The organism is Halobacillus campisalis (assembly GCF_030345335.1).
GTDB classification, from domain to species: Bacteria; Bacillota; Bacilli; order Bacillales; family Halobacillaceae; genus Halobacillus_A; species Halobacillus_A campisalis.
In genome coordinates this window covers 288,358-345,601 of sequence record NZ_JAPVRC010000001.1, presented here as the reverse complement: position 1 = coordinate 345,601, position 57,244 = coordinate 288,358, and the positions used below count along the sequence as shown (strand labels likewise).

Here is a 57,244-nt window from a genome sequence, read left to right as displayed (position 1 = left end):
AACCGAAGCACAAGCTCTGAAGGTAGAAGGAGCAGGTGAAGTTTTACATACGATCGAGAAACTGACGTATGCCGGCATTCCTGTAGTTGGACACCTGGGATTGACTCCACAATCTGTTCATGTACTGGGAGGGTATAAAGTTCAGGGGAAAGATGAAAGAGCTGCACGGCAGATGCTTGAAGATGCCAAAAGCATAGAAGAAGCTGGAGCTGTCGCTTTAGTACTTGAATGCATCCCTAAAGAGCTGGCTCAGCTAATTTCTGAACAACTCGAAATCCCGACCATTGGGATCGGTGCTGGAGCAGAAGTCGATGGACAAGTTCTCGTCTACCATGATATTTTAAAATATGGTGTAGATAGACTTCCTAAATTTGTGAAGTCTTACATGGATAGTCATACCAATATGTTAGAAGCGGTGGAGTCTTACGTAAGTGAAGTGAAGTCTGGAGCATTCCCTGAAACGAAGCACACTTTTACGATGAACCCTGATTTCCTTCCTAAATAACGGGGGTGCATGATTTATGGACGTTTTTAATTCTATCAATGATGTGAAAGCAAAAATATCAAGTAAAAAACTATCTGGACAAACGGTTGGCTTTGTACCGACCATGGGGTTTTTGCATGAAGGACATTTGAAACTTATCGACCAGGCGAAGGAAGAGAACGACGTTGTAGTTCTAAGTATTTTTGTTAATCCCCTTCAGTTCGGTGAAAACGAGGACTTAGATGCCTATCCGAGAGATGAAGAACGAGATTTGACTTTAGCAGAACAGCATGGAGTCGACTTGGTTTTCTTTCCGACAACTGAAACGATGTATCCTCAGCCTTTATCATTAAATATTTCCGTGGTAAGAAGAGGCGATGTATTATGTGGAAAAAGCAGGCCGGGACATTTTGAAGGTGTCGTTACCATCCTTACGAAACTGTTCAACATCTGTCAGCCCGACCGCGCATACTTCGGCAGGAAAGATGCTCAGCAAGTAGCAGTAGTGGACGCTTTGATCGAGGATTTCAATTTTCCGATCGAGTTAGTCGCCGTCGATACGGTGCGTGAGGCTGACGGGCTTGCTAAAAGCAGCCGTAATGTAAACTTATCGGATAAGGAAAGAGAAGAGGCGCCGTCTATTCAGGAAGCGCTGCAATATGGAAAAGAGCTAATTGAACGAGGGAAAGATCTCCCTGCTGCCGTGCTGCAAAAAACTAGACAGTTTCTTGAAAATAAGACTCGTGGTAAAATAGACTATATTGAGTTATTATCTTACCCTGAACTTGAACCATTAGAGAAAATCGATCGTCAAGTTATACTTGCTATCGCTGTTTTTTATGAGAGAGCAAGGTTGATAGACAATGTTATCTTAAATGAAGCAAGTCTCGATAAGGGTAATTGATCAAGGAGGATACATCATGTTTCGAACAATGATGAAAGCTAAGATCCATCGAGCTCGCGTAACAGAGGCCAATTTAAACTACGTGGGCAGTATAACGATTGATCAAGACTTATTAGAGATGGTAGACATTTTACCTCATGAAAAAGTACAGATTGTTAATAATAATAACGGAGCACGTCTCGAGACTTATGTGATTGCAGGAGAAAGAGGCAGTGGAGTAGTATGCCTCAATGGAGCCGCAGCCCGGCTTGTCCAGCCTGATGATGTCATTATCATCGTCTCCTATGCTATGGTGAGCAAAGAAGAGTTGGGAGAATTTAAGCCGAAGATCGCAATTATGGATGAGAATAATAAAGTAAGAGAGATTATAGAAGAAGAGCCTCCGCTGACTGCGATGACTCTATAAAGAAGTGGCTCGTCTTTGGATTCACGCTGAGCATAATAATCCATTGCCGAGAAGCGTTTTGAATATGGTAGTGAGCAAGAGTGAGGATCTTTGCCAATTGTTAGGGCAAGGTCCTTGCTTTATGTTGGGGAAGTGTTAAAGGAGGGGAAGGCATGGCTACTTTTGCCGTAGTAGATTTAGAAACAACCGGAAATGCATCATCTAAGAAAGATCGTATTATAGAAATAGGAATAGTAGTGCTTAAAGATAGTCGGGTGGTGAAGGAATTCTCCAGTCTGGTCTACCCTGAAAGGGATATCCCTCCGTTTATCACATCTCTGACAGGAATAGACGATGAGGACGTTTCCCATGCTCCTCTGTTTTCGGAAATAGCTGAGGAAGTCTATGGGTTATTTAAGAATGCATACATAGTTGCACATAATATAGAATTCGATTTAGGGTTCTTAAACGCAGAATTGAATGCTTGTGGTTTTTCCTCCTTAAATAATCAAATAATCGATACAGTAGAATTGGCCAGAGTTCTGATACCGACGTCACCCAGCTTCAAATTGGGCAGGATTTCTGAGGCTCTTAACTTTGGTCATGATCGTCCGCACCGTGCGTTATCAGACGCACAAGTGACTGGCGAATTGCTCATCTATCTACTTGATTCGCTTTACAAGTTACCGGAGCGGACACTTACCCATCTCTTAAAAGTCACGTCAAAGCTGAAGAGCGGCTTTCGGGAATTTATCGAGGAAGCTTTAAACCGAGTGAGATACCGTGCAGATCAAGAAGAAGAGTATACTCTTTGGCATGGAATTGCTGTTAGAAAATTACCTTCCGCCCATACCGACGGTTTTGAAATATCAGAGAATTATGAGGAGTGGCTGGAAAATCTATACGAGGGGGAGGAGGGATTCAAGCGCTCCATGCTCGATTTTGAACAAAGAGAAGGCCAGAGGAAAATGTCCGACCTCGTGCATCAATCATTGACAGAACGTCGCCATGCTCTGCTTGAAGCGGGAGCAGGAACCGGCAAGTCGCTGGCTTACTTGGTTTCTGCCTTGTACTATTCGATCAAAAACCAGCAGAGAATAGTGGTATCGACACATACGACTTCCCTTCAGAATCAATTGCTCAAAGATGAGGTACCTAAAATTGCCGAGGCTTTAGATCAACCGGTGAAGGCTGAGTTGTTCAAGGGACGCAGTCACTACATTTCACTCGTTCATTTCAGTTATGAATTGGAAAATTCTGTCCATGATAATTACGATGAAGCTTTGGCTAAATCAATGATTCTTGTTTGGCTTACACAGACGACGACAGGTGATATAGACGAAATCCAGCTCCCTTCTAATGGTCAGCAATTTTGGCACAAGGTTTCAGCAGAACAGTCCAAAAAAGCCGTACAGTTGAAATCTGAAGCATCTTATTTTGAATGGGCTGAGAAGAAAGCATCTCAAGCAAACATTATCATTACGAATCATTCCATACTTTGTTTAGATCTGATTAGTTCAGAAAAACACCTTCCGCCTTACGATAAAATCATCATCGATGAAGGGCACCAGTTAGAGTCTGTAGCCAGTCGATATTTCGGAATTCGTTTGAATTATAAGGAACTGCAAAGACAGCTTTCTCAAATGGGCGAACAGTTTTCTGAAAGATATTTCAAAGAAGGCGGCACGGCTTTCATGCAGCTGCTCGATCGTCATCGTCAAGCAATTGATAAAGCTAAAGATGAGTTGAATCAATTAATGAGATACCTTTACCAGGGAATAAGAAAAAGCCGTCAGGCCGGCAAATCAAAAAGTGACATAGGAAGAATCCAGTATTCTTTGGAAGATGAAAAAGATAAGCGCCTGCTAGAAACAGCAGAAGAAATGACGAATCGATTTCTTTCTAACATTTCATCTATCAAAAGGCTGATGCTATCGATGAAGGATCAGCTCCTGCCAGCTGCCAGAAGTTCCAGCAGTAAAGAGCCTGCGATCCTTTTGAATCGTTTAGATCACTCCATCATGATTTGCGAAAAAATTGAAAATCAGCTGTATTCTTATTTTAGTCCACTAGAAGCAAATGAGAACGAAGCGAAGTGGATTGAAATCGAAGGGGAAGGACCTAACCATTCCTTATACATGTTCAGCGAACCTGTCCAATTGAATCAGATACTGAGAGAGCGTTTGTTTTCAAGCAAACAAAGTGTGATCGTTACAAGCGCGACCTTGACTACGAATCGTTCTTTTAATTTTATAAAGGGCTCTCTCGGTATTACAAACGATAACAGATTGATCGAAGAGAACATTCCATCTCCCTATTCTTTTGATCAAAATGTAAAATTAATGGTGCCGAATGATTTTCCTAATGTGAGAGATAACCAGGAGGAATTTATTTATTCAGTCAGTGAGGCTATTTACTCAATGGCCCATATCACAAAAGGCAGGATGCTCGTTTTATTCACTTCTTACGATATGCTGAAGAAAACTTACTATCTACTGAAGGAATTGATTAACCCTGAAGAGTATATGATATTTGGTCAAGGAGTCTCAAGCGGCAGCAGGGATCGGTTGAAAAAGAACTTCCAGGCATTTGACCAGTCGATTCTCCTTGGAACAAGCTCTTTCTGGGAAGGGGTAGATATTCCCGGAGATGATTTATCTTGTCTGGTCATCGTAAGACTGCCGTTTCAGCCGCCTGGACAGCCTGTGCAGTCTAAGAGGGAGCAATTAGTAAGACAGCTAGGGAAAAATCCGTTCATGGAATACTCTCTACCTGAAGCAATTATCCGTTTCAGACAGGGGTTCGGCCGTCTCATACGTTCTAGTACAGATCGTGGTATAGTGTTTATATGTGATCAACGGATCATTGAATCCAGCTACGGTAAATACTTCCTCTCGTCGATACCGGATATACCTGTCACACATGAATCGACGAATAAATTGATAAAACAGATGGAAGATTGGCTGTAAAAGCACAGTGAAGGATTAAATTTCTTTTCATTCCTGTTATAATAATACAAGTATTTACCGAGTAGGAGCCAAATCAATAGTTGGGAGAAATGTGCAATGGCAAATAAAATTGAAACTCTTTCTACCGTACGAGTTCAGAAAACAGACGATCTTTATAAAATTGTAGATACTCTGAACCGTACGCTGAAGGAAGAAAACTTAATGTTTGGAATGGCTTTAGATGAAGATGATCGAGACACAGCCGTCTTCACGATTTACCGTACCTAAGTGGGTGCGGTGGGTTCTAGTTACCCTCGGTGTATTACTAATCATATTTATAGGTGTATTGACCTGGATGTATCTCCATATAGAAGACAGCAGGACAAGTCAATTTGCCGAAGCAAGTAATTTTGCAGAATCAGAAGGGCTGTTGACCGATGTGAAAGAAGTGGCGCGTTATAATGGGGAATTCCCTGTTTATATAGCTTTTGGAGAAAATTCCGACGGTGTAGAGACCTATGTATTCATCAATCTTGCTGAAAAAGAAGAGATGACGAGCATCCCGAAGGAAGATATGATTAGTGAAAGCACGGCCGTAGCCAATGGTGCTCAGTGTACTGGCTGTGAATTCATCGATGTTCAATTGGCTTATGAAGAAAACCGCCCGGTATGGGAAGTAACGTATACAGATGAAAGCAGCCGCTATGTTTTTGAATACTTAGATGTTGAGAATGGTGAAGAAGTTCAACGATTCGCTTTTCGACAAACACAATCATGATAAGGAGTGACGAAATTGGATTTAGCACAGCGAGTAAAATCCCTAACCCCATCAAGTACGTTAGCAATCACAGCAAAAGCGAAAGAATTAAAAGCGGAAGGTCATGATGTTATTGGCTTGGGAGCTGGTGAACCCGATTTTAATACTCCCGCTCACATAATTGAAGCTGCAAAACGATCAATGGATGAAGGTCAGACGAAGTACACACCTGCTGGAGGTATTCCAGATTTGAAACAAGCGATAATTCGTAAAATGGACAGAGATCAAGGCTTGTCTTACGGTCAAGACCAGGTAATTGTGACGACGGGAGCAAAGCATGCACTATTTACCCTGTTTCAGGTTTTACTGAACAAAGACGATGAAGTCATCGTACCTGCTCCATACTGGGTCAGTTACCCTGAGCAAATCAAACTGGCTGAAGGCCGTCCGATCATTGTTGAAACTGAGGAAGAGCAGCAATTCAAATTAACACCGGAGAAGTTGAAGCAGTCCATTACGGAAAAGACAAAAGCGGTTATTATTAATTCGCCAAGCAATCCGACAGGGATGATGTACTCTAAAGAGGAACTGCAGGCATTAGGTGAAGTCTGTATCGAACACGACCTGTTAATCGTTTCTGATGAAATTTATGAGAAGCTGATTTACACGAGTGAACCCCATGTTTCAATCGCACAGCTCTCTGATGATCTTTACGAGCAAACCGTCGTTATCAATGGTGTTTCCAAATCCCATTCGATGACAGGTTGGAGAATCGGTTATGCACTAGGGAGAAGGGATATTATTAAAGCTATGACGAACATGGCGTCCCATTCTACTTCGAATCCTACGTCCATCGCCCAATACGGAGCCTTGGCTGCCTATGAGGGTTCTAATGAACAGGTGGAAGAAATGAGAAACGCTTTTAAAGACCGCTTAAATCAGCTGCATGGCTGGTTAGTGGATATCCCTGGTGTTTATTGTGAAAAACCTAAGGGTGCTTTTTATCTTTTCCCGAATGTGAAAGAAGCCTCATCGTCTTGTGGATTCGACGAAGTAGATGGCTTTGTCACAGCTTTATTGGATGAAGAAAAAGTGGCTCTAGTTCCGGGTTCAGGATTTGGTTCTCCTGATAATGTGCGTCTTTCGTATGCCACGTCTTTAGATCAATTAGAAGAAGCATCGAAGCGGATCAAACGTTTTATCGAAAAACATCAATCTTAACGTTAAGTTGGAGGTAGAAACATTGAAAACAACGATTGCTGAAGTATCTAAACATGTAGGAGAAGAAGTAACGATAGGAGCCTGGCTCCAGAACAAGCGTTCCAGCGGAAAGATCGCTTTTCTACAATTACGAGATGGTACAGGATTCATGCAGGGAGTAGCTGTAAAAGCAGAATTAGGCGATGAAAAGTTTCAGGAAGCAAAAGCTCTTACACAGGAATCATCTTTGTATGTAACAGGTGTGATCGTCGAAGACACTCGGTCTTCCTTTGGATACGAGATGCAGGTAAGCGGATTTGAAATCATACAGGAAGCAAAGGACTATCCGATTACACCGAAAGAACACGGAACAGAATTCCTGATGGACCATCGTCACTTATGGCTGCGTTCAAGAAAACAACATGCAGTAATGAAAATTAGAAATGAAATCATACGTGCAACCTACGAGTTTTTCAACGTGAATGGTTATGTGAAAATTGATCCTCCAATATTAACTGGCTCTTCTGCGGAAGGTTCTACCGAGCTTTTCCATACGAAGTATTTCGATGAAGATGCATACTTGTCTCAAAGCGGCCAGCTTTATATGGAAGCGGCTGCTATGGCTTTTGGGAAAGTATTCAGCTTCGGCCCAACATTTCGAGCAGAAAAATCCAAAACTCGACGTCATTTGATTGAGTTCTGGATGATTGAGCCGGAAATGGCATTCATGAATCATGAAGACAGTTTGGAAGTTCAAGAGCAATATGTATCTCATGTCGTACAAGCTGTTTTAGATAACTGCCGATTAGATTTAGAGGCACTTGAACGGGATACTTCGGTATTAGAAAAAATCAAAGCCCCTTTCCCTCGCATCAGCTACGATGATGCAGTGTCGTTTTTGAAAGAGAAAGGCTTTGATGATATAGAGTGGGGAGAAGACTTTGGTGCTCCTCATGAAACGGCGATTGCAGAAAGCTATGATAAGCCTGTTTTCATTACAAATTACCCGGCTGAAATCAAGGCTTTTTATATGAAACCGGATCCTGACCGCCCAGAGGTCGTGCTCTGTGCTGACTTAATAGCACCAGAAGGGTATGGAGAAATTATTGGAGGTTCACAGCGTATCGATGACCTTGAGCTGATGCGCCAAAGATACGAGGAGCATGGTTTGACTGGAGATGCCTATCAGTGGTACCTGCAGCTGCGTGAATATGGCAGCGTCCCTCACTCTGGTTTTGGGCTAGGTTTAGAACGAACGGTTGCCTGGCTCTCTGGAGTAGAGCATGTACGCGAAACTATTCCTTTCCCAAGGCTGTTAAACCGCTTATATCCATAATCATTCGATAGCTAGAGGGAAAACACCGATTCCAATTTTTATCGGTGTTTTCCTTATTTAACAACCAAGAATGAGGTGATCATTATCGCTGACTACCAAAAGTTTCAAACAATCATGGAAGGGCAAATATCAATTCCAAAAACATTGATTACTGGGTATCGAAGCTTAGGGATAGCAGAAAAAGAATTAGTGACTATTCTGCAGCTGTTCCAATTTAATTCAGAAGGGAACACGTTTCCTACACCTGATGAAATTTCAGAGCGAACTTCATTTTCTGAGGAAGAATGCTCTAAGATTCTAAGAAGTTTATTACAAAAACAGCTTTTGAAAATTGAGCAAAAGGACCATGAACAAAGAGTGGGCAATGAGTGCTACTCTTTAGAGCCTTTATGGGCTAAATTGTTCCGCGCGCCTGTCACAAAAAAACAGCCGCCAGAACAAGTGGATAACTTGTTTCCTCTTTTTGAACAAGAATTCGGCCGGCCGCTGTCACCATTTGAAATAGAGAATATTAATATATGGCTTGATCAAGAAGAACAGGAACCAGCTCTGATCAAAGCTGCTCTGCGAGAAGCTGTACTCATGGGGAAGCTCAATTTCAAATATATTGACCGAATTTTAAGGGAATGGAAGAAAAAAGGAATTCAGACGGTTGATCAGGCAAGACAGCACGGAAAGAAATTCAGGCAAGGTCAATCGAAAAATAATTCTGATAAGCCGAGAACGAAACGGGATGTATCTTTATATTATAATTGGCTTGAAGAAGATTAAATGAGGTTGTATGAATGCTGAATAAAACGCAAATTAGATATTGTTTAGATACGTTTTGGGAAATGTACCCTGATGCAGAATGCGAATTGACTCATAAGAATCCCTTTGAATTACTGATAGCGGTTGTTCTCTCCGCTCAAGCAACGGATGCTCTCGTAAACAAAGTGACACCGGGTTTGTTTGAAAAATATAAAACACCTGAAGATTACATGGACGTGCCGCTTGAAGAGTTGGAACAGGATATCAGAAGAATCGGATTATATCGAAGTAAAGCAAAGAATATTCAAAAGTTATGCAGAACGATGATCGACAGGTTTGATGGAAAAGTACCTGAGACGAAAGAAGAACTCGAAAGTTTAGCTGGGGTAGGGCGGAAAACAGCTAATGTCGTTGCATCTGTTGCTTTTAATCAACCGGCGATTGCTGTAGATACCCACGTTGAGCGAGTTTCTAAAAGGTTAGGATTGTGCCGGTATAAAGATTCTGTAAAAGAAGTAGAACGTACGCTTATGAAAAAAATACCTGAAGACGAGTGGAGTGACACTCATCATCGAATGATTTTTTTCGGAAGGTACCACTGTAAAGCGAAAAACCCCAATTGCCCTGATTGCCCATTACTTTTTTTATGCAGAGAAGGTCAAAAAAGAAAACGTAAAGAAGAAAAAATGGCATAAAAAAATTCAGAACTCCACAGGAGTTCTGAATTTTTTTATTGTTCTTCTGAAGAAGGTTCTTCACTTTCACCTTCTTGTTCAGCACTGTCGTAAGACTGATCATCTCCGGAGGCATCTTCACTGTTTTCTTCTTCTGTCGTTCCGCTTTCTTCTTCAGGTGGAGCTTCTTCAGTTTCTGTTTCCGTATCTCCGCCTTCATCACCAGTATCGTTTCCTGTATCTCCGTCGTTACTATCTTCATTTTCTCCGCCATTATTATCTTCATCACTTTCAGGCGGTGTCTCTTCTTCTTCATTTCCTGTCTCTTCTTCATTTCCTGTCTCTTCTTCAGGTTCTTGTTCTGGTTCTTGTTCTTCTTCAGTTTCTTCTTCAGTTTCTTCCTCAGTTTCATCTTCTTGTTCTTCTTCAGGAGCTTCTTCTTCACCGCCTGGTACTTGTACACTAGTTGTGGATGGATTACTACTTTCAGCCTCGCCGCTGTTATCTACAGCAACTACTGTAAATTCATAAGTGGAGCCCGGCTGTATTTGAGATATTTCCATGCTTCTGCTTTCAGTTGTAGTAAGATCGCGTGGGGACTCACCGTTTGTAGAAACGGTTATATCGAATGTAACATCGTCCTCATTATGATCCCACGATAGGTCGATGGCTTCCGTATTTTCATTGTAATCTGCAGATAATCCTTCAACCGAATCAAGTTTCTCGAACTGTTCCGAAGTTTCGGTAGGCTGGTTATCTACATGAAATAACTCTGAGACGATTTGACTTTCCGGTGTATTGCTGCTTGGGAGTTCAGGAGGACGGGAACCATCTTCGATATCTACCCATTCCACTGAATCCGGTTTACTGAAATCAGCTGTTTCTTTTCCTTCTGAGATATGCCCCATCACCGATTTAAACATTTGACGAGGGATTTGCTGCGCACTATTGGATAAATTTTTGTTATTATCTCCATACCCTGTCCATATCGAAACAGAATAATTGGTAGTATAGCCACTGAACCAAACATCAGGAACGATGGATTCTACATTCCCATTTTCGTCCTCAATTTCTCTGTTAGTCGTTCCAGTTTTACCTGCTTCAGTCAATCCCGGCACATTAGCTCCAGTTCCGGTTCCGTCGGTCATAACTGTTTCTAACATAGACGTGATCATATAAGCTGTGGAATCACTCATAGCAGAGCTTGAATCAGGAGTGAAATCAGTGGATCCGCCTTCAGCTGATTCTACTTTTCGAACAGTATAAGGCTCCGTATACATTCCTCCATTACCGAAGGCTGCATAAGCTCCGCTCATTTCAAGAGGGTTGGTAAGTACACCGCCGCCTATCGCGTCAGATAAATACAGGTTACCATTGCCCGCAATTTCGAAGCCGAGCCCTTCAACAAATTCTTTAGCATTATCAGTACCTGTCTCTTCCAGCATTTTTACGGCAGGAATGTTTAGAGATTTACTTAACGCCTCTCGCATACTCACCCAGCCTCTGAACTCGTTATCGTAGTTATTAGGAGAATAGACTCCATCGGATTGTTCTATTTCTATTTTCTCATCATTGATCTGGTGATATGTTGATAATTTCTCATTCTCAATAGCTGGACCGTAGGCTGTGATTGGTTTAAATGTCGATCCTGGCTGTCTTTTAATATCTCCGGCGAAATTTAAGTTACCTTTAATGTAGTTGCGGCCTCCGCCAATGGCTCTGATCGCACCGCTTTGTGTGTCGGTAACTGCAACCCCCGTCTGTAAGTCTTCATCCGGCCAGTTGATGGAACTTTCTTCACTGAGCATTTGTTCCACGTACTCTTGAGCGTCAGGTTCAATGGTTGTATAAATATCCAGCCCGTCATTATAAATATCTGCTCCCATTTTTTCTTCAACCTCATCTTCTACCTGGTCAATGAAAGCGCGGTAAGGTGTTGATTCACCTTCGGACTGTTCCACTAGCATATCTTCCACATTAACTTGTCTTGCTTCCTCAGCTTCTTCTTCAGTTATTTTTTCATGCTGTACCATTAAGCTGAGCACCGTATTCATCCGCTGCTTTGCCAAGTCAGGATTTACAAAAGGGTCGTAAGCTGATGGTCTTTGCGGAAGTCCGGCAAGCAGGGCAGATTCTGCAAGCGTAAGCTCATTGAGATCCTCTTTTCCGAAATAAGTATCAGAAGCTTCTACTACTCCATATGCACCTTGTCCGTAATATATTTTGTTCAAGTACATTTCGAGAATGTCTTCCTTTGAATATTCCTGATCGAGTTTAATGGCTAAAAACTGCTCTTGTACTTTTCTTTCTAATGTTTTGTCACTCGTTAAGTATGACCGTTTAACGACCTGCTGGGTAATCGTACTCGCCCCTTCAGAACCGAATCCGTTCGTTACATTAGAAATAAGGGCAGCTCCCATTCGTCTGGGGTCGATACCGATATGGGAAAAAAAGCGTACATCCTCTGTTGCTAAAACCGAATCTACAAGCTGTGGAGGAAGGTCGTTGTATTCAACTCTGGACCGGCGTTCTTCACCGGCTACGTCGGTAATTAAATTATCATCTTTATCGTAAATTTTTGAAGAATAGGGATCGGATAATTTCTCTGCGTCTAAAGCTGGAGCCTGTGCAATGTAGTAGGCGAATAATGCACCTACACCTAACATAAGAACGATTCCAATAGTTAACATTGTCATGAATATTGTTTTGAAATGGGGGATACCTTTTTTCTTATTATTTTTCCCCTGGTTTTTAAGTTGATTTCTTCTTGCTGTTCTCGACTGACTATCGTTTGCCATGTCGTCATTCCTCCATTCAAAAATAGAGCTTATCTAACACCTTTATATAATCGACTCTCGCTTGATAGTGGAAGGGGAGAAGCTCACCTTTTGATTTAATGTCAAGATAAGAGATCGACTTTCGTCCGCCTGAGAATTGAGCTTCCCAATAATGAAAGAGGTCTTCAGCCGGCAGGAGGTAGGTTTCATCTCTCAGAGAGAATTTGATGATCAGAAAACAAATTCCACCGTGATGATGACAATCCTTCATATGGTCGATTTGGTGTTGGTGGATGTTACTTAGAGGAAAAGACGTCTTGTTTTTCGTTTCTTTTGCCTCGAAATCAATGTAACTTCCTCGATAAATTCCATTAAAATCTGTTGTGGAAGCTTGCTTAAAATATGCTTCCTTAATTACCGCTGCACTTCGTTTAGGATAATGCACGTCCACTATTTGAACGGGTGTTGGTTTTTTGTGTATGTTTGCTATATTGTCTATACGATAATATTCGTTCGTAAAAGCTATATCTTCTTCGAGCGTCATCCCCCTGTTACTGAAATCAGGTTTTTCTTTTTTTCTAAGAGATTGACTGGAAGATTTCTTACCATTTGGGTAATTCACAATCTTTCCCTCCTATCTTCATGAGGGTATCATACCAAAAAACAGCTTCCAGGTATAACAAAAATTTCATTCTACAATCTCCCACTATATATAAACGAATAAGTTCAGAAAAGGTTTCACTTTATTATACGCCGTAAGACATGTAACGACAAATAAAATTAAAATAGTATGATCAACAACTAAAAGGTTCGAGGGATAGGATCGATTTATGGGTATATGTTAAGAAAACGCTGCTCATATATACAAGCAGCGTTTTCTGATGTTTCTATTCTATTTAAGTTGAAGGTCTATTTTCTCCAGTCAGTTTAGGATTGTCCGTTTTTGCCGGCTCGGGCTTTTGTTGTTTTGGAGATTTTTTATTTTTAGCCATTTCACACGCCTCCTTTTTCATAAATCAATCGTTGGTGTCTTTCTTTGTTGCATTACTTCTAGTTTTGTCATCCTTAAAGGAGTTATTCAGTGTATAGAGAATTTGTGTTAGTAAGCAGCAATATATTAGGAGGCGATGACTATGAATAGAGACGAATCTGTCGCAAAAGCCACTTATGAGAAGCAGCTCGTCCAGTTGAAGGAAAAGTTCACTTTGCTGGATAAGCGGTTATCCTTAAAAGCGGATGAGATCGTTTTTACTATGGCAGTTTCCCACCGGAAAGAAATCGACCAATTAAAAGATGAAGTAATTAAGCTTAGAGAGCAATTAAAAGAAGTGAAGAGAGAGAAGAAAAGAGAGGGTGGAGGACACTTCGCTTTATCTTCTCGTAAAAAGTCAGCTGGTTGACTATTTGTTTGCCTGCTTCCATAGTATAATGGTAAGGTTGGTAAAAAAGGTGTGTGTCCGTAATGTCCATAAAATCATTAACAATGAACTTGAAAGAATTAATAGATGAGCGACTGGAAAAATATTTAATAACAGAAGGACCCATTGATAAAAAAGATCATAATTTTTTTGAAAAAGTGAAGACGGAGACGGCGCCTATGTTCTCTTTGGCTAACGAATGGCTTGGTGAGGCAGAGCAATTCGTCAAAAATAGAGGAGTAAGCGTCCACCCAAACCAAGTGAAGTCCACCCATGAAAATATCGAAATGCTTGTATTGCATAGTTATTATTTGGACGTTGAAAAGAAGCGCTTTAAAGAATTACATCAATCTTCCCACTATGTCCTCGATATGATCTTAGATGATATAAAAAAGAAAGAGGCCGGGTTATAAGTATAAAATTTTATCTGGCGCTCGAAATAAAAAATGCGTGGCATCAATTTTCAAATTTGATGCCACGCATTTTTTTCGTATAGGTACAGTTTTGTCCAGCTTCTTTCTACGGATTGTTGAGTAATCATCTGGGGATCTCACATGGACTTCACCTTCTAAGAGGAGTGTCACCTTTTATCACTAGAAGACCGTATCTCTATAACCCTCCTCAAGTAAAACCACTGGGGTGATGCCCTGGAGTGTAGGTTTAGTTTCGCACCTTGCGCCACTTTAAATAATCAGAAGAAAGCCCACCCTAACGTAAGGGTGGGCTTTCCAGATCAGTTATCAGCCCATTTGGACCTGATTCGATCAAGAATAATATAAAATACTGGTACGAGAATCAATGTCAGCAGGGAAGAGAACATGAGACCGAATACAATAGATACAGCAAGAGGTCTAAATAACACATCCCCTGTAAATATGATTGGCGTCAACGCTGCGATTGAAGTTAGAGATGTTAAGACGATAGGACGTATTCTTGCACGGCCTGCTTCAATCACACTCTCAACTGTAGACGAGTAATTCTGCTTGTTTTGTTCAATAAATTCGATAAGAATGACAGAGTTTCTTACGACGACACCGGAAAGAGATACAATACCCAGTACAGCAAGGAAGCTGAGTGGTTCTCTTGAAATAAACAAGCCGATGATCGCCCCTGTAATGGCAATAAATACAGAGCTTGTGATGAGTAACGGCATCGTAAGTGAATTAAATTGCAGTGCAATCGTAATGTAAATCAAAAATAGTACGATAACAAAGAGTTTAGACACTTCAACAAAAAATTCGGACTGTGCGTCGGATTGACCCGTTTCGATCACAGTGTAACCCTCAGGCAGCTCTTCAGAGATGGACTCTCGCAATTCTTCCCCTTTAGGAGTGAAGTTCTCTTCCTCTCCTTCCTTAGGGTATGCCTCAAGAGTAATGGTCCGTTCTCCATCTAAATGCGGAATAGTTCCAATTTGTTCAGATTCTTCTCTATCAATTACCTCGTCCAGCTGGAGTATTTCAGGAGGGCCGTTATTACTTCCATTGGAACTTGTAACGCTAAGCTCACTTAAGTTAATCCCGTCTTGCTCGCCATCATCTACAATGATTTTGACAGGAAGGCGCTCTTGACCATCATCAAAAGTTCCAAGGGGTACGCCTGTATTAGCTATTTGAAGCTGAGAAGTAACCGTATCAACGGATATTTCGTTTTCAGCTAGCAGCTCCCGGTCCGGGATGTAGTTGACGATGGGCTGTAACGTACCGATATCCAAAGTGACGATCTCCGTTTCAGATAGTTCTTCAAATTGAGACTTGGCTTGTTCCGCTTGATTGGCTAACTCTTCAATGTCTGGTCCTTGCAGCTTTAATTCCACAGGTGGAGAAGAAGGGGGACCGGACACGATTGTATCAAGAAAGATTTCTGCTCCTGCATACTCTTCTCTTATTGGTTCCTCCCACTCACTGATGAACTCTGTTGCGCTAGTTACCTCACGATCGATACGTACGAGCAGCTGACCTGTATTATCTCCGGCTTGGGATAAGGGTTGGCTGAATAAGTTGGGAAGACCTTCCCCTGTATAGACAGCTGTCTCAGTAACGGAGTCTTCGTTATCCAGAATGAATTGCTCCATATTTTCTAATTCTTCTTTTGAATCTTCGAGTGTCGTTCCTTGTGGGAATTCTACTGATATTGTTACTTCCGGACGGTCAGCGGCTGGAAAGAATTCAAAAGGAATTCTTAAAACAAGCAGGGATAAAAGGATACAGGCGACAAGCCCGATCACTCCCGTTCTGATCGGCTTTTTAGTAACAGCGGGAAGCACTCGGTCGGCATAACCTTTTTCCAATCCGTTAAAAAGGTTTCCTAGTAATCCTGTTTTTGGATTATTTTTTTTCTTTTTACTCACTTTCCGGGTGTATTGTACCGTTGGAATCAATGTCAGCGAAATAAAGGTAGAAGCAATAACTGTAAAAATCAGAACACTAGGCAGCGCTCGTATGAATTCACCATTCGTCCCTGATATAAACGTAAGAGGGAAGAAGCTGAATATGATCATCAGGGTCGAAGTTATGATGGATTTCCTCACCTCCATCACCCCATTGATCGTCCCTTCGAGCGGGCCGTCTCCAAGCTGAAATCTTCTTTGAATATTGTCGTTAATTACAATGGCATCATCGACTAAAATCCCTATAGCTATAATGATCCCTATAACTGAAATTTGATTCAAATCCACTCCGATATATGGAAGAGGGATAAGACCTATAATAATAGAAATAGGGATGGCGAACGCGACGAGAATGGCTGATGAAAGCGGCAGCCCCAGAATCATAATTACTACAACTGCTAGCAAAGATATTGCAAAAGAAGAAATGAGATTAGAGTATACCTCATCAATAACTGTACTTTGCGTATAAAATTGTTCTACAGTAATATTTGAGGGCAGCTCTGATTCAAGGGAAGATAGTTCTTCTGTAATATTCTCTTGTAGAGAAGATATGTTTACGCCTTTTTCAGCAAGTACGGTAAGTGATAATGCATTTTTACCTTCGTAAGAAATGTCATCACTTACTTCCTGCTCTTCCAATGTTACTTCACCTAAATCACTGATCGATACAGGATTACCTTCTTCATCCGTTGATACAGCGATCTCTTCCAATTGATCCAGGTCACTGTATTTCTCAAATGATAATTGATAAATTGTCGAGTCTCTTTGCTCTGTTCCAATAGCGGCCGGTGATAATTCTCCATTGATCGCCTCTATAACCTGGGGGGCTGCTATTTGGTACTCTTCCAATGCATCATTATCCAGATTGAATGTCACTTGCTGCTCAGGCAGCCCTTTGATCAGAAGTGAATCAACTCCTGGAATGGATGTAAGCTGTTCCTCCCATTCATCGAGTGTAGACCTTAAATCCGTCAGATCCTCCTGATGCTCCGCTAGAATATGATAGGAAGCTACGGCAGAAGTGGAGAGGTCTGTGTTGAGGGTGGGTTCCTCTACTTGGTCTGGGAAACCACGGGAAACATCAGCGATCACTTGCTGAATTTCTCCATTGACCTTATCTGTATCTACATTACTTCCAAGGGTAGCTGTGACCGTACCGAAACCGGTCGTGGAAGAAGAAGTCAGTTCCTCGATTCCGTCTAATGAAAGCAATTCTTCTTCAAGTGGGTTTGTGACTGCTCGTTCAACTTCTTCAGGATTCGCTCCAGGGAAAGCTGTTGATATCGATGCTACATTCACATTGATTTCTGGTATCTCTCTTTTAGGGAGTTGAACATATGTAAATATCCCTGTGAAAATGAGAATGGCGACGAGCACCCATACCATTTTTCTGTATTCGATTAATTTTTTCATTGCATAAAGCACCTCCAGCAAATAATTTTTAAGATTTTATACCTTTATGAATACAGTATAAACTTATTTCTGACACTTGTGTCAAAAATGATGTTCTCCAATGTGCTAACCGGTATCAATGAAACCGCTTTACATTTGAGTTAAATTCTTTTATAATAGTCTTCCCAATCATAGGGGGAGGATGAAAATGAATAAACAAAAATTAATTGAAGAAGCTAAACGAATTAGAAACGAAGCTTATACTCCTTATTCCAAGTTTAAAGTGGGCGCTGCATTACTTACAAAAGACGGAAGTCTTTATACAGGGTGCAATATTGAAAATGCGGCATACCCTGTAACTTGCTGTGCCGAAAGGGTGGCTATCTTTAAAGCGATTTCTGAAGGTCACCATGATTTCCAGGAGCTGGCAGTAGTTGCGGATACCGAACGACCGGTGCCCCCATGCGGCTCCTGCCGTCAGGTCATGAGTGAATTCTTTCATCCAGGTCTGCAGATCCACCTTACAAATTTAAAAGACTCGGTTAAAACTGTGTCAATGGACGAGCTTTTGCCTTTTTCGTTCTCGCCTAATGATTTAAACAAAGAGCAATAACAAGAAAAAACTACCTGACTCAGGTAGTTTTTTTATTATTAATTTTCACATAAATCTCATACAATAAGGGTGGAGTGTGATAGAGATGAAAACAATCGTTGTTTCAGGCTACAAACCGATGGAGTTAGGGATATTTAAAGAAGATGACCCTAAGGTAGATATTATAAAAAGTGCTTTAAGAAAAAGGTTGATATCTTTTATTGATGAAGGATTAGAATGGATTCTTATTTCGGGCCAAATGGGTGTCGAGTTATGGACAGGGGAAGTGGTATTGGATTTAAAAGAAGAGTACGACATTAAATTGGGTATTCTTCCTCCATTCATAAATCAACAGACCAGATGGCCGGAAATGTTGCAGCACGCCTATGAAATGCTTTGTGAGCAAGCCGACTTTTATAAGCCGATTTATGATAAAGAGTATGAAGGTCCCTACCAATTCAGGGCAAAAGATCAATTCTTAGTAGAACATTCGGAGGGGTGTTTACTATTATATGACGAAGAGACGGACGGCTCCCCGAAATACTTTTTGAAATTAGTTGACTCTTATAGGGAACATCATGATTACCCACTACTTTATATAACCCCGTTTGATTTGGAAGAAACCGCTGAAGAAATACGTATGGCAGACCCTGATCTTTGGAATCAATGAAAAATTTACTAGGAGAAAAATTGACATTCTCGCAATGATTTGAAAAAATATAGGTAATGTGCTGAACAGAGGTGATAAAAATGGGTGTAGAGAAGTACAAGTTGAATGGAAAAGATATTTTAGAAAAAGATTTCAAAACGTCTATGCGTGGGTACAATCAGGAAGAAGTAGATGAATTTTTGGACTTGATCATTCAAGATTATGAAACCTTTACAAAAGAAATAGAAAACCTTCAAAATGAAAATAGCCGTCTTAAAAAATTTCCGGCCCGGGATGATGCTCCCACACAAAGAATGAGACCTATCAATAATAATCAAAATCACCAGGTGAATTACGACATCATTAAGCGGGTGTCCAACTTGGAAAAAGCGGTATTTGGAAAAAAATACGCTGAAGAATAGTTTTCCACAAAATACCTGGTGACAAGAGCTAGTATTTTTGCTATTATTAGTAGACTTGCTTTAGAGTAAGATTGTTGGAAACTGATTTCATTTGAATACTCGGGTAATTGCTGTATGAGTGAAATCATGCAGAGGAAAGTCCATGCTCGCACAAACTGAGATGTTTGTAGTGTTCGTGCTTGACGAAACCATAAGTCAAGGTAGCTATTAGCTAACGGCAGGGAAAATACCTACGTTCGTAAGAATATGGTATGAATACTTTGAAAGTGCCACAGTGACGAAGCTGGAATAGAAATATTTCAGGTGGAACGAGGTAAACCCCGCGAGCGAGCAACCCAAATTAAGGTAGGGGCACTTTTGGATGGGAATACAACCAGAAGAAAGGCCGCGTAAAGCGGCAGATAGATGATTACCACCGGAGTACGAGGTTGACCACCGCTGGCAGTACTATGGAACAGAACATGGCTTACAGAGTATTCAAAGGTCATTGATTCAACATGAGAATTCCCTTCTGAAAAGCCTTATGCTTTTTAGAAGGGTTTTTTATTTCAACAGAACTTCATGTACGAATACATAGGAGGATTCAATATGACACAAAAGGTGACATTAATTGCAACAGCAGCTATGGGCATTGAAGCTTTCGTTGCCCGGGAAGTAAAAGCGTTAGGATATGAAAATGTGCAAACAGAAAATGGCAGAGTGGTATTTGAAGCTCCCGTCTCAGCTATTCCAAGAGCGAATTTATGGCTGCGGACCGCTGACCGTGTCAAGCTGCTAGTTGGAAGGTTTAAAGCTTATAGTTTTGATGAGCTTTTTGAACAAACGAAGGCACTTCCATGGGAGGAATTTATTACAGAGGAGGGTGAGTTTCCCGTCGTAGGGAAGTCAGTTAAATCCAAACTGTATAGTGTTCCTGATTGTCAATCCATCGTTAAAAAAGCAGTAGTTGAACGATTGAAGAAAAAATACGGTGTGGCTTCCATTCTCAAAGAAACTGGAGCTTTTCACCGTATAGAAGTCGCTATTCATAAGGATGAAGTTCTTCTCACTATGGATACGTCAGGAAGCGGTCTGCATAAACGTGGTTATCGCGTTGGTCAGGGAGAGGCTCCGCTTAAAGAAACGCTTGCGGCAGCTCTTATCCAAACGACAAACTGGTATCCTGATCAACCTTTTGTCGACCCATTTTGCGGGTCCGGAACAATTGCGATTGAAGCAGCTTTAATCGGACAAAACATTGCACCAGGCTTCAACCGGGAGTTCTCTTCAGAGAATTGGCATTTTATCAGTTCATCAGATTGGGAACGTGCATTCGAGGAAGCGGAAGATCATGCTAATTACGACCAGCCTCTTGATATTACTGGTTCTGACATCAGTCATGACATGATACAAATAGCTAAGAGCAATGCAATGGAAGCAGGTTTGGGTGACTTGATCCAGTGGAAACAAATGCAGGTGAAAGATTTTCATCCCAAAAAAGATAACGGCTATCTCGTAGCCAATCCTCCTTATGGAGAACGGATGGGAGATAAGCCGGAAGTAGAGGAGATGTACAGAGATTTAGGTGTGATTATGCGTGATTATCCATCATGGAGTGTCTATATTCTTACATCAAACGAAAGCTTCGAGAGCCTTTACGGAAAAGAAGCGACTAAAAAACGTAAATTGTTCAACGGCTTCATCAAAACCGATTATTATCAGTATTTCGGAAAGCATGTAAAGTGATCAAACAGCTATAAAACAAGGGGAGCTTACTGTGAGTCTATCTACTGAGCAAAAATTTTGGAGTTTGTTGAAAGAACAGTCATCTTTTCAAGAAGCTATTGGCTTGATGGCCTGGGATATGCGAACAAAAGCACCAAGCAAAGGGATGGATAACCGTTCAGAAGTGCTAGGAGTTCTTTCACAGAAAGTACATGAAATTCAAACCTCTGATGTGCTGAAGGAGTACATTGAGGAACTGAAGAACAAACCTTCAAGTAATCGGTTGACTGCTTCTCTGCAAGTCGCAGAAGAAACCTATGACCGCACGACAAAGATTCCTGCTTCTATGTATAGAGAGTATGTAACTCTTCAGTCACGAGCGGAATCAAGGTGGGCTGAAGCTAAAGAAAATAATGACTTTAAAAGTTTTCAGCCGTACTTAGAAGAGTTAGTAAAATACAATCGTGAATTCGCCAATTTGTGGGGCTATGAACAACACATATACGATGCCCTGCTTTACAATTATGAACCCGGGGTCACGGTCGAGCAGCTGGATGCAGTATTTCCTAAGGTTCGTGAATCCTTAACCAGTCTACTTAATGAAATTAAAAACGCGCCTGTGCAGCCGGATCCCGAAGTTTTAAAAGGCCATTTTCCTAAACAACAGCAGGAAAAGTTCAGTGAAGAGATTTTAAAGCGTATGAGTTATGATTTCGAAGCAGGCCGTTTAGACGAGACAATTCACCCCTTTGCCATCGGCTTGAATGTAAATGATGTTCGCGTAACTACGAAATATGATGAGAAAGATTTTCGCACGGCTGTGTTCGGTACGATTCATGAAGGAGGGCATGCACTTTATGAACAGAATATCGATCCCAACCTGTCTTTTACTCCTCTCGCTACTGGAACGTCTATGGGAATCCATGAATCTCAATCGTTGTTCTGGGAAAACTTCATAGCTCGCAGCCGGCCATTTTGGGAGACGCATTATGAAGTCTTCCGGTCCTATGCTCCTCGGCGATTCGAGCAAATACCTTTAGAGGATTTTTTCCGTGCAGTAAATGAAGTGAAACCTTCACTTATAAGAATTGAAGCGGACGAACTGACCTATCCACTTCACATAATGGTCCGTTACGAATTAGAAAAAGCATTGATTCAAGGCGATATTGAAGTGAAGCATTTGCCCGAGTTGTGGAACGAGAAAATGCACAGTTATTTAGGTGTTACTCCTCGCAAGGATTCTGAAGGGGTACTTCAGGATATCCACTGGGCAGGGGGAGACTTCGGTTATTTCCCTTCCTATGCTTTAGGTTACATGTACGCTGCCCAAATCCAGCATGCGATGAAGCAGGAGATTGACATAGATGAAACGATCAAGGCTGGCGATTTTCATCAAATCAAGCAGTGGCTGACGAAGAACATTCATCAATACGGTAAAATGAAAAAGCCGCTGTCTATTCTAAATGATGTGACAGGCGAAGGACTGAACGCTGATTATTTAATTTCTTATTTGACGGATAAATATCGAGGCATCTATCAATTCTAGTATGTAAAAAAAACCAGCTGTTTAACACAACAGCTGGTTTTTTTTATGAAAATTCATTTTTGAGATTAGTCGGGTTAAGGTCGGCATCTTCATAAATGCCATTGATGGTTTCCTGGAATTTTTCGAATTCCTCATTTGCTGAAGTCAGATCTGCATCTGTGAGGCTTTCATCAAGAGCGGATTCTACTTCTTCAAAATATGATTTTAGAGATGGTAGAGCTTCTTCATATTGTTCAATGATGTCATCAGAAAGATCTGCTTCAATCTCATACTCTTCAACTTTAGCTGCCGCGTCACTTGCTGCAGATTTAGCTGCTTCTCCTGCTTCGCGGATGGTATCTTCGTCAGGTTCCTCTGCTCCGACAGCTGCTTCATAATCAGCGATCTGGGATTGTTCTGGACGGAATGTTGTAGCCATATCCTGCTGCACGTTTAAGATTTCTTTGTTAGTTGACGTGTCTTCATTGGCAGTTTCTTCTGTTTCATCGTTATCACTTGAGTCTGAGTTATTGCTGTCCTCTTCATTCGAACAGCCAGCCACTGTAATTACAGTAGCTATTCCTAATGTAATCAACCATTTTTTCATTATTATGTCCTCCTATGTATATACGTTTCAATGAGTAGTCTAAATACTCTATTTGTGCGTGTAAACTATTTTAAAAAATGTTATAATATGGAGAATTTTCTGAGAAAGATTGAAAAGTGTGAATTGCTGGTAATGAAATGCAGTTTACTCGTCTTGTCTGTTCTACAATAAGTTTTCTCGCACTCATGGTAATAGAGTGGAAAAAACTTTTAAGGATAATAATAAACTTATAAGGCACTCTAATTTAAAAAGGGGTGCGTTTATGGCTTTTATTCTTTCCTGCGCTCATCACGAAGCGGATTATAATTATAAACAAGAAGAGATTCAGAACTTCATACAGGAAACATTTCCGATGGATTCTTTACACAAGGAGCGGCTGCTTCCAGTTTTTCAAAATACGGAGATAAATAATAGACAATTAGCATTTCCGCTGCAATGGTATCAAACTGAAAAAACATTAGAAGAAGTCAATGAGTTGTATTGCGAAAAGGCTATTGAATATAGTGAAAAAGCTATAATGAATTGTTTGAAAAATCAAGTATTATTGAAACGTCCCATCAGTGCATCTGAAATCGATCATATTATTTTTATCTCATCTACAGGGATTTCGACCCCGACGATCGACGCTTACTTAATGGATAAATTGGATTTCTCTGAACAAACAAAGCGCACCCCTTTATTCGGTCTAGGATGCGCTGGAGGAACAAGCGGAGTAGCGAAAGGGTATGATTATCTTAAAGGTGCTCCTGATAAAAACGTTTTAGTCGTATGTGTGGAACTGTGCAGCCTTACTTTCCAGCACCGCGATATTAGTGTAAGTAATTTTGTAGGTTCAGCTTTATTCGCTGATGGAGCTTCTGCTGTCCTTATGGCAGGGGAAGAGTCCGAATTACTGAAAGAAAAGGCTGAAAGCGCACCAAGAGTCTTAGGAGCCAGTACGAGAACAAAGCCCCACAGTCAATCGGTGATGGGGTGGAAAGTTGTGAATACAGGGTTTGAAGTTATTTTCAAAAAAAGCATTCCTAAATTAGTGCGTAGTTTCTGGAAAGACCATATGAAGGATTGTTTCCTAGAATACAATGTGGAGCCTTCTGAAATGCCGTTTATAGTCGCTCACCCAGGAGGTAAAAAAGTTATAGAGGCTTATATCGAATCATTGGAGATTGATACAAAGGCTTTGGATTATACAAAAGAAGTGTTAAGTAACCACGGAAATATGTCTTCTCCAACGGTTCATTTTGTTTTAGAACGTATCATGGTAAATAATCCTCCACAAGGGACGAAATCTTTCATGACTTCTCTTGGACCTGGATTCTCTTCAGAAATCGTAAGTTTGGAGTGGGCATGACATGTGGTTGTTTATTTTTTTAGTCATTCAACGGGTAGCCGAGCTTATCGTCGCTCATTCTAATAAAAAGTGGATGTTCAGCAGAGGCGGTGTAGAAGTCGAAAGTCGTCATTATTTTCTGTTCATTGTTCTTCATGTTTCATTTTTTTCCATTTTGTTATTTGAGTGGTTCTACTTCCGAGGGACGGACATGTGGCTTTCTCCTGTATTGATCGTTACATTTGTTCTGCTTCAAATACTGCGGATCTGGTGTATCCTTTCACTCGGCAGGCGGTGGAACACTAAAATTATCGTCATTCCTAATGAACATCTGGTGGAAAGAGGTCCATACCGTTATATTAAACACCCGAATTACATCATCGTCTTTTTAGAGTTACTAATTATACCGCTTCTTTTTCAGGCTTACTTTACCGCTATTGTCTTTCCATTACTGCATCTACTGGTACTTACCGTTCGTATTCCTGCTGAAGAGAGAGCACTTGAAGGGGAATTTTGAATATAAAAGATTGCTGTGATTTATTTGTTTTGCTATAATCTAATCATTAATGAAAATCATTATCAATTAGGGAGTGGCAGATATGATGGTTTTTCTTTTATTATTCATTGTCGCGATTTATAGTATAGTGATCGTTCGGATGATGGCTAAAGGCGGGTCAGCAGCGGCCCAGTCTGTTATTCAAATCATGGCAGCGTCAAAAGATAAACATCAGGAAATTCCGCAAAAACCTTGCAAAAAAACATTAACAGCCAAGTGATTCACACTTGGCTTTTTTTATTTGTTATAATGAAAATAAGAGAAATTACTCACATGTTGTCGTTTAAAGTTCTGTTTACCAAGGAGCGTTCCATGAAGAAAACTCACTCATTAGCTTACTATTTAGAAGATTTATGGTCGAGAGGCTTCAAGCTTTCTGATGAAGATGTTCATTTTATTTATTTTGGTAAAAACTCAACGAATGTAGAAGAATGGAAAACGATTTTAGCATTGAAGATGACTTTGAAATTGCAGAAAAAATTCGACCCAAGTTTTTACATAAGTGTTTTAGAACATATTTCTTCATCATCAATTACCACAAGAAAGCAAGCTTACGAATCTTTAGAACGAAGGGGTCTGACTTCGAACCAATAAAAAAAGGAATCAGTAACCTTTCAGTTACTGATTCCTTTTTAGCTCTGCTCGTGCCAGCCGATCCGCGTGTTTATTCTCTTTATCAGATATCCATTTATAAAATACATATGAAAACTTATCGTGAAGTGCAAGAATTTGATTCAATAACGGAGTATAAACCGGGTTTTTACAATAGGTCTTTTCAACGGATTGAATGACGATTTGGGAGTCACAGCGGATGGATATAATTTCGCCAGGGAAATGCTGCTGACAATATTGCAAAGCGCGAATAACCGCGTGGAACTCAGCCTCATGATTTGAACAAACTCCCAAGTGTTCACTGAATTCAAAACGGTTCTTACCTTGTTTGATGTGGACACCGATGGAGCTGGGTCCTGGGTTTCCTGCGCTCGCGGCATCTGTATAGACCTCTATCATGGTTCCTCAGCTCCTTTCAGGTTTATATATATGTGATGATTACGGTATCAGCGCACGTATACGAAATAAAACCGCAAGTAAATTCGAACAAACTAATTAATCAAAGCTTATCTTATCAAAAGTGATTCATTTAAAAGTTTTAGCCGCATATAAAAACGGTGTATCCATAAAAGCTACGATAAACTTGATAATATAAGTCGTCAGGAATATTTCCAGCCAAATGTCAAAGGGATATAATCCGTAAAAGGCGATTCCACAGAAAATGGCGCTGTCCAATAACTGACTGACCATTGTACTGCCATTATTCCTTACCCACAACGTCTTGTCAGAAGTGAACACGTTTTTCAGTTTAGAATAAAGCCATACATCGAAATACTGACTGACAATGTAGGCTAGAAGACTTCCTGCAGCGATTTGTATCGTTACTCCAAACAGCGACTCCAAAGCAGGCTGCGCAATATCCGAGGATGCGGGAGTGAACAACATGGCCATCTGCATCATGATAGTCATGGCAATCAATGTCGAGAATCCCATCCAGACTGCTTTTTTGGCATCGTTTTTCCCATATTTTTCATTTAAAATATCCGTTGCGAGAAATGCTGTACCATAAACGATATTTCCAAGGGTGGCGGTTAAGCCGAACAGTTCAATCGTCTTAACTACTTGAATGTTCGCCACAACAGTAGCCATTCCGATCCAAACGAACAATCCTGGTTTACCGAACAGTTTATAGACTCCTAATAATAAGCTGAAATTTATAATGGCAAATATGATCCATATCCACTCGTTACTCATTTTTTTCCTCCTTAGTTTTGATAACGCGGGAGTTTACGAACCGCGTGACAACAGCCATTAATTATACGGGGATTTGTATTGACTTTCAATAGAATTATATAATCATACTAGAACGATGGTCATTTAGGTACAATAGTATTAACAGGATCGCTGAAGGAGTTGTTTGCATTGAAATCTGATATTGAAATCGCCTTAGAAGCACGTATTAAACCCATTAAAAACATCGCAGAGAACCTATCGTTAACTTCAGATGAATGGGAGCCGTATGGCCATGATAAAGCCAAACTTTCACAACACATTTTGGATAAATTCCTTGATAAAAATGACGGAAAAATCATATTGACTACATCAATTAACCCGACTCCGGCGGGAGAAGGAAAATCTACAGTCACTGTAGGACTGGGACAGGCTTTAAATTTATTAGATAAAAAAGCAGTAATTGCTCTGCGCGAGCCTTCTCTTGGACCTACGATGGGACTGAAGGGGGGAGCGGCTGGAGGTGGTTATGCCCAGGTTGTTCCTATGCAAGATATTAACTTGCATTTCACCGGTGATCTTCATGCGATAACAGCAGCCAACAATGCACTGGCAGCCTTCATCGATAATCATATCCACCAAGGAAACGACTTGCAAATTGATCCGCGTAGAGTGGAATGGAAGCGAGTACTGGATATGAACGACCGGGCACTGCGTGAAGTGGTCGTCGGCCTCGGGGGGCCTGCGAAGGGGGTGCCGAGGGAAGATGGCTTCACTATTACTGTAGCTTCTGAAATTATGGCGGTTCTTTGTTTAGCCAGTGATTTGCAAGATTTAAAAGCTAGATTATCGCGCATCGTCATCGGTTACACCTACAATAAAGAACAGATAACGGTCAAACAGCTGGGGTTTGAAGGTGCACTTACTTTATTGCTTCACAAGGCCATGAAGCCTAATCTTGTTCAAACGCTGGAAAATACGCCAGCCATCATCCATGGCGGACCTTTTGCGAATATCGCTCATGGCTGCAATAGTCTGATTGCAACAAAAACAGCTGCGAGACTAGGGGACTATGTAGTTACAGAAGCAGGTTTTGGAGCAGATTTAGGGGCTGAGAAGTTTTTAAATATCAAAACACGCGCCGGTCAATTCGAACCGAGTGCCGTCGTTATCGTGGCTACTATTAGAGCCTTAAAGATGCATGGAGGTGTAGAAAAGAGTCAGTTGGACAAGGAGGATTTAGACTCTCTTACTCGGGGAGTGGCCAATCTTAAGAAGCATATGGAAACCATAGATCAATTCAATCTTCCATACGTCATAGCTATCAATCGTTTTCCTACTGATACTCATAAGGAAATTCAGTGGTTGAAGGATTGGTGTGACGATCAAGGCGTCGCGTCTTCCTTAACCGAAGTGTTTACTAAAGGGGGAGAAGGCGGGCTTGATCTAGCTGAAAAAGTGATGAAGTGCTGCGAGTCTAAATCGGGAAAATTTACTTATACTTATGATCTACAGGATTCTACAGAAGAAAAAATTCATAAAGTGGCCGTGAAAATATATGGCGCCGGCCATGTAGAATATACCTCAAAGGCTAAGAAACAATTGGCACTGTTGAACAAGCACGGACATGATCAATTGCCTGTCTGTATGGCAAAAACACAGTACTCTCTTTCAGATGAGCCTGGACTGTATGGACGTCCTCAAGGATTTACAGTTACAGTGAGAGAATTAAAAGTGTCTGCAGGGGCAGGTTTCATCGTTGCTTTAACGGGGGAAGTGATGACTATGCCCGGCTTGCCGAAAAAGCCGGCTGCATTAAATATGGATGTAACAGAAGATGGCACGATAACCGGATTATTCTAACCGCGTAAGCTGCTATTTCGCATCCTTTATCGGGAGAGGAGGATAACTATTGAGCATTCGTATCGGGTTAACGGGCTGGGGAGATCATGCTACTCTGTACCCTGACCAAACTAAACCAGATGAAAAACTATCCGTATATGCCTCTCATTTTCCAGTCGTTGAGGTAGATACTGCATTTTATGCTATCCAGCCGGTCACCCATTATGAAAAGTGGCTGAAACAAACGCCGGATAACTTCTCTTTTGTCATCAAAGCGTTCCAACAGTTGACCGGCCATGACCGTGAAACGAGAACAGTCCAAGAAGCGAAGGATCTCATCAAAAGATATGAAGAATCAATCCAGCCTGTGGTGGAAGCGAATAAGGTACAAGCTCTTCTGTTTCAATTCCCGCCATGGTTTGATGTGCGTAAAGAACACATTCAAAAGCTGAGGCTGATTAAAGATTGGCTCGAACCTTATCCGCTTGCCTTAGAATTCCGCAACCGGTCTTGGTTTACGGATAAATATAAAAATCAAACTTTGGATTTTATGAAGGACCAGCAATGGATTCATACGATATGTGATGAACCTCAAGCAGGGGAAGGCTCTGTCCCATTAGTGGAGGTACCTACTCATGCTACACAGACACTGGTGCGTTTTCATGGAAGAAACGTACATGGATGGAACAAGAATGGAAGAAAAGACTGGCGTAAGGTGAGGTTCTTATACAGGTATAATGAACAAGAACTGAAAGAATGGAAGGAAAGAGTAGATAGACTGCAAGCAATCACACCTGAAGTAACGCTGCTGTTCAATAATAATTCAGGAGGAGATGCGGCAGATAACGCTAAACAAATGCAAGAACTGCTCCAAATCGAATATGAAGATTTAAACCCGAGACAAATGGATCTTTTTCAATTTTAGAGGTGTTAGAATGAATCAGAAAAACGTCATCCAGGCTATAAAGAAACTAGTTCATGAGCACTTTGCTGAAGACCCTACCGGCCACGACTATTATCATATGGATCGTGTCGCCAAATGGTCGCTTGCTATTGCACATGATGAAGGAGCCGATCTTTTTGTAGCAGAGGCAGCAGGCTGGCTCCACGATATAGGTGATGCGAAATTGTTCGATCATCCTGAAACCGCCTTAGAAGAACTGAGGGACTTCCTTCTCACTCTTCAATTAAACGAACAGAAGATAAATGATATTTTCGCTGCCATTCAAGATGTTTCCTTCTCAAAAGGCACTGTACCAGAAACGCTAGAAGGAAAGATTGTCCAGGATGCCGACCGGCTTGACGCTCTCGGTGCAATCGGAATCGCCCGGACATTTGCTTATGGAGGTAGTCATAAACAGCTGTTACACAGTGATCAAAGCTCCACATCCATTCAACATTTTTATGATAAACTGCTCACATTATCATCCAACGTGCACACTCCTTTTGCAAAGAAGGAAGCAGACAAACGGCACAAATATATGTTAAATTATTTAGAGCAATTTTTTGAAGAATGGAACACAGAGGGAATTTAGAGAAAGCTGGTGAAGCTCTATGAACAATGAACAAACATACTTAGAATTATGTAAAGAAGTGCTGAATAAAGGATCGGTCAAGGGTGACCGTACCGGTACAGGAACGTATTCTTTGTTCGGATATCAAATGCGCTTTGATTTACAAGAGGGATTTCCTTTACTGACGACTAAAAGAATACCCTTTCGATTAATCGTGAGCGAACTTTTATGGTTTATCAAAGGAGATACGAATATCCGTTACCTGTTGGAGCACAACAATAACATATGGAATGAATGGGCCTTTCAATCATATATCGAAAGCTCCGAATACGAAGGACCGGACATGACCGATTTTGGCAGGCGCAGTCAGCAGGATGAAGAATTCAAAGCTTCCTATGATAAAGAAATGGCTGCATTCAAAGAAAAAGTTTTGCATGATGACAGTTTCTGCGAGCGTTTTGGTGACCTGGGATCAGTCTATGGCAAACAGTGGAGAGCTTGGGAGACAACGCGCGGTGACACCATCGATCAGCTTAAGGATGTTATTTACAACATTAAACATAATCCCGATTCGAGAAGGCACATTGTTACAGCCTGGAATCCAGAGGATGTGCCTTCCAATATGGCTTTACCTCCGTGTCATATGATGTTCCAGTTTTATGTAGCTGATGGGAAGTTGTCCTGTCAGTTGTACCAACGAAGTGCTGATATTTTTCTTGGCGTACCTTTTAATATTGCAAGCTATGCGCTTCTTACCCATTTGATTGCGAAGGAATGTGGTTTGGAGGTAGGTGAATTCGTTCACACGCTAGGAGATGCCCACATCTACTCAAACCATATCGAACAAATAGAAAAGCAGCTGTCGAGAACACCGAAAGAATCTCCAGAATTATTATTGAATAAAGAAATCGAGAGCTTGTTCGATTTTGAAGTGGGAGATATTAAATTAGAAGGCTATGACCCACATCCCGGGATAAAAGCTCCAGTAGCCGTGTAAACTTGTTATAAAAAAGATATTAGTAGAGAGGTGAGGTTATGATTTCTTTTGTGTTTGCAATGGATAAGAATCGTTTGATAGGAAAAGACAATGATTTGCCTTGGCATATCCCTCGGGATTTTAAATTTTTTAAAGATACGACCTGGGGGCAGACGATTATTATGGGGAGAAAGACTTTCGAGTCGTTCGGGAAGCCCCTTCCAGAACGGAAACATATTATTTTGACATCAGATGAAAACTATGAAGTGGAAGACTGCGAAATCATTCATTCGATAGATGATATTATCCGTTTAAATGAATCTTACCCTGACGTTGAATGGTTTGTCATAGGAGGCAGCGTATTATTTGAGAAAATGCAGCCTTTCGCCGATCGGATGTATATGACGTATATTGACCATGAGTTCGAAGGAGATACTTTCTTCCCTGAATATGAGGAAGCGGATTGGCATTTAGTGGAGGAGAAGAAAGGCATCAAGGACGAGAAAAATCCTTATGATTATTATTTCCGCATTTACGACCGTGTGAGATTATGAGCGTTAACAATGTGAAAATTTGTGGCGCGGTCCTTGCCGGTGGCGGCTCTACAAGGATGGGAACAGATAAATCTCAAATGACTCTTGGTGGTCAGAGGGTGCTTGATAGGATATTTAACACGTTGGAGAAGGTTGTCCCTCGTGTATTTGTAAATTGTAATTACACTGTAGAACCCTATCCATGCATAAAGGATCAGCATCCGGGCAACGGACCTCTAGGAGGAATCCACGCCGTCCTCGATGCGGCCGATGAAGGTTACGTCACGATTTCAGCCTGTGATACACCTTTTATCGACCCACAAATAATAGAAGCTATAAAGCAACACATAACCCCTTATACCGATGCGGTCATCCCTGTATATGGAGGCCGTGTTCAACCGCTGTCTGGCATATATCATCAAAGCCTTGCTCCACTTTGTGAGGAGTTGATTTCCCGTGAAGAACGTAAAGTGGTCTCTCTTTTAGAAGAAGAGAGGTGTCGAGTCACGTATGTACATGACTTTACCGGTATGTCAGAGGAAACGCTTGCCTGGCATTTTTTCAATATGAATACAAAAAAAGACTTTGAAGAAGCGATGATTCATTTGGAAAAATCCAGTATCGATAAAGACAACCGCCATCAAACGTGATATGATAGACAAAGATTGATATATGAACCATGTAAACGTTTAAGCTTATGTTTATATAAAGGAAGGTGACTCTATGTTATCTAGCATCGGTATACCAGGATTAATTTTAATTCTTGTCATTGCACTAGTGATTTTCGGACCGAAAAAGCTCCCGGAAATAGGCAAAGCTACAGGAGAGACTTTGAGGGAATTCAAAAAATCTGCACGTGATTTGACCGAAGATGGAAAAGATGAAGTGTCAGAATCTAAAAATATCATAGACGGTAATAACTCTAGCCAGCAAAAATAATCATCATACTGGAGTGTTGAAACATGCTATCGAGTATTGGCGTGCCAGGTCTTTTACTTATATTGATTACCGCTTTAGTCGTTTTCGGTCCCGCTAAACTTCCTGAGATTGGGAAGGCGTTCGGCAGTTCCTTAAAGGAATTTAAGAAAGCTACTGGTGATTTAATGTCGGATGAGCAGTCCTCTGCTAAAGAAGACAAAAAAGGTAAATAAAGAAGATGTAAGGGGCTTCCCTTACATCTTCTTTATGTCAGGCCGCTAACTATAGCCTGGGAGGATGTAGATCATGTCAGATAACAGTAATTCCAATCACGACCTGGAAATGAATATAACCGATCATTTAACAGAACTGAGAAGACGGATCATTTGGTCGCTTGCATCATTCATCATATTTTTTATCGCAGGGTTCGTCTACATTCGTGAAATCTACAGCTTTCTTGAATCGGACATCCCTATAAAACTCAGCGTGACAAGCCCTGGTGAAATCATTTGGATTTATTTCACGCTTGCAAGCATCATAGCTCTTATTGGCTCTCTGCCTATGTTAAGTTTGCAGCTATGGTTATTTATCAAGCCGGCCCTCACTCCAAAAGAAACGAAAGTGTCACTGGCTTACATACCTGCCATATTTTTGTTGTTTGTGTCCGGATTAGCTTTCGGTTACACCGTTTTTGTGCAGCTGATTTTACCCTTCTTACTTTCACTGAACGACGGCATGTTCAATGAACTGTTTACTGTGGAACGTTATTTCCGGTTCGTCTTTAGAGTGACCATTCCGTTTGCTCTACTCTTTGAAATCCCGATATTTGTCATGTTTCTGACAAGCCTCGGAATTCTGAATCCAGAGCTTCTCGTTAAAATACGAAAATATGCATATTTCGTATTGATCATTATTGGAACGATGATTTCACCGCCGGATTTCATTTTGCAGATCGTAGTTGCAATTCCACTCATTATTTTATACGAAGTAAGTATAATCCTTTCCCGTATCGTTTATCGTAAAAAACTTAAAGCGCACAGGGAATTCATGGAAGACAGTGAAAGCTAGATTTATCGTGAAAGACTAACTTTTGCTATAACAACGTAAACATGTTAAAACTATACAAAAGAGACTGCAGGGAGGGGATCTGTAGTGAGATCGTTCTACCATTACATGATGAGATACAGGGGCAACAAACAAATAGATGATGAAAGACAGCTGGCGGATTGGATGTTTGAAGATCATAGTTTTCCTAAACAGGCAAAATCTTATGATGAAATCAGCAGTTATTTGGAGTGGAATGTGCCATTTCCTAATGCGCTTGCAGTATTTGATCGTTTATATGACGCTTACCAAATCGAAGAAAATTAACTATGAAGATACCTTCTCACAGGTATCTTTTATTTTTTCCAGGTGCAATAAAATCTAGTATAATGGTAAGTAAGAGTTTTAGAGAGAAAGTAGGGTATTTATGAGAATTTTACATACAGCCGATTGGCACCTTGGTAAAATCGTCAACAACGTTTATATGACAGATGATCAAGCTTATATTCTGGATCAGTTTATAGATATAGTAAAAGACACACAGCCTGATGCCGTAGTGATAGCAGGTGACTTATACGACAGATCTATCCCTCCTAAGCAGGCCGTTGACTTATTGAACAAAACATTGACTAAGTTAATCAACGATTTACAAATTCCCGTTCTCGCGATTTCTGGGAATCACGACAGCCCTGACAGACTGGAGTTCGGTGCGCAGCTATTTCGCAAACAAGGGTTTTATTTGGATACGAAGCTATCTAGTAACTACGAACCCGTGTCGTTTGAAGACGAATATGGTCCTGTTCACTTTCATCTAATCCCTTATGTGGAACCCGCAGAAGTCGCTTACATGCTTAAAGATGATTCTATAAAAAGTCATCAGCAGGCAGCGGAGCGGCTGATTGAATTCATTATGGAGAAATATGATAGAAACGAACGTCATATTTGGGTCGGACATGCCTTCATTGCCGGAGGAATGGAATCTGAATCTGAAGAACGCCTTTCGATGATAGGCGGAAGTCCATATGTGGATGCGTCATTGTTTGAAGACTTCTCATATGTAGCTTTAGGTCATTTACATCAGGCACAAAGAATCAAAAGAGAAGCCGTCAGATACAGTGGTTCTATCTTGAAGTATTCCTTTTCGGAAGTGAACCATAACAAATCAGTGACTCTTGTAGAATTGAAAGATCGCGATGATTTCACTTTCGAACAAATCCCTTTACTACCTAAGCGTGACTTTGAAGTGGTAGAGGGCTATTTTGATGAACTGATGTCAGGCGGCAGTGCGAAAAGTGACGAGAACTATTTGCACATACGTCTTCTAGATGATGGTCAAATCCTTGATCCAATGGGAAAACTGAGAAAAGTGTATCCTAATATCCTTCATTTAGAGAGGGCCTCTTTCACTGCATCTAATCAAAAAGAAAAGGTGCAGCAGCTGCAATCAAGACAAAAACAAAGTCCTCTCGAGTTATTTTCAGCTTTTTACGAAGATATTAAAGGAGATGAGCTGCCTGAACAAAGGAAGCAATTGATCCAGACCGCGATTGAAGATGTGAGAGCGGCAGAAAGGGGGAAATAGCATGAAAGCCATCCATTTGACGATGAACGCATTTGGCCCATACAAATATAAGCAAGTCGTGGATTTCACCCAGCTTGGGGGTGAATCTATATTTTTAGTAACCGGCCCTACCGGCGCTGGTAAAACTACAATTTTTGATGCGATGTGTTTTGCACTCTACGGGAGAGCGAGCGGCACCGATCGCGATCAGGATACATTGAAGAGTCATTTTGCAAAAGATGACGAGACGACTTATGTGAATTTCGTTTTTATGCTTCGCGGCAAACAATACCGTATTGAACGGATGCCCAAGCAATGGAAGAAAAAGGAGCGTGGTGAAGGCTTGAAAGAGGAGCCGACACGTGCTCAGCTATATTTGATCCAAGACGAAGAAGAACGTCTCCTAGCTTCAAAAATCAAAGAGGTCAATGAAACGATTGAAGACCTGCTGCGCCTCGACTATGAGCAATTCAGAAAAATGATAATGATCCCTCAAGGTGAGTTTCGGAAGCTTATCTCAGAGAATAGTAAGGAAAGGGAAGATATTTTACAAAAAATATTTCACACTCATTTCTATTCCCAATTGACCGATCACTTCAAGTCTCTAACTAAAAACTTAGAAGAACAAATGAAGCAGTTCGAATGGAAGCTGGAGCAGGAAACCGAAAAAATTCAATGGGACCGGGAAGAAGAAGTTACGGAAAACACACCTGATAAAATCGTCGAACGGTTGGAACGTACACTCACCCATCAAAGGTCTCAAAAAACGACGGAAGAAGAGCAGCTTAAAGTTTTAAATAAAGCGACAGAAAAAGCCCAGGAAAATTTTCATCACTCAAAAAACATTGAAGATCTATTCGTCGAACAAGCTAAGCTTCGTGAAGAGAAACAACTATTGAATGAAGAACAAAAAACTATGGACCAAATAAATTTATCAATTGAACTGGCAAAGCGCGCTGCAGAAGTCCACCCCTTCAAAAAACAAGTGGATGAACGACAGCAAGAAAAACAGCGTCTAGAGAAACAATTAGAATCGCATAAGATACAAGTGGACCAGGCCGAAAAGAAGTATGATAGTGCCAAACAGTTGTATGAAAAAGAAAAGTCTAATCAAGAACATAGAGAACAATTAAAAGAAGATATGAAAAGAAAACAAGAAATGCTTGATCGACTGGGGCAAGTGCTGACACTTGATCAATCGGTACGTGAATTGGAGAACAAACAGGCAGGCCTTAAAAGTGAACAGAATGAAATAAATAATCATAAAACATCCAGTCTTGAGGAAAAAGAAAGGCTCAACAAATACGCTTCGATGGAGAGAGAAGTTACGACAACTTTATATGAGGCAAAAGAAAAAAATACAGAGATCTTTCGACAGCTTGATCACATCAATAAGTTAAGAAACGAATGGAAAAAGCTTCAGACTTTAAGAACGAAGTATCAAAATTTAAGGAATGAAACAAGAACGGTTCATACTCAAAAAACAGACGCAAAGAAACATTATGATCATGCGATTGAAGAGCTGAAGCAGCACCGTGCTTACCATTTAGCTTTAGACCTCTCAGGCGATCAGCCTTGCCCTGTATGTGGGTCAAGCGAGCACCCATCGCTGGCCGAACAGCCCGAAGGTGTCAAATCAAATAAAGAAATCGATGAGTTGAAGTCGCAGTACGAAATGGCTGCACATAAGTATGAACAAAAATATGAAACAATGACAACGGCGAAAGCAGAAGGTGAGTCTCAAAAGCAGATCGTAGAAACATTGTGCAAGGAAATCTCTCACCTTAAAGCTGATGAGCTTACGGATGAATTGATAGAAGAGTATCATCGAGAATCATTAGATGCTTCTAATGACCAAAAACGCCGGACCGAAGAAGCTGAGAAACAATTGAAGCAAGCTCAAGAAGCAGCGGACCTTCTAAAGAAAGTGGATGATAAGCTTCAGCGATGGCGTGAACAGGAAGAAGCACTTATAAAACGCTCTCACCAATTGGAGCAGGAAAAGGTTCAAGTCGAAACTCAACTCCATCATCTTAAAAATACGTATGCGTTTGAAACATTTGACTCAAAAAAAATGGAAGAGCGTGCAAGCGAAGCTGTAAAAAGGTATGAACGGGCCGTCAATGAATGGGAAAAAATCCAGGAAGATTATCAAACGTTCCTTGAGCAATACCAGACGTCCATTACAAAAAAAGAAGAAACTGAGCGATACTTTAAGGATTCGAAACAAGTTCTTAAGGAAAAAGAAGAGCAGTTCCATTTGAAGCTTGAACAATTTCAGTTCCAATCGGTCGAACACTATACATCAGCTTTAAAGCCGGCTGATGAAATCCAGAGCATGGAAGATCGCATTCAGTCATTTGAAAAGCGCAAGGCAATCGCAGATGAACGGTTACAAGAGCTGAATATCAAATTGGCTGGCCAGTCGCGCCCGGATCTTGATCAAGTACATGAAGTTTGGGAAATAAAAAAAGCAGAAGTCGAAAAGCAACAACAAGTCGTTCACCATTTACAGGTTGTCTGCAGCCAAAACGAAACAGTCGCAGATACGATGAAAAATCTACTGGCAGAACAAGAGGATTTTTCCCGTCAATATTATGATTTAGCCGAGCTGTCCAACCTGGCAAGAGGGGATAATCCTTTAAAACTTTCCCTTGAACGATACGTTCTAGCCTCTTATCTGGATGAAATTCTGATTCAAGCCAACATCCGTCTTGATCAAATGAGCGACCACAGATACCAATTGACCCGCAGTGATGCCGTCGCAAAACGAGGAGCACAAAGCGGTCTGGACTTGGAGGTCATCGATCATCACACTGGTCAAAAACGTTCAGTCCGAACCCTGTCAGGAGGGGAGGGGTTCAAAGCAAGCTTAAGCCTTGCTTTAGGAATGTCAGACGTGGTGCAGTCTCATGCGGGGGGTGTACAGTTGGAAACGTTATTTATCGACGAAGGTTTCGGCACACTGGATGAAATTTCGCTTGAGCAAGCGATCGGATGCTTAAGAAGTCTTCAGGATGGGAATCGAATGTTAGGTATCATTTCACATGTCCCTCAATTGAAGGAAGAGATTCCTGCCAAGCTGCAAATCCACTCAGGCCCGGAAGGATCTACAGTAGAATTCACTTTTCAATGATCATTAAATAAAGGGGGAAATATTATGTCTACACCACTTTCCATGGAATGGACACTCATAACCGGCGGCAAAGAAAAGCGTGTCAATCCGGACGATAATTTATTTGAAATCACGTTTGAAGGCTACAAGCTGTTTCCGATGAATGAAACGATTGAAATTAAGAGAAATGTGCGAGCAGATCAAATCGGTTCAGGGGAAATCAAAGAACTTTTACTTAAAGATAATACAACTATTTGCAAGTATCGATTAATTTCCCTGCATTCCGTCAATTAAATGAAAAAGCATAGAACACGTCGTGTCACTTCCTGCGGTTGCCCGGGAAATAAAAACCGGGGAAATAAAGCAAATAAAGGAGATTGTTGTGCAAATATTCATCAATGATTGGGCAGAAATTTTATCAGAAGAATTGAATAAGACATACTATCAAAAGCTGAGAGAGTTTCTAAAAAAAGAATACGCGACTGAACGAGTTTTTCCGCGAATGGAAGATATTTATGCGGCTTTCCATCATACGGCTTACGAACAGACAAAAGTTGTGATTATCGGACAGGATCCTTATCATGGAGAAGGTCAAGCCCATGGGTTCAGCTTTTCTGTGCAAAAAGGAGTGGACATTCCTCCCTCTCTTCAAAACATCTTCAAAGAGTTGAAAAGCGATACAGGAATAGAGCCGCCAAACCATGGCAATTTGGTAGCGTGGGCTGAGCAGGGCGTCCTTTTACTGAATAGTGTGTTGACCGTACGTGCCCATAAAGCCAATTCCCACCGTAATCAGGGATGGGAAGTATTCACTGATCGAGTGATTGAAGCTCTTAATCAGAGAGAACGGCCAGCCGTATTTATATTATGGGGGAAACCCGCACAGCGAAAAGCGGCTTCTGTCGATACGAGTAAACATCTAGTTCTGCAGGCACCCCATCCAAGCCCATTAGCAGCCTACCGTGGTTTTTTCGGAAGTCGACCGTTTACTAAAGCGAATGAATTCCTTGAAAGCAAAGGACAAGACATGGTGAACTGGCGTATCCCCGATTAAACATCTATAAAAGCAAAGGCCCATACACCCTTTCTTCATCGAGCATAGGCTATGTTATGACGAGTTACGGAGGGGTCTTTATGTATCGTAATCAACCATTTTTCGGCCCTGCTAGAAATGTACCAGGCATCCAACCTCAACAGTTTCAAAATATGAGAGGAATACTTCCTAATTTTTTAAGTGGTGGAGGGCCTGGGCCGGGTGCCGGAGGATTCGGGCAAATGCCTTTCTTCGGTCCGCAAGCTCAAGTTCCAGCCGCCGGGGGGAATTGGCTAAATCAAATCCAGGGAGCATTGAAAGCTATGCAGTCTGCAGGTCCGATGATCAAACAGTATGGACCTATGGTGAAAAACTTACCTGCTATGATCAATATGATGAAGCTGATGAACGAATCAGACGATGAAGAAGCTGAAGATGAGGAATCTGAAGAAAGCAGCGGAAGTAAGAAAGAAGAACCTAAAAGAAAACACAAAGAGAAGGGCAGTTCTAACCACAAGCAAAGGAAGCGGAACAGTTCTAAAAAGGTGGAAAAGAAGAGGGAATCCTCTAATCAAGGAGCGTCACAGCCTAAGTTATACATTTAGGCTGTGCATGTTACTTGATTTTTTCTTTTATATTAGCAAAAATAGAAGATACGCATTGAACTTATCGATAATGGAGGTTCTCATATGAAGGAACAATATAAAAAAGCAACGTTCGCTGGAGGGTGTTTCTGGTGCATGGTCGAGCCCTTTGAAGAACGCCCTGGTATTATTTCAGTGAAATCGGGTTATACAGGAGGTCACACTGATAACCCTACTTATATGTCCGTGATTACGGAAACGACAGGCCACCGTGAAGCGGTTCAAATCGTATATGATCCAAGCATCTTCCCATATGAGAGGCTTGTAGAGATTTTCTGGCAGCAAATCGACCCTACAGATGCTGGCGGGCAGTTTGCCGATCGAGGGGAATCGTATACGACAGCGATATACTATCATGATGATGAACAGAAAAAGATAGCTGAAGAAAGTAAGAAGAGTATGGAAGCATCAAATAAATTCAAAAGCGAAATCGTAACCGATATTTTGCCAGCGAAAACTTTTTACGAAGCTGAAGAGAAGCATCAGGAGTATCATAAAAAGAATGCTTATCATTATAAAAGGTATAAAAAAGGTTCTGGCCGTGCAGATTTCATCAAGGATCACTGGCACGTTAATAAGAACAAAAAAGATCTTAAAGACAAACTGTCTTCCATTCAATATCACGTAACGCAAGAAAACGGCACAGAGCGCCCTTTTCAGAATGAATATTATGATCATGAAGGCGAAGGTATTTATGTTGATCTTGTATCTAAAGAGCCTTTATTCAGCTCAAAGGACAAGTATGATGCGGGCTGCGGGTGGCCAAGCTTTACGAAACCGATTGAAAAACAGCAGGTAAAAGAAAATGTTGATACCTCCCACGGCATGGTGCGTACAGAAGTGCGCAGTGATAAAGGAGACTCCCATCTCGGGCATATTTTTGACGACGGCCCTTCAGATCGAGGAGGAATGCGCTACTGTATTAATTCGGCAGCTCTCGAGTTTATTCCTAAAGAGGAACTGGACGAGAGAGGTTACGGATTTTTGAACTATTTATTTGATTGAGTGAAAGCAGGCCGGTTTAGTGCCTGCTTTTTTTACTTAGATGGTTTGGTATACTGTATATATGCCTGACATAAGGAGATGGACGCTGTGGGTAGAAAAAAAGCACTTACAAAAGAAGAACTTTTCCAGGCGACAGGACAACTGATCCGGACTGATGGCATTCATGGCGTTCATTTTAAAAAACTCTCAGAAAAGCTTGAGGTGGGCCGAAGTACACTTTACGAGTACTATCGGAACAAAGATCAGCTGTTGATCGCTTATTTGCGCGAAATTATGAATGAGATGAATGGACGCATAGAATCTATTCCTCATCATCTAAAAGCCAATGAAAAGCTTCGGAAGTTTTTATTTATACTCCTAGACCATGCTCAAATCCATCAGGTCGAAAGAATGATCAGGGATATTCAAACGAGTGATCAGGAACTTGCCGCGTATTATATGGAACAATTAGCTGAAGAACATCAAAAGGCTTATCAAATCATGATCGATTGGATTGAAGAGGCGAAGAGAAAGGGGATCTGGTCCGCGGAAGTAGATACGGGGATTATTGCCGACATTATTTTTCACGCGATTTTGTTTCCTTATAAAAATAAAGTGGGGAATGAACAAATGGCAGATCAAATTTTGAATTTGATCGAACACGGTGTGGCTGAGAATAAAATGACAAAATAACCTCGCTTCCAACTCAAAAGCGAGGTTATTATTTATTTAAATGGATTTTTCCATTCAGTGAGAAGGCCGTAATTACAGGATTCCTTATCATCAATATACTCAGCGATCGGACGCACAGGTGATCTTCCAGCTTTAAATAAAAAAGTGAGAACGGGATCATGAATTTCACTTTGAAGGATAAGGTTGACATATTCCTCCGGAGTGTATTCATCCTCGTATTTATAGTAAGAAGGCATACGTGCTCCTCCAATGAGTCGATCAAGCCCTAAGTGGACAACGGTTTCATACATAGCCTGAGTCAATTGGCTGCCTAAACCTAATGAGCGATATTCAGGATCCACGCAAATATCTACAACGTACAGCTCTGTACCTTTCTCATCGTGTGTCCTCATAGTCCCATTTCCTGTGATATCTTCCCACGTATGATCCTTTTGGTCATCCACCGTACATCTCATAGCTGTCATTGATCCTGCGATGATTCCTTCGACTTCAATGCAAAGACATCCTTCTGGGAAAATGCTGATATGCTCTTGAAGCTGAGATTGATTCCACCATAAGTCTGAAGGGAAAGGAGGAGGGAAGGCTTTCTTTTGTACCTCAATCAGGCGTTCAAAATCGTTGTCATTGTAATTACGTATATGTAAGTGGTTCAGACGTTTACCTTTTGCATCATAACCATAAATCCATTTATCCATTATGTTTCACCTCTTCAACTGTTTGTAAAATAGTATAGCATGCCTCTTCTTAAGAATGATATATCTCTGTTTTTGACATTATCTCGAATTAAAGATAAAATTCAATTATAGGTATTAGTAAAGGGAACTATATTAATATTATGTAAACTATATAGTAATCAGGAGGTTAAAGTTATGAAGATGAAACATATTTTTAAAGAGGGTCGTTCAAAAGATAGTCCCGTTCTCCTTCTTTTGCACGGTACTGGAGGTACAGAAGAAGATTTAATCCCTCTCGCTCAAATGATCGATCCAGAAGCGGCTGTCCTATCTGTTCGGGGGAATGTGTCTGAGCAGGGGATGCCCCGGTTTTTCCGTCGATTACGAGAAGGAGTATTTGATGAGGAGGATCTTGTATTCCGTACACAAGAATTGCAGGAGTTTCTAGATGAAGCTGCTTCAGCGTACGAATTTAACAGAGATCAAGTCGTGGCGGTCGGCTATTCGAACGGTGCAAATATAGCTGGCAGCTTAATGTTTCATTATGGAGAAAGCATAAAATCTGCTATATTGTTCCATCCTATGGTTCCTAGAAGAGGAATTGAGCTCCCTGATTTAACTGAGACCCGTGTATTTATTGGAGCAGGGGAAAACGATCCAATTTGTCCTGCTCAAGAGACTGTGGACTTAAAGGAGTTGCTCGAAAGTGCGGGTGCTGACGTTACGACCCACTGGGAACGGATGGGGCACCAATTGACAGAAGCAGAAGTGAATAAGTCTGCTAAGTGGTATAAGTCTAAATTATGAATTGAGTTGCAAGCCCATTCCTTGTATTATAGAGCTTGAAGGAGGCTGTTTTATAATGATTCATAAAACTTGGGACCAGACAGAACCGATTAAAAAAATTGAATGTGTTCATAATGAAGCGAAAAAGTTTGTCGTAAGTAATGTACTCACACCAGGAAAAGTTTACGACGTTCAAAACGAGAGTGAAGAGTTTTATTTCGTCATTGACAATTCAGGCCGTATCGGCGGTTTTTATAAAGAATATTTCAAAGAATTATAAAAACGATAGAAAGTTATTAGCTTCGCCTCAGTCTGTCGAAAATTATTCGACAGACTGATTTTAAATTATATAGTTAAACCTCAGTAACCCTCTACTATCTCCTATAGCTAGATCTCTGTTGAGCCCCGCCATCAACAATACTCTTTTACTAAATACGACAAAATCCTCCGGTTTAATATTTTTCATTATCCATGGAATTTGATTTATAGTTAAATGTTCAATTCTGCAAGACATTTTAACCTGGATGATCCTCCTCATCTATTCTTTTCTGAATCGGTGATGAATAGGTTGATAGAATTACGGTTACAATAGAATTGAGTATGTTTAACTTTAATTTAATGCTTTCGAAAGATCACTTCTTGTCAAGTCGTATTTCTTCATTGATAATAGAAGTAAGAGGTAAGAATAAAGGGGGAGTCATAATGGACAAACTTATTTTAGTACGCCACAGTGAGACAGAGGGTCAGCATGAAGACTCACCGTTAACAAAGTTAGGTGTCCGGCAAGCTCAAGTATTAGCCGCATTCCTGGACAATTCAGGTTATGAAATTAATCGCATCATCTCAAGTCCATTCCTGCGTGCAATCGAAACAATCAAACCGTATGCTATGGATAAAGGGATTGAAATTGAGCGGGACGAAAGACTGGAAGAACGGATTCTAAGTCACACCCCACTGGATGACTGGGAAGAAGTCCTTTATGACACATTCGAAGATCCAGAGATGAAAATGTCTGGAGGCGAATCCTCCATTGAAGCTAAGGAACGAGCGCTCTCCCTTATTGAAGAGCTTGAAGAAGAACAAGGGAATATCATTTTGGTCACTCACGGAAACCTATTAGCATTAATAATGCAAAAATATAAAAGAGAATTCGGATTCAATGAATGGAAACGGCTATCACGCCCTGATATATTTCTAGTTCAGAAACAGGGAGGCGAATATACCGTCGAAAGAGTTTGGCAGGAATAGACGAATATCGTGGAATTTAGCTAACCGATTGCGAAATTCGTCTAAAATCGTTATCATAAGTAAAGTAGTCTTGTTTAACAATCCCGTAAATGGTGTATATGAATAGTGTGCATCCTTAATTTTTCTAGAGAAGGAAGGAGGAGATTCACGTGGCTTTTGTTATTACTTCCCCTTGTAAAGACGAGAAAGCTGGAGAATGTGTAGATGTTTGTCCAGTAGACTGTATAGAAGAGGGTAAAGATATGTTTTATATCGACCCATCGATCTGCATTGATTGTGGTGCTTGTGAAGCGGTATGTCCAGTTGAGGCAATTTATATTGAGGACGAAGTACCTGAAGAAGAAAACAAATACATCGAATTGAACCGCCAGTATTTTGAGCAGCAGTAATCGACACATATTTTTAAAAAGTCATCTCTATGTAGCATAGGGGTGACTTTTTTAATAGGTGAAAAGGAGTAACTTCTGTTCCAAAAGGGTATGGATTAGGTATAAAAGGGGGAAATTATCATGGGTAAACTTAAGAATAAATCAGCGATTATTACAGGTGCGAGCAGTGGGATAGGTAAAGCGATCGCCGAACACCTTGCACAAGAAGGGGCAAATGTCGTATTAGCTGCAAGACGTGCCCATAAACTGCAGCAATTGGCGGAAGATGTAGAAGATAAATATGGAGTCCGTGCAATCGTCAGTGAAACAGACGTGACGAAGCGTTCGGATGTTGAAGATTTGGTCAAACATACAACAGATAAGCTTGGCAGTGTCGATATATATGTAAATAACGCAGGTGTCATGCTATTGTCATTCCTTAAGAACGATCACGTCGATGAATGGGAGCAGATGGTCGACGTGAATATTAAGGGTGTGCTGTTTGGCATCCATGCCGCCTTGCCTCAAATGCTTAAACAGCAATCAGGGCATATCATCAATGTTGCATCTGTTGCAGGACACGAAGTTTTTCCTTCAAGTACAGTCTATAGTGCGACAAAGTACGCCGTTAAAGCTTTATCTATGGGAATGGAAAAAGAATTGTCCCGCTCTGGGGTTCGGGTTACAAATGTTTCCCCGGGAGCTGTTGATACAGAATTGACAGAACATATTACTGACGGTGATGTTATTGATATGTTCAAAGATCGAGATATGACACCTTTGGATTCAGAGGATATTGCAAGCGCCGTGGCATATGCTGTCACTCAGCCTGCGTCCGTCAATGTCAACGAACTTATAGTGCGTCCTATGCATAAGAAATAAGAAAACACACCGCAGAGAACTGAGGTGTGTCGATGATCAATAGACGATCTTAAACTTTTTATGCCCTTCTTCTTCTTCAAAAGCCTGTTCATCTATTTTATCAATTTTTATGAACGGGCTGGGGCCATCTTTTATTTCTTGAAGAAAAGCTTCGAGATCATCACCTTTTCCTTCGGCCTCAATTTCTACAGAACCATCATCTTTATTTCTGACCCATCCGGTCAGCTCCTGTTGTCTGGCGATGGATTGCGCGGTGGCACGAAAGCCTACTCCCTGGACACGACCGTGAAAGACCCATTGTTTTCTTGGCATATCAACACCTCCACAGTACTTTACCTTTTTTAATGAAACTAAAAACATAAGTGAGTTGATTTATTTTGGATGAAATCCATATACAGCAAATTGAAGGGTTTGAACTCGGGCATGCTCAGTCTACAGAAGGAGGTACAGGGTGCACTGTCATTTTATCAAAAAGTGGAGCTGTTGCAGGGGTAGACGTACGAGGCGGGGCTCCCGGGACGAGAGAAACAGACCTTCTGAAATCAGAAAACCTTGTTCAGGAGGTACACGGGGTTTTTCTTTCTGGAGGAAGCGCTTATGGGCTCTCTGTCGGTCAGGGTGTTATGAACGTGTTAGAACAGGAAGGAGCAGGTTTCAATGTTGAAGTCGCTAAAGTGCCGATCGTTCCAGGAGCTATTTTATTCGATTTGGCAGTAGGCGCATCCAATATACGCCCGGGTGAGGAGATGGGGGAGCAAGCGGCTCTGAATGCGCTCGGCCACCATTTCTTTGAATCAGGAAACTACGGAGCCGGGACAGGAGCTTCGGTAGGTAAAATCCTTGGTTTTGAAAAAGCTATGAAAGGCGGATTAGGGCATTTCGCCGTGCAGGTTGGTGAGTTGAAAGTAGGGGCTGTCATAGCAGTCAACAGCTTTGGAGATATTATTGATCCCACTTCAGGTGAAAGATTAGCCGGAGCCTATAACAGGGAAAAGAAGCAATTTTTATATACGGAATCCATATTACTGAATAACTTGAACGACAGTCATGCAAATCGTTTTAGTGAAAATACCACTATTGGTACAATTATTACTAATGCTTCAATGACAAAGGCTGAAGCAAATAAACTGGCGTCGATGGCACATGATGGGCTGGCCGTAACAATGAAGCCATCCCACACGTTTGTTGACGGAGATACTTTATTTACGATGAGTACGAATGAGAAAAAAGTTGATTTAAATACATTAGGTTATTTATTTACGTATGTCGTGGAGCGGGCGGTCATTAATGCTGTACAATCGGCTGAAAGCGCCTATGGGCTCCTGTCATACAAAGAATTACAGTTGAGGTGAAAAAACGTGCTGGTTTTTGTCTATGGAACTCTTTGCCGCGGAGAGTCGAATCACAATGTTTTGAAAAATTCTAAGTTAATAAGTGAGCAAGCATGGGTCAAAGCAAAAATGTATAAAAGCCCATCGTATTATCCATTCATAAAGGAAGATGAGCATTCTCTCGTTTATGGAGAGATTTATGATATTAAGAAGGGATTATTGCCGGCCGTTGACCGCTTAGAAGGTTATCGTGAAGAAAATCCAAACTCTCTCTTTCTCCGGAATACAGTCAAGGCTTACACGGAGGCCGGTGAGTATGAGGTTGCAACCTATTTAGGCGGTGACGGTTTTGAGACCGAACACTTCATTGAAGGCGGAGATTGGAAAGTCGAGCAAGCTTTAAAACGTGATCACTTGAATTATTTTGCGTACGGATCTTGTATGGATAATGAACGTTTTATCCGTGCTGGGGTAGATCATTTATTTGAAGAAGTGAAAGGCCGGTCGGTACTTGAAAATTATCAAATGATGTTCACTCATCATCTTGAAGATGGAGCGCGAGCAGATATTGGGGAAGCGCACGGTGAACAAGTAGAAGGCGTACTCTATAAAATAAACGCGGAAGCGCTGAATTATTTGTACTATCGGGAAGGAGTGTATTCCAGTTCATACCGGCCAACAGTTGTTTATCCTTATCACAATGGGGAATATGAACGAGCAATAACGTTCACTGTCATTACAAAAGAAGAGGAAATTGCGGCTCCACTTCATTATGCAGTTGAAATTTACAGAGGAGCCAGACAATATTTATCACCTGGATATATTAACAATATCGTTACAAAATTCACTAAAAAACTTCCTGTACAAGGATTCAGGGATTATATGGACGGCGAAAAAAGGAAGAAGGGAAAAATGAATGAAGACTGAATGGAAAAAATACGTCACAAGGGACTTCACTCACCTTCATTACGTACACTTCTCTAAGCCGAGTAATGCGCAGCACCGTGCTTTCATAATGATTCACGGTGTGACGGCTGAGGTCGATCATCATAAGGAGCTGGCGGCATCTTATCAAGCGGGCGGTGATGTTTTCCTTCCGATCCTGAGAGGTTATGATAGTGAGAATGAACGTGGAGACCTTTCCTATCTTGGACAGTACGACGAAGACCTTATGGACTTTATCCATTACGTACGAAATATGGGTTTTTCCGAGATTATATTGGCTGGTCATTCCATGGGGTGCGCGAACATTCTACGCTTGATTAATAATAATAAAACACTGGCTGATTTTTATGTGTTTATAGCACCGTATTTTCATCCGAGGCTTCCAGTTTATCAAAATGATGCGAATGACCAATTCAAGCCGGAAACCGATGTCGATTTCGAAGTTTACTCTAAAAAAGCAACCTCCCTTGCTGTACTTCATCGCTTAGGATTGAACTATTGGAATAAAAGTACAGTAGCAGTCATCCCTGATGAGTTCGGGTCAGAGGGAGGAACACTGGAACTGACCTTCCGATTAATCATGTCCAGATTTTTAGAAAAGGTACCGGAAAATCTATTGACAGAAATAGAAAATTTCATCACATTTGTCGGGGAAAAAGATGAGGTGATCGTGCCAGATAAACTGAAAGAATGGCATCAAGAACAATTTCATAAAGAGGTCACTTTAATTCCAGGCGAAGACCACAACCATATTCTTCATCATTCCACTGTTCATGACAAAATAGCTTCCACGATGAATAAACAGGTTTAGCGGGTGGTCGAAATGAAGCTTTCTGATATAATATAGGCTAAAGAGGAACGAGTCAGTCAAAAGGGGAAATTGAAGATGTCTGTATCCACCAAAGAGAGTCATAGCGCAGTATTAGCTCAGATTGCTGCCCTGCATGGCGAAGTTGATAAACACAACCCTTCATTAGCAGAGAAGTTATTAGAAATCATTGAGAAATTAAAAAATGAAGAAGTGATGATCGGATTTGCCGGTCATTTTTCTGCGGGTAAATCGACGATGATTAATCATCTCTCCGAATTTGAAATTTTACCCTCTAGTCCTATACCTACTAGTGCAAATATAGTGAAGCTATTCTCAGGCGATCCTTCTACGACGGTCCATTATACTAAAGCTGATCCTGAGAAGTTCATAGGGGATATCGGGCTTGAGACCATCAAAAAACTTTGTAAAGACGGAGAGGCGATTGAGGCGATTGAAATAAGTCGTCCCCTGCCAGGCATCCCTTCCCACGTTAAACTGCTGGACACTCCGGGGGTAGATTCGACGAATGATGCCGATCGTCTGATTACGGAATCTTCTTTGCACCTCATGGATTTTATGTATTACGTCATGGACTATAACCATGTGCAGTCTGAGGTGAATTTGAACTTCCTATTAGAAATGCAGAAAAGACAAACGCCATTTTCAATCATTATTAACCAAGTCGACAAACATAATGAAGATGAACTTACCTTTGACGATTTCAAACAAAGCGTTCACGAATCGTTGTCTTTATGGGGGATAGAGCCAGAGTCGATTTATTATACCTCTTTAAAAGATATAGAGCACCAATATAGTAATCTGGACATATTAAAAGAAGACTTTCAGCATAAGTTCTCCAAACAACCCATTAAAGAACAAGCACTGTTACATGCCGAAGCGATTATTCATGAAAGCCAGCAATATATCGCCGGTCGATATTCAACCGAGTTGGAGGATTTAGAAAATAGGCTGGAGGAAGTCGACCTGACGATACAGAAAGAAGAAGAAAGACTGCAAGGATCAGACTACACAGTCGTGACCGAAGAAGATCGCGTTTCTGCAGCTAAGAAGCAATTTCAGGATCGTATTAAAAAATTCATCACGAATGCATACCTTATGCCAAGTAATGTGAGAGAAAGAGCACGGACATACTTAGAGTCTCAGCAATCAGGCTTCAAAGCAGGCCTGTTGTTTGCGAAGAAAAAAACAGAGGAAGAAAAAAAGGTTCGTCATGATAAATTTATAGAAGAACTTCAAGAAACTATTGAAAAGAACTTGCTTTGGCCATTAAGAGAGCGTTTAACTTCTTTTTTAGATGCGCAAGAGATTACTGATTCTTCCTTGCTAAAGCAGGCGCAAAAGCTTAATATCCACTATCCGGCCGCACGTGTGGAGGAGCTGATTGAGCCGGGGGCTGAAGTCACTGGGGAGTATGTACTTCGGTATACCGACCAGCTTTCAAAAGACATCCAAAAGCATTTCACTTCGGAAATGAACGAGTGGTGGGAAGAGATCGAGGGTGTATTGAAGAAGCTCGCTTATGAGGAATACAACGTCCACCGCACATTGTTAGAATCGAAAGAAGAAAAACAGGAAATTTTAGAAAAAGTAGAAAAAATCGAGTCAAAGACTGACCAATTCAAAGAAATGTTAAACGAGACGCTTTACCAGTCCCAACCTTCCAAAAAAGAAGTTGACAATCTGCTGGTAACGATAGAAAAAAAGAACGAGAAGATTGCAGAGAAACAACCGGCCGAATTAGAGCTGGCTGAAGCAAATTCAGCGGCGATAACAAAGGAAGAAGAGGGATCGCCTTCCTCACAAGCAGGAAGTTCACCAAAAGAGGAAATTTCTCCCTCAATAGACCGGGCTGTTGAAACGATACAGGATGTTCCTGGTTTAGAAGGTTTACGAACACAACTGATTGATAAAAAGGAAAGGTTGCTGCACAGAGAATACACGATTGCTCTTTTCGGCGCGTTCAGTGCTGGGAAATCGTCCTTTGCAAATGCTGTACTGGGAGACCGCGTGCTGCCCGTTTCTCCTCATCCGACGACGGCTGCTATCAATAAAATTGTCCCCCCTACTGAAAAGCATCCTCACCGAACAGTGGTCGTAAAGGTGAAGTCTGAAGAAGAACTGCTGGAAGATGTGACGCACGCCTCAGAACAGAGCTTGCCTTCAACTCTCGATGATGCGTATGAACGTGTTGCAGCTTTTGATGAGAAATTCTTGAATCAGTTAGATCATAAAAAAAGAGCTTTTCTACAAGCTTTTATCGCCGGTTACCCTCGAATGAAAGGAGACAAAGGGGAACGTATGACAATTGCGTGGGAAGACTTATCCTCTTACGTCTCAGACGAGAAAATTTCCTGCTTCATCGAGTGGGCAGAAATCTACTATGATTGTGAGTGGACGAGAAAAGGAATCAGTCTTGTAGATACGCCAGGAGCGGATTCCGTTAATGCAAGACATACGAATGTTTCATTTGAATATATAAAAAATGCAGATGCCATTCTTTTTGTCACATATTACAACCATCCCTTTTCTAAGGCGGATCAATCTTTCTTAACTCAGCTTGGGAGAGTTAAGGATGCATTCTCGATGGATAAAATGTTCTTCATCATCAATGCGGCCGACTTAGCGGATTCCGAAGAAGAAAAGCAACTCGTTGAAGAATACCTTCAAGGTCAACTACAGCAATTCAAAATCCGCAACCCGAGAATATTTTCTTTGTCTAGTCTTGAAGGACTGAAAGAAAAACAAAAGGAAGTAAACCCAGTCCACTCCGGTTTAGAACATTTTGAAACGAGGTTTAATCGTTTCTTAGAAGAAGAGCTCTCAGAAATGCTCTATTATTCGATTCATCACGATATCGAAGAAGCTGAAAGAACCCTTGAATCATTTATACGAAATGCTTCCTTGGACGAACAGCAGAAAGATGAACAATTGAATCAGCTGAAAGAAGAAAAGCAAAGGTCTATAAATGTTTTACCATGTCGCGTGACCGAAAGAGAACACGAAGCCCTCCAACAAAAGATAAATAAACAGCTTCATTATGTTCATGAAAGATTGATGCTCAATTTTAACGATTATTTCAAGAACCATATTAATCCTGCTGTTGTAAAAGGAGATAAAGCTGAAGCAAGAGAACGGTTACGTTTCGCTTCTAAAGAATTGCTCGCAGAGGTAGAGTATGAAATGAATCAGGAGATTAGAGCAGTAGCTATCAGAATGGAATCCTTCGCTAAAGAAAGAATAGACCAAATGAAGAAAGAATTGACGTCACAGCTCAAACTCATTAAACCTTCGATAGAGCTGCAGCCTTTTGAATTTGGCCGGACAGAAGCGATCACGATAAACCAAACGATTTCAATTTCCTATGAGCAATTTGCAAAACCAGCTAAATTGTTCAAGGGTACTCAGTCCTTTTTTGAAAATAATGAAAAAGAAAAGGTGAAAGATCAAATGGCTGACCTCATGTCTCAACCATTACGCGAAGCTATTAATGATAAGAATCACCTTTTAGTGAATCATTTCGCAGAGCTTATGAACATAAAGGCGCAAGAAGCATTTGACCAATGGTCCAACGAAATTGAAGCGGCTTTTGACAGGCAAATGTACAGCCTGGAGAACAAAGTGGACATTACTGATTTGAAACGTCGTCATGAAACCATTAAAAGTCTTGTATAAATTGAACTGTCTATCGAGTCATTTATAAACAGTAAAAAGGTAGAAGACACCTAAAAATAATAGGTGTGCTTCTACCTTTTTTAATGAAAAACCATCTAATTTTCATAGTTTTTGAGTATACCGTGAAAAGGTAAAGGATGTACTATAGGAGAAGTCGTTCTCTCTATAACAATCAGAAAATGAGGATGTTTTGAAGCTGACGTTTTTCGTACAGGTATGAGCAGTTAATAAAAATAAAAAAGTTTGGAAAGTGTAATGAAAAAACCTTCCTCATTGAGGAAGGTTTTTTCATTACTATAAGTCTAAATGTTAATAAGCACATTTCCGATGATCAACTTAAATGATTAGATAAGCACTTCCACATCAGCCTCTTCACGCAGTTCATCAATTAACTTAGTAATTTGTTCATTTTCTTTCGAAGTAATAAGCTGCTGCTCGATTTGATCTCTAGATTCTTCAAGACTAGGAGCATCTTCACCTTGCTCTTCGCTGATCACTTCGTATTGTTCTTCGATTTCTTCGTCAGTCACTTCAACTTCTTCTGTATTTTCTTCGACATATTTATTAATGACTAAGCTGCGCTTGAGTTCTTCTCTTACTGTTTCTTCATCGAGGTCGTTCGCTTCGTATGCTTCTTGCTGAGCTTCTTCACTTTCGAATTGTGATGAGAATTCTTCGTAGCGTTCGTCTACCTCGTCTGGTGAAACCTCGTGTCCTTCAGCTTCAGCTTCTTGTGATAATAATTCGAGACCGATCATTTCTTCAATTACGCTTTGCTCAATTTGTTCCTGCTGGCCTTCTACATCCATACCCATTTGCTCATACTGCTGTTTGGCACCATTGTATTGGGTGTTGAAATCTTCTCTTGAAAGTTCTTCTCCATTTACAGTTGCCACTGGCCCGCTATCGTCATTCTCTTCAGACGAGGACTGTTCAGTTTGAGGATCAGATTCGTTATTTTCACCTTCACTGCTATCATCTTCACTGGAACAGGCAGCAAGTACTATCAGAGCTATGATGGAAATCCATATTGCTATCCATTTATTTTTCATAAGATCTCTCCTTTTCCTGTTCAATCAATAATCGGAGTGTAGCATACCCCTATATCTCAAGTAAAACTGAATGGTTATATTTCCACATATTTTACATAAAATGAAGGTACAGGGAGGGGGATGAAGATGGATCCAGTCTTGTACTATCCTAGAAATATGTATGGTCAATCGGCGACGGTAGAGTTCCATGCCAGCCCGTTAGCTCCGAAACTTAAAGGAATGATGAATTTTGTTCAGCAGCCATATGGTGTAGAGGTGATTGTCCAAGTAGAAGGCCTTCCTTCTTTTGAAAAAAAGAACGGCACACAGATAGGTCCTCACGGATTCCATATACATGAGAAGGGAGTTTGTGATGTAGGAAATGGCGAAATGCCCTTTGAATCAGCTGGCGGGCATTGGAACCCGGATGACCAGCCACACGGAAATCATGCCGGGGATTTCCCTGTATTATTTTCTAACAGCGGAAGGGCGAGAATGCTCTTTTTTACTGATCGATTTACAGTTGATGAGATCATTGGCAAATCTGTCATCATCCATCAAGGTCCTGATGACTACCAAACACAGCCTACAGGTAATTCAGGACTTAGAATAGCTTGCGGAGTAATAGAATGGAATTAATGGAATACGCTAAGGACTCTTAGCGTATGAAGTTGGGGTATTTCTTACAACTTCTTGACACATGTAGTGAAATCGTGTATATTAATATATGTATATGAAAGGCACCAACCCATGCATAACTCCTAAATCACTTATTATAAAGGGTTATCAATTCTGTTTGGTACTTTTTGTAATATGTGATTTTTTTCATGATGCATGGAACACATATTAATTTTTAGAAATATTGGAGGACCCATTTTTATGAAAACTGGTACAGTAAAATGGTTTAACGCAGAAAAAGGATTTGGATTTATTGAAGTTGAAGGTGGAGACGATGTATTCGTACACTTCAGCGCTATTCAAGAAGAAGGATTCAAATCTCTTGAAGAAGGTCAAAGTGTAGAATTTGAAATTACAGAAGGCGATCGCGGACCACAGGCTGCTAATGTAACTAAATTATAAGAAATATAAAAGAGACTGACTCCATGTAAGTCAGTCTCTTTTACATAAACTGGACATGTCCAAAGGAGGTTTCAATACGATGGCATTTGGTAAAAAGAACCAGGCTGAAATAGTTGAAGAAGAAACAAAAATTTGGGTGTGTAAATCTGAAGATTGTAACTGTTGGATGCGAGATAATTTCCGCACAGAGGAAGAAGCTATTTGTCCTATTTGCGGCAGTGAAATGGAAACTGAAAGCAAAGTTATGCAAGTAGTAGATAACAACAGTTTATACTATAAACAGAAATAAAAGAGCCCTTTACGGGTTCTTTTTTTAGGTGCCGGTTTCTCGCGGAAGTATAGGGCAGAAGATAAATAGAGGGTTAATCATTACCGACTTCTTCCCATAAGAAGTCTTTTTTTATTCTACAGGCTGATTATAATACAAAAGCCTATTCTAGTAACGTAATGAATGATATAATTTGAATGCTAAACACTTATGTACGGGAGGATTTCAAATGTTAAACGTAACGGACGTCAGTCTTCGCTTCGGAGATCAGAAGCTATTTGAAGACGTCAATATAAAATTCACGCCAGGTAATTGCTACGGACTCATCGGGGCAAACGGTGCTGGTAAGTCTACTTTTCTTAAAGTATTAAGCGGGGAAATTGAACCGCAGACAGGGGATGTTTCCCTAAAGAACGACCAAAGACTTGCCGTATTGAAACAGAACCAATTCGAATATGATGAGTATCAAGTTCTTGAGACGGTCATTATGGGTCACACTAGATTATATGAAGTCATGCAGGAAAAAGATGCTATCTATATGAAAGGCGATTTCACAGAAGAAGATGGCATGAGAGCTGCTGAACTAGAAGGTGAATTCGCTGAAATGAACGGCTGGGAAGCTGAATCAGAGGCGGCCAGGCTTCTGACAGGACTAGGCGTTACCGATGATCTTCATGATAAAAAGATGACTGAAATAGCCGGATCGGATAAAGTGAAAGTCTTGCTTGCTCAAGCTCTTTTTGGCAGTCCTGATGTGTTACTACTAGATGAGCCGACCAACCATCTGGATATTAAAGCAATCCAGTGGCTGGAAGACTTCCTGATCGATTTCGAAAACACGGTTATTGTTGTTTCCCACGATCGACACTTCTTGAATAATGTTTGTACTCACATTGCTGACTTAGACTTCGGTAAAATTCAGGTTTACGTGGGTAACTATGATTTCTGGTATGAATCCAGTCAGTTAGCTCAACGAATGGCTAGTGAGCAGAACAAGAAAAAAGAAGAAAAAATTAAAGATTTAAAAGAATTCGTTGCTCGTTTCAGTGCCAACGCTTCTAAATCCAAACAAGCGACCTCCAGAAAGAAACTGTTGGATAAAATAACGTTAGATGATATTCAGCCGTCTTCAAGGAAATATCCTTATATTGCGTTTAAAGCAGACCGCGAAATAGGAAACGACTTGTTGACTGTCAAGAATTTATCAAAAACGATCGACGGAGTTAAAGTACTCAATAATGTCAGTTTCACAATGAATAAAGATGACAAAATTGCGCTTGTAGGAAGCCATGAAGTTGCAAAGACTACACTGTTTCAAATTCTTATGGGCGAAATGGAACCGGATGAAGGAACGTTTAAGTGGGGCGTAACTACTTCACAAAGTTATTTCCCGAAAGATAACTCAAAATTCTTCGACCGCTCTGACATCAATCTGGTGGAATGGCTGCGCCAATATTCACCGGAGGATCAGACAGAAACGTTCCTAAGAAGTTTCTTAGGAAGAATGTTGTTCTCTGGGGAAGAAGCTCTGAAAAGACCTGATGTACTATCAGGAGGAGAGAAAGTACGTGGTATGCTGTCTAAGATGATGCTCTCAGGCGCTAACGTACTCTTACTGGATGAACCGACGAACCATTTGGACTTAGAATCAATCACATCATTAAATAAAGGATTGATTAATTTTAAAGGTTCTATCATTTTCGCTTCACATGACCATGAATTCATCCAGACGATTGCTAACCGTATCATCGAATTCACACCAAACGGCATAGTAGATAAAGAAATGTCTTATGATGAATACTTGAATGATCCAGAAGTTCAAAAGCAGGTTTCCATCTAATCAGCCAATATGAATACAAGAGAAATCGAGTATGAAACCATAAAGGTTTTATACTCGATTTTTTTGCATTGTAATGCTCTATCCTACCAGCCAGGCGAGAAACCTACTGGGGTTAATGGTGGGTGGCCAGGAGGCAGTGCTTGGTAAGAATTATCACCATCCTTAGGAAAGTACGTCATTTTTAACGAAGACTTTTATTACAAAACAGCTAAGTGAAGCTTTTTTGAATTAACTTCTTACATAAGTAACATTGAGGTATAGATAAATTTAGGAAGTTTTAGCATGATATACGCTTTTGCTACTGAACCTATTAAATAAGTAGTTTTTTATTAGTTTTGCTGTTATATTTCTGAACCATTTATTAATAAAAAGGCCTGGTTTAATTGATAGAAATCTATAAAATCATTTAATATTTACCATTGCAACCAATAAAAAATTACGCAGGATACGACATATGAAACAAAAAACGGGTGTTTTTTGTTGAAAAATAGTCATATGTGCCTATTTTGTAAACTCATTGCAATTAAAGCGTCATAGTTGCAAAGAAACTGTTAGCTGTTTGTTCTTAAATTCTATAGATATTCTGTTATTGTTGTAATTGTGGTTAAAACAAAACTATTAATAAATAACTTTATGAAATATATAGGAGGACTCAACACATGAAAAAAACAGCTTTCTCATTAGTAGCAACAGCAGCATTAACAGGTGCATTCGCAACGGGCGTAAGTGCAGAAGATTATAACGTAAACAAAGGTGATACACTTTGGAGCATTTCACAAGAAAAAGGTGTATCTGTAAACAGCCTGAAAGATCTTAATAATCTTGATTCAAATTTAATCTTCCCTAATCAAA

At 40.7% G+C, this 57,244-nt stretch carries 61 protein-coding genes and 1 other RNA gene (2 of these 62 running past the window's edge); 53 read left to right on the top strand and 9 right to left on the bottom strand.

All coding sequences use genetic code 11. The features are described from left to right. From panB to nth, 10 genes are all read left to right on the top strand, one after another. On the top strand, positions 1 to 505 hold the 3' portion of the coding sequence (gene panB / locus O2Q26_RS01690; RefSeq protein WP_289214729.1) for a 3-methyl-2-oxobutanoate hydroxymethyltransferase. Its footprint begins 314 nt before the window's first position; the window shows 505 of its 819 coding nt (coding positions 315–819); its start codon lies off the left edge, out of view; it ends in the stop codon at positions 503 to 505. Positions 506 to 521: 16 nt separating this feature from the next. Continuing rightward, positions 522 to 1,388, top strand: a complete 867-nt coding sequence (panC, locus tag O2Q26_RS01685) for a pantoate--beta-alanine ligase (RefSeq protein ID WP_289214290.1) — start codon at positions 522 to 524, stop codon at positions 1,386 to 1,388. 16 nt (positions 1,389 to 1,404) lie between these two features. Beyond that, a complete protein-coding gene (gene panD, locus O2Q26_RS01680; protein ID WP_253934700.1) occupies positions 1,405 to 1,794 on the top strand; it encodes an aspartate 1-decarboxylase in 390 nt (129 codons plus the stop codon). 152 nt (positions 1,795 to 1,946) lie between these two features. Then, positions 1,947 to 4,742, top strand: a complete 2,796-nt coding sequence (dinG, locus tag O2Q26_RS01675) for an ATP-dependent DNA helicase DinG (protein WP_289214289.1) — start codon at positions 1,947 to 1,949, stop codon at positions 4,740 to 4,742. 96 nt (positions 4,743 to 4,838) lie between these two features. After that, positions 4,839 to 5,009 (top strand): YpmA family protein, encoded by a 171-nt coding sequence (locus O2Q26_RS01670; protein ID WP_253934702.1) that lies wholly within the window; start codon positions 4,839 to 4,841, stop codon positions 5,007 to 5,009. Then, a complete protein-coding gene (locus O2Q26_RS01665; protein ID WP_289214288.1) occupies positions 4,963 to 5,499 on the top strand; it encodes a cell wall elongation regulator TseB-like domain-containing protein in 537 nt (178 codons plus the stop codon). The genes O2Q26_RS01670 and O2Q26_RS01665 overlap by 47 nt, the downstream gene beginning before the upstream one ends. 15 nt (positions 5,500 to 5,514) lie before the next feature. Beyond that, complete coding sequence (locus O2Q26_RS01660; protein ID WP_289214287.1) at positions 5,515 to 6,699, top strand: pyridoxal phosphate-dependent aminotransferase; 1,185 nt, start codon at positions 5,515 to 5,517, stop codon at positions 6,697 to 6,699. A 22-nt stretch (positions 6,700 to 6,721) separates the two neighbouring features. After that, positions 6,722 to 8,014, top strand: a complete 1,293-nt coding sequence (gene asnS / locus O2Q26_RS01655; RefSeq protein WP_289214286.1) for an asparagine--tRNA ligase — start codon at positions 6,722 to 6,724, stop codon at positions 8,012 to 8,014. Positions 8,015 to 8,128: 114 nt separating this feature from the next. Then, a complete protein-coding gene (locus O2Q26_RS01650; RefSeq protein ID WP_289214285.1) occupies positions 8,129 to 8,785 on the top strand; it encodes a DnaD domain-containing protein in 657 nt (218 codons plus the stop codon). Positions 8,786 to 8,799: 14 nt separating this feature from the next. Continuing rightward, a complete protein-coding gene (gene nth / locus O2Q26_RS01645; RefSeq protein WP_289214284.1) occupies positions 8,800 to 9,459 on the top strand; it encodes an endonuclease III in 660 nt (219 codons plus the stop codon). A 35-nt stretch (positions 9,460 to 9,494) separates the two neighbouring features. Here the strand turns inward: nth and O2Q26_RS01640 are convergent, their stop codons facing one another. Continuing rightward, the gene (locus tag O2Q26_RS01640) at positions 9,495 to 12,236 is read right to left on the bottom strand and encodes a PBP1A family penicillin-binding protein (protein WP_289214283.1); all 2,742 of its coding nucleotides are present in this window, start codon (positions 12,234 to 12,236) and stop codon (positions 9,495 to 9,497) included. A 16-nt stretch (positions 12,237 to 12,252) separates the two neighbouring features. Then, positions 12,253 to 12,837: a Holliday junction resolvase RecU gene (gene recU, locus O2Q26_RS01635; protein WP_289214282.1), complete on the bottom strand. Its 585-nt coding sequence runs from the start codon at positions 12,835 to 12,837 to the stop codon at positions 12,253 to 12,255. Positions 12,838 to 13,348: 511 nt separating this feature from the next. Between recU and O2Q26_RS01630 the strand changes: the two genes are divergently transcribed. Beyond that, on the top strand, positions 13,349 to 13,615 hold the full coding sequence (locus tag O2Q26_RS01630) for a hypothetical protein (RefSeq protein WP_289214281.1): 267 nt from the start codon (positions 13,349 to 13,351) through the stop codon (positions 13,613 to 13,615). A gap of 62 nt (positions 13,616 to 13,677) precedes the next feature. Further along, positions 13,678 to 14,046, top strand: a complete 369-nt coding sequence (locus O2Q26_RS01625; protein WP_289214280.1) for a YppE family protein — start codon at positions 13,678 to 13,680, stop codon at positions 14,044 to 14,046. 320 nt (positions 14,047 to 14,366) lie between these two features. Here the strand turns inward: O2Q26_RS01625 and O2Q26_RS01620 are convergent, their stop codons facing one another. Further along, positions 14,367 to 17,435 carry an efflux RND transporter permease subunit gene (locus O2Q26_RS01620; RefSeq protein ID WP_289214279.1) on the bottom strand — a complete coding sequence of 1,023 codons (3,069 nt, stop codon included), beginning with the start codon at positions 17,433 to 17,435 and terminating at the stop codon, positions 14,367 to 14,369. Positions 17,436 to 17,622: 187 nt separating this feature from the next. Between O2Q26_RS01620 and O2Q26_RS01615 the strand changes: the two genes are divergently transcribed. The 6 genes from O2Q26_RS01615 (at position 17,623) to O2Q26_RS01590 (ending at position 22,327) form a co-directional block, all read left to right on the top strand. Next, entirely contained in the window at positions 17,623 to 18,027 is a 405-nt protein-coding gene (locus O2Q26_RS01615) for a cytidine deaminase (protein WP_289214278.1), read from the top strand. Between the two features lie 85 nt (positions 18,028 to 18,112). Beyond that, positions 18,113 to 18,676 (top strand): SLOG family protein, encoded by a 564-nt coding sequence (locus O2Q26_RS01610; RefSeq protein WP_289214277.1) that lies wholly within the window; start codon positions 18,113 to 18,115, stop codon positions 18,674 to 18,676. An 80-nt stretch (positions 18,677 to 18,756) separates the two neighbouring features. Further along, entirely contained in the window at positions 18,757 to 19,077 is a 321-nt protein-coding gene (gene gpsB / locus O2Q26_RS01605; protein WP_253934715.1) for a cell division regulator GpsB, read from the top strand. Positions 19,078 to 19,172: 95 nt separating this feature from the next. Next, an RNA gene (gene rnpB / locus O2Q26_RS01600) (RNase P RNA component class B) lies at positions 19,173 to 19,551 on the top strand. Between the two features lie 114 nt (positions 19,552 to 19,665). Then, positions 19,666 to 20,802 carry a THUMP domain-containing class I SAM-dependent RNA methyltransferase gene (locus O2Q26_RS01595; protein ID WP_289214276.1) on the top strand — a complete coding sequence of 379 codons (1,137 nt, stop codon included), beginning with the start codon at positions 19,666 to 19,668 and terminating at the stop codon, positions 20,800 to 20,802. 31 nt (positions 20,803 to 20,833) lie between these two features. After that, complete coding sequence (locus O2Q26_RS01590; protein WP_289214275.1) at positions 20,834 to 22,327, top strand: carboxypeptidase M32; 1,494 nt, start codon at positions 20,834 to 20,836, stop codon at positions 22,325 to 22,327. A 43-nt stretch (positions 22,328 to 22,370) separates the two neighbouring features. On the opposite strand, the gene O2Q26_RS01585 is transcribed toward O2Q26_RS01590, so the two are convergent. Continuing rightward, positions 22,371 to 22,913, bottom strand: coding sequence for a hypothetical protein (locus tag O2Q26_RS01585; protein ID WP_289214274.1), 543 nt, complete (start codon positions 22,911 to 22,913; stop codon positions 22,371 to 22,373). Positions 22,914 to 23,175: 262 nt separating this feature from the next. On the opposite strand from O2Q26_RS01585, the gene O2Q26_RS01580 reads away from it, so the two are divergent. The 4 genes from O2Q26_RS01580 to O2Q26_RS01565 all read left to right on the top strand — a co-directional run bounded on the left by O2Q26_RS01580 (position 23,176) and on the right by O2Q26_RS01565 (position 25,390). After that, on the top strand, positions 23,176 to 24,261 hold the full coding sequence (locus tag O2Q26_RS01580; protein ID WP_289214273.1) for a type III polyketide synthase: 1,086 nt from the start codon (positions 23,176 to 23,178) through the stop codon (positions 24,259 to 24,261). 1 nt (position 24,262) lies between these two features. After that, on the top strand, positions 24,263 to 24,757 hold the full coding sequence (locus tag O2Q26_RS01575; RefSeq protein WP_289214272.1) for an isoprenylcysteine carboxyl methyltransferase family protein: 495 nt from the start codon (positions 24,263 to 24,265) through the stop codon (positions 24,755 to 24,757). An 82-nt stretch (positions 24,758 to 24,839) separates the two neighbouring features. Then, a complete protein-coding gene (locus tag O2Q26_RS01570; RefSeq protein ID WP_289214271.1) occupies positions 24,840 to 25,016 on the top strand; it encodes a hypothetical protein in 177 nt (58 codons plus the stop codon). Positions 25,017 to 25,108: 92 nt separating this feature from the next. After that, on the top strand, positions 25,109 to 25,390 hold the full coding sequence (locus tag O2Q26_RS01565; RefSeq protein ID WP_289214270.1) for a DUF6123 family protein: 282 nt from the start codon (positions 25,109 to 25,111) through the stop codon (positions 25,388 to 25,390). A gap of 24 nt (positions 25,391 to 25,414) precedes the next feature. On the opposite strand, the gene O2Q26_RS01560 is transcribed toward O2Q26_RS01565, so the two are convergent. Both O2Q26_RS01560 and O2Q26_RS01555 read right to left on the bottom strand, forming a co-directional pair. Then, positions 25,415 to 25,807, bottom strand: a complete 393-nt coding sequence (locus O2Q26_RS01560) for a ribonuclease HI family protein (protein WP_289214269.1) — start codon at positions 25,805 to 25,807, stop codon at positions 25,415 to 25,417. A 126-nt stretch (positions 25,808 to 25,933) separates the two neighbouring features. Further along, positions 25,934 to 26,602 (bottom strand): queuosine precursor transporter, encoded by a 669-nt coding sequence (locus O2Q26_RS01555; RefSeq protein ID WP_289214268.1) that lies wholly within the window; start codon positions 26,600 to 26,602, stop codon positions 25,934 to 25,936. A 168-nt stretch (positions 26,603 to 26,770) separates the two neighbouring features. Here O2Q26_RS01555 and O2Q26_RS01550 point away from each other — a divergent pair, with 168 nt between their 5' ends. The 17 genes from O2Q26_RS01550 to O2Q26_RS01470 all read left to right on the top strand — a co-directional run bounded on the left by O2Q26_RS01550 (position 26,771) and on the right by O2Q26_RS01470 (position 41,435). After that, positions 26,771 to 28,441 carry a formate--tetrahydrofolate ligase gene (locus tag O2Q26_RS01550; protein ID WP_289214267.1) on the top strand — a complete coding sequence of 557 codons (1,671 nt, stop codon included), beginning with the start codon at positions 26,771 to 26,773 and terminating at the stop codon, positions 28,439 to 28,441. A gap of 49 nt (positions 28,442 to 28,490) precedes the next feature. After that, positions 28,491 to 29,345, top strand: coding sequence for a DUF72 domain-containing protein (locus O2Q26_RS01545; protein ID WP_289214266.1), 855 nt, complete (start codon positions 28,491 to 28,493; stop codon positions 29,343 to 29,345). A gap of 10 nt (positions 29,346 to 29,355) precedes the next feature. After that, positions 29,356 to 29,955, top strand: coding sequence for an HD domain-containing protein (locus tag O2Q26_RS01540; RefSeq protein WP_289214265.1), 600 nt, complete (start codon positions 29,356 to 29,358; stop codon positions 29,953 to 29,955). Positions 29,956 to 29,974: 19 nt separating this feature from the next. After that, positions 29,975 to 30,931, top strand: coding sequence for a thymidylate synthase (locus O2Q26_RS01535; protein WP_289214264.1), 957 nt, complete (start codon positions 29,975 to 29,977; stop codon positions 30,929 to 30,931). A gap of 38 nt (positions 30,932 to 30,969) precedes the next feature. Then, complete coding sequence (locus tag O2Q26_RS01530) at positions 30,970 to 31,464, top strand: dihydrofolate reductase (protein WP_289214263.1); 495 nt, start codon at positions 30,970 to 30,972, stop codon at positions 31,462 to 31,464. Positions 31,465 to 31,475: 11 nt separating this feature from the next. After that, positions 31,476 to 32,093 (top strand): molybdenum cofactor guanylyltransferase, encoded by a 618-nt coding sequence (mobA, locus tag O2Q26_RS01525; protein WP_289214262.1) that lies wholly within the window; start codon positions 31,476 to 31,478, stop codon positions 32,091 to 32,093. Between the two features lie 73 nt (positions 32,094 to 32,166). Next, entirely contained in the window at positions 32,167 to 32,382 is a 216-nt protein-coding gene (locus O2Q26_RS01520; RefSeq protein ID WP_289214261.1) for a twin-arginine translocase TatA/TatE family subunit, read from the top strand. A gap of 23 nt (positions 32,383 to 32,405) precedes the next feature. Further along, a complete protein-coding gene (locus tag O2Q26_RS01515) occupies positions 32,406 to 32,594 on the top strand; it encodes a twin-arginine translocase TatA/TatE family subunit (protein ID WP_253934732.1) in 189 nt (62 codons plus the stop codon). Between the two features lie 73 nt (positions 32,595 to 32,667). Continuing rightward, positions 32,668 to 33,429, top strand: a complete 762-nt coding sequence (gene tatC / locus O2Q26_RS01510) for a twin-arginine translocase subunit TatC (RefSeq protein WP_253934733.1) — start codon at positions 32,668 to 32,670, stop codon at positions 33,427 to 33,429. Positions 33,430 to 33,513: 84 nt separating this feature from the next. After that, on the top strand, positions 33,514 to 33,732 hold the full coding sequence (locus O2Q26_RS01505; RefSeq protein ID WP_253934734.1) for a YozE family protein: 219 nt from the start codon (positions 33,514 to 33,516) through the stop codon (positions 33,730 to 33,732). A gap of 100 nt (positions 33,733 to 33,832) precedes the next feature. Beyond that, positions 33,833 to 34,987: an exonuclease SbcCD subunit D gene (locus tag O2Q26_RS01500; RefSeq protein ID WP_289214260.1), complete on the top strand. Its 1,155-nt coding sequence runs from the start codon at positions 33,833 to 33,835 to the stop codon at positions 34,985 to 34,987. Between the two features lies 1 nt (position 34,988). Further along, entirely contained in the window at positions 34,989 to 38,102 is a 3,114-nt protein-coding gene (locus O2Q26_RS01495) for an AAA family ATPase (RefSeq protein ID WP_289214259.1), read from the top strand. 24 nt (positions 38,103 to 38,126) lie between these two features. After that, the gene (locus O2Q26_RS01490) at positions 38,127 to 38,375 is read left to right on the top strand and encodes a DUF2584 family protein (RefSeq protein WP_289214258.1); all 249 of its coding nucleotides are present in this window, start codon (positions 38,127 to 38,129) and stop codon (positions 38,373 to 38,375) included. Between the two features lie 88 nt (positions 38,376 to 38,463). Further along, on the top strand, positions 38,464 to 39,135 hold the full coding sequence (locus O2Q26_RS01485; protein WP_390216430.1) for a uracil-DNA glycosylase: 672 nt from the start codon (positions 38,464 to 38,466) through the stop codon (positions 39,133 to 39,135). Positions 39,136 to 39,215: 80 nt separating this feature from the next. Beyond that, on the top strand, positions 39,216 to 39,719 hold the full coding sequence (gene vrrA / locus O2Q26_RS01480) for a VrrA/YqfQ family protein (RefSeq protein WP_289214257.1): 504 nt from the start codon (positions 39,216 to 39,218) through the stop codon (positions 39,717 to 39,719). Positions 39,720 to 39,803: 84 nt separating this feature from the next. Beyond that, positions 39,804 to 40,763 (top strand): peptide-methionine (R)-S-oxide reductase MsrB, encoded by a 960-nt coding sequence (gene msrB / locus O2Q26_RS01475; protein WP_289214256.1) that lies wholly within the window; start codon positions 39,804 to 39,806, stop codon positions 40,761 to 40,763. Between the two features lie 87 nt (positions 40,764 to 40,850). Then, positions 40,851 to 41,435: a TetR/AcrR family transcriptional regulator gene (locus O2Q26_RS01470; RefSeq protein WP_289214255.1), complete on the top strand. Its 585-nt coding sequence runs from the start codon at positions 40,851 to 40,853 to the stop codon at positions 41,433 to 41,435. A gap of 32 nt (positions 41,436 to 41,467) precedes the next feature. On the opposite strand, the gene O2Q26_RS01465 is transcribed toward O2Q26_RS01470, so the two are convergent. Further along, positions 41,468 to 42,130 carry a GNAT family N-acetyltransferase gene (locus O2Q26_RS01465; protein WP_289214254.1) on the bottom strand — a complete coding sequence of 221 codons (663 nt, stop codon included), beginning with the start codon at positions 42,128 to 42,130 and terminating at the stop codon, positions 41,468 to 41,470. A gap of 180 nt (positions 42,131 to 42,310) precedes the next feature. Here O2Q26_RS01465 and O2Q26_RS01460 point away from each other — a divergent pair, with 180 nt between their 5' ends. From O2Q26_RS01460 to O2Q26_RS01440, 5 genes are all read left to right on the top strand, one after another. Continuing rightward, positions 42,311 to 42,916, top strand: coding sequence for an alpha/beta hydrolase (locus tag O2Q26_RS01460; RefSeq protein WP_289214727.1), 606 nt, complete (start codon positions 42,311 to 42,313; stop codon positions 42,914 to 42,916). A 55-nt stretch (positions 42,917 to 42,971) separates the two neighbouring features. Continuing rightward, positions 42,972 to 43,175: a DUF6501 family protein gene (locus O2Q26_RS01455; RefSeq protein WP_253934743.1), complete on the top strand. Its 204-nt coding sequence runs from the start codon at positions 42,972 to 42,974 to the stop codon at positions 43,173 to 43,175. Positions 43,176 to 43,597: 422 nt separating this feature from the next. After that, positions 43,598 to 44,143, top strand: a complete 546-nt coding sequence (locus tag O2Q26_RS01450) for a histidine phosphatase family protein (RefSeq protein ID WP_289214253.1) — start codon at positions 43,598 to 43,600, stop codon at positions 44,141 to 44,143. Positions 44,144 to 44,292: 149 nt separating this feature from the next. Next, positions 44,293 to 44,532 carry a ferredoxin family protein gene (locus O2Q26_RS01445; RefSeq protein WP_253934745.1) on the top strand — a complete coding sequence of 80 codons (240 nt, stop codon included), beginning with the start codon at positions 44,293 to 44,295 and terminating at the stop codon, positions 44,530 to 44,532. Between the two features lie 120 nt (positions 44,533 to 44,652). Beyond that, positions 44,653 to 45,393, top strand: coding sequence for an SDR family oxidoreductase (locus O2Q26_RS01440; RefSeq protein ID WP_289214252.1), 741 nt, complete (start codon positions 44,653 to 44,655; stop codon positions 45,391 to 45,393). A gap of 36 nt (positions 45,394 to 45,429) precedes the next feature. On the opposite strand, the gene O2Q26_RS01435 is transcribed toward O2Q26_RS01440, so the two are convergent. Continuing rightward, positions 45,430 to 45,705, bottom strand: a complete 276-nt coding sequence (locus O2Q26_RS01435; RefSeq protein WP_289214251.1) for an acylphosphatase — start codon at positions 45,703 to 45,705, stop codon at positions 45,430 to 45,432. 65 nt (positions 45,706 to 45,770) lie between these two features. Here O2Q26_RS01435 and O2Q26_RS01430 point away from each other — a divergent pair, with 65 nt between their 5' ends. From O2Q26_RS01430 to O2Q26_RS01415, 4 genes are all read left to right on the top strand, one after another. Continuing rightward, positions 45,771 to 46,745: a P1 family peptidase gene (locus O2Q26_RS01430; protein ID WP_289214250.1), complete on the top strand. Its 975-nt coding sequence runs from the start codon at positions 45,771 to 45,773 to the stop codon at positions 46,743 to 46,745. 6 nt (positions 46,746 to 46,751) lie between these two features. Then, a complete protein-coding gene (locus O2Q26_RS01425; protein WP_289214249.1) occupies positions 46,752 to 47,651 on the top strand; it encodes a gamma-glutamylcyclotransferase family protein in 900 nt (299 codons plus the stop codon). Beyond that, positions 47,641 to 48,480, top strand: coding sequence for an alpha/beta hydrolase (locus O2Q26_RS01420; RefSeq protein ID WP_289214248.1), 840 nt, complete (start codon positions 47,641 to 47,643; stop codon positions 48,478 to 48,480). The genes O2Q26_RS01425 and O2Q26_RS01420 overlap by 11 nt, the downstream gene beginning before the upstream one ends. Before the next feature lie 75 nt (positions 48,481 to 48,555). Next, a complete protein-coding gene (locus O2Q26_RS01415; RefSeq protein ID WP_289214247.1) occupies positions 48,556 to 52,173 on the top strand; it encodes a dynamin family protein in 3,618 nt (1,205 codons plus the stop codon). Between the two features lie 344 nt (positions 52,174 to 52,517). On the opposite strand, the gene O2Q26_RS01410 is transcribed toward O2Q26_RS01415, so the two are convergent. Next, positions 52,518 to 53,225: a SurA N-terminal domain-containing protein gene (locus tag O2Q26_RS01410; RefSeq protein WP_289214246.1), complete on the bottom strand. Its 708-nt coding sequence runs from the start codon at positions 53,223 to 53,225 to the stop codon at positions 52,518 to 52,520. A 126-nt stretch (positions 53,226 to 53,351) separates the two neighbouring features. Between O2Q26_RS01410 and O2Q26_RS01405 the strand changes: the two genes are divergently transcribed. The 5 genes from O2Q26_RS01405 to O2Q26_RS01385 all read left to right on the top strand — a co-directional run. After that, positions 53,352 to 53,843, top strand: a complete 492-nt coding sequence (locus O2Q26_RS01405; protein WP_390216423.1) for a superoxide dismutase family protein — start codon at positions 53,352 to 53,354, stop codon at positions 53,841 to 53,843. Between the two features lie 240 nt (positions 53,844 to 54,083). Further along, the gene (locus tag O2Q26_RS01400) at positions 54,084 to 54,284 is read left to right on the top strand and encodes a cold-shock protein (protein ID WP_188375937.1); all 201 of its coding nucleotides are present in this window, start codon (positions 54,084 to 54,086) and stop codon (positions 54,282 to 54,284) included. 79 nt (positions 54,285 to 54,363) lie between these two features. Then, the gene (locus O2Q26_RS01395; RefSeq protein WP_253934753.1) at positions 54,364 to 54,573 is read left to right on the top strand and encodes a cold-shock protein; all 210 of its coding nucleotides are present in this window, start codon (positions 54,364 to 54,366) and stop codon (positions 54,571 to 54,573) included. Between the two features lie 208 nt (positions 54,574 to 54,781). Further along, positions 54,782 to 56,392, top strand: a complete 1,611-nt coding sequence (locus O2Q26_RS01390) for an ABC-F family ATP-binding cassette domain-containing protein (RefSeq protein WP_289214245.1) — start codon at positions 54,782 to 54,784, stop codon at positions 56,390 to 56,392. A gap of 659 nt (positions 56,393 to 57,051) precedes the next feature. Further along, positions 57,052 to 57,244: the beginning of a 3D domain-containing protein gene (locus tag O2Q26_RS01385; RefSeq protein ID WP_289214244.1), read on the top strand. The gene runs 638 nt beyond the window's last position; the window shows 193 of its 831 coding nt (coding positions 1–193); the start codon lies at positions 57,052 to 57,054; its stop codon lies beyond the right edge, outside the window.

What these genes read in the sequence shown, in the direction of transcription:
- panC (WP_289214290.1), top strand. Translation starts at nt 522, where the DNA reads ATGGACGTTTTTAATTCTATCAATGATGTGAAAGCAAAAATATCAAGT.
- panD (WP_253934700.1), top strand. Translation starts at nt 1,405, where the DNA reads ATGTTTCGAACAATGATGAAAGCTAAGATCCATCGAGCTCGCGTAACA.
- dinG (WP_289214289.1), top strand. Translation starts at nt 1,947, where the DNA reads ATGGCTACTTTTGCCGTAGTAGATTTAGAAACAACCGGAAATGCATCA.
- O2Q26_RS01670 (WP_253934702.1), top strand. Translation starts at nt 4,839, where the DNA reads ATGGCAAATAAAATTGAAACTCTTTCTACCGTACGAGTTCAGAAAACA.
- O2Q26_RS01665 (WP_289214288.1), top strand. Translation starts at nt 4,963, where the DNA reads ATGAAGATGATCGAGACACAGCCGTCTTCACGATTTACCGTACCTAAG.
- O2Q26_RS01650 (WP_289214285.1), top strand. Translation starts at nt 8,129, where the DNA reads ATGGAAGGGCAAATATCAATTCCAAAAACATTGATTACTGGGTATCGA.
- nth (WP_289214284.1), top strand. Translation starts at nt 8,800, where the DNA reads ATGCTGAATAAAACGCAAATTAGATATTGTTTAGATACGTTTTGGGAA.
- O2Q26_RS01640 (WP_289214283.1), bottom strand. Translation starts at nt 12,236, where the DNA reads ATGGCAAACGATAGTCAGTCGAGAACAGCAAGAAGAAATCAACTTAAA.
- O2Q26_RS01630 (WP_289214281.1), top strand. Translation starts at nt 13,349, where the DNA reads ATGAATAGAGACGAATCTGTCGCAAAAGCCACTTATGAGAAGCAGCTC.
- O2Q26_RS01625 (WP_289214280.1), top strand. Translation starts at nt 13,678, where the DNA reads ATGTCCATAAAATCATTAACAATGAACTTGAAAGAATTAATAGATGAG.
- O2Q26_RS01620 (WP_289214279.1), bottom strand. Translation starts at nt 17,435, where the DNA reads ATGAAAAAATTAATCGAATACAGAAAAATGGTATGGGTGCTCGTCGCC.
- O2Q26_RS01615 (WP_289214278.1), top strand. Translation starts at nt 17,623, where the DNA reads ATGAATAAACAAAAATTAATTGAAGAAGCTAAACGAATTAGAAACGAA.
- O2Q26_RS01610 (WP_289214277.1), top strand. Translation starts at nt 18,113, where the DNA reads ATGAAAACAATCGTTGTTTCAGGCTACAAACCGATGGAGTTAGGGATA.
- gpsB (WP_253934715.1), top strand. Translation starts at nt 18,757, where the DNA reads ATGGGTGTAGAGAAGTACAAGTTGAATGGAAAAGATATTTTAGAAAAA.
- O2Q26_RS01595 (WP_289214276.1), top strand. Translation starts at nt 19,666, where the DNA reads ATGACACAAAAGGTGACATTAATTGCAACAGCAGCTATGGGCATTGAA.
- O2Q26_RS01585 (WP_289214274.1), bottom strand. Translation starts at nt 22,913, where the DNA reads ATGAAAAAATGGTTGATTACATTAGGAATAGCTACTGTAATTACAGTG.
- O2Q26_RS01580 (WP_289214273.1), top strand. Translation starts at nt 23,176, where the DNA reads ATGGCTTTTATTCTTTCCTGCGCTCATCACGAAGCGGATTATAATTAT.
- O2Q26_RS01575 (WP_289214272.1), top strand. Translation starts at nt 24,263, where the DNA reads ATGTGGTTGTTTATTTTTTTAGTCATTCAACGGGTAGCCGAGCTTATC.
- O2Q26_RS01570 (WP_289214271.1), top strand. Translation starts at nt 24,840, where the DNA reads ATGATGGTTTTTCTTTTATTATTCATTGTCGCGATTTATAGTATAGTG.
- O2Q26_RS01565 (WP_289214270.1), top strand. Translation starts at nt 25,109, where the DNA reads ATGAAGAAAACTCACTCATTAGCTTACTATTTAGAAGATTTATGGTCG.
- O2Q26_RS01560 (WP_289214269.1), bottom strand. Translation starts at nt 25,807, where the DNA reads ATGATAGAGGTCTATACAGATGCCGCGAGCGCAGGAAACCCAGGACCC.
- O2Q26_RS01555 (WP_289214268.1), bottom strand. Translation starts at nt 26,602, where the DNA reads ATGAGTAACGAGTGGATATGGATCATATTTGCCATTATAAATTTCAGC.
- O2Q26_RS01540 (WP_289214265.1), top strand. Translation starts at nt 29,356, where the DNA reads ATGAATCAGAAAAACGTCATCCAGGCTATAAAGAAACTAGTTCATGAG.
- O2Q26_RS01535 (WP_289214264.1), top strand. Translation starts at nt 29,975, where the DNA reads ATGAACAATGAACAAACATACTTAGAATTATGTAAAGAAGTGCTGAAT.
- O2Q26_RS01530 (WP_289214263.1), top strand. Translation starts at nt 30,970, where the DNA reads ATGATTTCTTTTGTGTTTGCAATGGATAAGAATCGTTTGATAGGAAAA.
- O2Q26_RS01520 (WP_289214261.1), top strand. Translation starts at nt 32,167, where the DNA reads ATGTTATCTAGCATCGGTATACCAGGATTAATTTTAATTCTTGTCATT.
- O2Q26_RS01515 (WP_253934732.1), top strand. Translation starts at nt 32,406, where the DNA reads ATGCTATCGAGTATTGGCGTGCCAGGTCTTTTACTTATATTGATTACC.
- tatC (WP_253934733.1), top strand. Translation starts at nt 32,668, where the DNA reads ATGTCAGATAACAGTAATTCCAATCACGACCTGGAAATGAATATAACC.
- O2Q26_RS01500 (WP_289214260.1), top strand. Translation starts at nt 33,833, where the DNA reads ATGAGAATTTTACATACAGCCGATTGGCACCTTGGTAAAATCGTCAAC.
- O2Q26_RS01495 (WP_289214259.1), top strand. Translation starts at nt 34,989, where the DNA reads ATGAAAGCCATCCATTTGACGATGAACGCATTTGGCCCATACAAATAT.
- O2Q26_RS01490 (WP_289214258.1), top strand. Translation starts at nt 38,127, where the DNA reads ATGTCTACACCACTTTCCATGGAATGGACACTCATAACCGGCGGCAAA.
- vrrA (WP_289214257.1), top strand. Translation starts at nt 39,216, where the DNA reads ATGTATCGTAATCAACCATTTTTCGGCCCTGCTAGAAATGTACCAGGC.
- msrB (WP_289214256.1), top strand. Translation starts at nt 39,804, where the DNA reads ATGAAGGAACAATATAAAAAAGCAACGTTCGCTGGAGGGTGTTTCTGG.
- O2Q26_RS01465 (WP_289214254.1), bottom strand. Translation starts at nt 42,130, where the DNA reads ATGGATAAATGGATTTATGGTTATGATGCAAAAGGTAAACGTCTGAAC.
- O2Q26_RS01460 (WP_289214727.1), top strand. Translation starts at nt 42,311, where the DNA reads ATGAAACATATTTTTAAAGAGGGTCGTTCAAAAGATAGTCCCGTTCTC.
- O2Q26_RS01455 (WP_253934743.1), top strand. Translation starts at nt 42,972, where the DNA reads ATGATTCATAAAACTTGGGACCAGACAGAACCGATTAAAAAAATTGAA.
- O2Q26_RS01450 (WP_289214253.1), top strand. Translation starts at nt 43,598, where the DNA reads ATGGACAAACTTATTTTAGTACGCCACAGTGAGACAGAGGGTCAGCAT.
- O2Q26_RS01440 (WP_289214252.1), top strand. Translation starts at nt 44,653, where the DNA reads ATGGGTAAACTTAAGAATAAATCAGCGATTATTACAGGTGCGAGCAGT.
- O2Q26_RS01435 (WP_289214251.1), bottom strand. Translation starts at nt 45,705, where the DNA reads ATGCCAAGAAAACAATGGGTCTTTCACGGTCGTGTCCAGGGAGTAGGC.
- O2Q26_RS01420 (WP_289214248.1), top strand. Translation starts at nt 47,641, where the DNA reads ATGAAGACTGAATGGAAAAAATACGTCACAAGGGACTTCACTCACCTT.
- O2Q26_RS01415 (WP_289214247.1), top strand. Translation starts at nt 48,556, where the DNA reads ATGTCTGTATCCACCAAAGAGAGTCATAGCGCAGTATTAGCTCAGATT.
- O2Q26_RS01410 (WP_289214246.1), bottom strand. Translation starts at nt 53,225, where the DNA reads ATGAAAAATAAATGGATAGCAATATGGATTTCCATCATAGCTCTGATA.
- O2Q26_RS01405 (WP_390216423.1), top strand. Translation starts at nt 53,352, where the DNA reads ATGGATCCAGTCTTGTACTATCCTAGAAATATGTATGGTCAATCGGCG.
- O2Q26_RS01400 (WP_188375937.1), top strand. Translation starts at nt 54,084, where the DNA reads ATGAAAACTGGTACAGTAAAATGGTTTAACGCAGAAAAAGGATTTGGA.
- O2Q26_RS01395 (WP_253934753.1), top strand. Translation starts at nt 54,364, where the DNA reads ATGGCATTTGGTAAAAAGAACCAGGCTGAAATAGTTGAAGAAGAAACA.
- O2Q26_RS01390 (WP_289214245.1), top strand. Translation starts at nt 54,782, where the DNA reads ATGTTAAACGTAACGGACGTCAGTCTTCGCTTCGGAGATCAGAAGCTA.